We start from the raw sequence: 48,139 nt of genomic DNA, 5'->3' as shown, positions 1-48,139 counted from the left end.
AATAATTCATACAGCCAAAGAAAGACAATCCTGCCTTAACTTAAACAATCTTTTAAAATCCTGCATAAATTTTGTAAATTTATATATCAGTTTAATGCGATGGATCAATTGAGTTTTTACAATTTTTACATCAATCCTACTCAGGACATCCGAACCAATTTTTTAACGCCAATGAAAGACAGACATTACATATAGAAAGCCAATCTCTTCAAATCATCCAAAAATGATGTTGAAATTTGTCCTGTCCCCGTCACAAAAAGCCAAATGGCGCCAATTGAAAACAATTGGCGCCATTTTTTTATTTATGCCACTAAATACACTACCTTTGGGTCATTTTTGCCTTTATTTTCTTTCTTTAAAATAATAGCAAAATTGCTTCAGTATATATATTTATAACAAATAGTTAATTTATCATTCGATAAGTTAACAGGATTCGAACACCAAGAATAAAGCGAAAATATGACTTTGTAATATCTGATTTTTTTCTAGATGCTGTTCAATTTCAGAAAATAAAATCTCATTCTAAAATGGTCCGATATTTCAAAATTATTTGAATTTTCCACTCTCATTTTTTCAAATATAATTGTTACTCGACTGAAGCAAAAAGTTGGTTTATTCCACAATATTATAATAACTCAAAGCGGCATCCAGCAGGTTCTTTTTCAGGGAAACTTTAACTCCAGATTCCCACTGGTTTCCATAAACGGGCTGCAAATTATAAGTTTCTTTCAAATCTAAAAAAATAAATGCGGAAAAAATATGTAACTTTGCCTTATGAGAAGAAATGGTGAAATAATTATAATTGAGGATGATGAAGATGACAGAAATTTTCTTAAAGACATATTTGAGAGTCTGGGGTATACTAACAAAGTAGTTTTTATCGAAGATCCTACTCTGGCTATTCCCTATTTATCTTCTCCAGATGTAAATCCTTTTCTCATTCTCTCTGATATCAATATGCCGAAAATTGACGGCTTTCAATTACGAAGCCAGATTCTAGCTAATGATGATATAAGTGAAAAATGCGTGCCGTACATTTTTCTTTCCACTTCAAAAAATCCTGAAAATGTAACAAAAGCCTACGCTTATAATGTACAGGGCTATTTTAGCAAAGAAGAGAATTTTCCAGCTTACAGGTTAATGATACAAAATATAATGGAATACTGGAAGACAAGCCTGACCCCTGCAACGGTTTGTTGATAACTACTGCTGATTTATCTTAAATTGCCGGCTTGCTGATTTATAAAAACCTTTGCTGAAATAAAGTCATTTTTTTCTTAAAAACCCGGCAGCATTAAGCTATTATACTATTACTTCCTTAAGCATTCTGATCAGTTCATTATAACTGCTGGGTTTGCTCATATACCGGATAATCTCTCCCTTTTCCAGCAGATTGAAAACAAATTCTTCAGAAGGAGTTGAAATTAATATTACCGGAATGCTTCTCAATATCCCTTTACTTTTGATCTGCTCCAGGAATTCTTTGCCATTCATTAACGGCATATTGTAATCTAAAAATATCAGGTCGGGAAGATTTTCTAAAGTTTCCAATTCCTGAAATGCCTTTACAGGATTATCAATATGGCGCATTATTATTTTTTCATTCACAAAACCGACAGCCTCCATAAATATTTCAGCGTCATCGGGATCATCATCAACCAGAAGTATATTTTTATATAACATAAGTGTTTTTTCTTTAACCTTTCGGTTCGGCAGAGAGCAGCTCTTTATAATATACGCATTACTGCTGCAACAGGTTTGCATAATGCTTTAAGATGCAGGAAGAAAAATATGAAATGTGGTTCCCTTTCCATATTCTGATTCTGCATACATCACCCCATGATGATTGTTGACAATTCTCCTGCACAGCGCCAGTCCGATGCCGCTGCCGGGAAAAATATTCTGTTCGTGAAGCCGTTTGAAGATTTCAAAAATCTGCTTCTCATAGCCTTTTTCAAATCCAATTCCGTTATCACTGAACAAAATGTGATGATACTCTCCTTCAACAAGGGGAGAATCTGTAAACTGGGCCGCATAATCATGCGGTACTAGAACAGCGTTTATTGTAATTTTCGGCGCAATATCATTTCTGGTAAATTTCAGCGAATTACCGACCAGATTATAAAAAAGCTGATTCATCTGAAGACCGACAGCTTTTACAACCGGCAGCTTTCCAGTTTCAATTGAAGCATTTTTTTCCTCAACAGCCAGCTCAAAGTCAATCCAGATATTTTTGATAACCTCATTCAGATCAATCTGCTGCAGGCTCTTTTGAGGCTGTATCAGTCTTGAGAAAGCAAGAAGATCAGTAATGAGCTGGCTCATCCTGGCTGCAGAAAAAGTTATTTTTTCAATCATTATTTTAGGATCTTTACCAAGGTGATTCTCCTGAAGCAGGCCTGCAAAAATCTGAATTTTACGAAGCGGTTCCTGAAGATCATGGCTTGCCACATAAGCAAACTGTGCCAGCTCCTGATTGGAATGCTTAAGAGCATCATTGGACTGTCCTAAATCTGCATTGGAAGACTGCAGCTCTTTCAGCACTGCCGCTAGCTCTTTTGTCCTGAGCTCCACTTCACTTTCAAGGGCAAGCTGAAGTTCCCTGTGGATCGTAATATCCTGAGCAGTCCCCTGAATCACCGACGGCTTCCCATCCAGATCAAAATAAGTCTGTCCCACTGCATGAATAACCTTTTCCTGTCCCGTAATGCCGTGTATAATTCTGTATTCAGCCTCATATCTGCCTTCTGAACCTGGTTTCTGGGCTGCAAAAAATGCCTCAGTCACCCGGTTATAGTCTGAAGGTTTTATCAGTGCGCGTATTTCAGAGGACGGCATTTGGGATGCCTTTAATCCGAACATTGAAGCGTGACGCTCTGATACTGTTGTAATTCCCGAAGATATGTCCAGTGACCATGTTCCGAGCTGCGCCACTTCTACTGCAGAGCGAAGAGCAGACTCTGCCTGTTCCGCTTTTTTTATTGAAACAATTTCATCTGTGACATCCGAACCGACATAAAGCACAGCATAAACTTCCCCGCTCTCATCCATAAGAGGGGTCAAGCTGATATTATGATAGCGGATTTCTTTCTCTGCCGTATTAATTCCAGGCATGCCGCCAGCATAAAAACTTTTACCTGAGCGAAATACCTCCTGTGCCGATTTTAGGAAATTCTCCGAATTGCTTGATTTCAGCACTGCCTTAAGAGGCTGTCCGGTTATAGAACTTCCTTTATTAATGACAGCCATAAAACGATCATTAGGATTTTCAATGACTAAATCCCTGCCCGCGAGTACACTAATGGCAACAGGGGCAGCATCCAAAACATTGCGAAGCTTGGATTCGCTTTCCTTAAGGGCTATTTCTGTCAATTTACTCTGCGTAACATCCGTTGCATGAACAATAACCCCTATTACCTCCCCATCATTATTTTTGTGGGGTGTATATACAATGCTCAGCCATCTGGTGATTCCCATGCGTGAGGGCGCAAACATTTCATATTTCTCCTGCACTCCGCCGTAAGCAATTTCAAGATGGGGAAGTGTTTTTGCGTACGCAGCTTCTCCCAGAAATTCTTTTACACTTTTTCCTATTGCTTCACTCCCGTCTACAGAAAACCAATCCATAAAAACCCTGTTATAACTCTGGTAGCGCTGCTCCTTGTCCAGGTAGAAAATCATGGCCGGTACTGTATCGCGCAGTAACTGCAGGTGGGCTTCGCTTTCCTGCATTGCTTTTTGCGCGATTACCTGCGCCGTCACATCAATGGCAATATCTAAAATAGCATAAATTTCTCCTGATTTGTTTCGCAACGGTGTATAGGAAATATTATAATAATTATTATTCAGAACTCCATTCTGCATTATTTTGACCAGTGAAGCCGGAGAAATAAAAGGAATTCCAGTTGTAAAGACATCATCAAGAATTTTAAGGTAAGCCTGGCCTTCGGAAATAAGTTCCGGCATGGCTTCCCTCAATGGCAACCCTGAAATATCAGGACCTTTGCCAACTATATCTATAAACGTCTGGTTTGGGTATTCTATAATCAGGTCACGGCCGTTAAAAAGACCTATACCTGCCGGTGCCGCCGCAATAAGGTTTTTTAGTTTGGTTTCACTTTCTTCCACTTCTCTTCGGCTCAATACCTGTCTAGTGACATCGGTTGCAACTACCAGTATAACAGCTGGTTTACCTTCAGTATTACGATTAATCTGATAGGTCAGATCCACATAAATATGTTCCAGCTTTTCATTTCTAAGCAATTCGACCTCCACTTCCTTAGCAATATAAGCATTACCGGTACGGATCACTTCCCTCAGCAGATCATCAAAGCCCTGCCCTTTGAGCTCCGGAAGCGCCTCAAGAAGGGGTCTGCCGATAATATTTTCAGCTTTGCGGCCTACCAGTTCGCCGTAAAAAGTATTAGCGCTTATAAAAACCAGATCGTCTGCTATTCCTATCGTGGCAATACCGACAGGCGACTGCTCAAAGATAACAGCCAGCTCCTTGTGGCTCTCTGCTGCCTTTAGCTGTGCTTTTACCGAAGGTGTTACATCTGAATACATCGCCAGAACGGCATAAACGGCGCCGGTTTTATCAAAAAGAGGCGTCAGGGAATAATCGAAATACTGTTCTTTTTCTGATTTTACGTTTTTTACTCTGGCTGCTGTAGCTTTGTATTCTTTTCCAGTCAGATAAACTTCATTGAGCCTGTCATATAAATCATAATCTTTTATCTCAGAAAAAACCTCTTTTAATTTACTGCCGATAATATCATTTTCTTTTCCCCAGTACTGCAGGACTGCCTGATTGGCCAATTCAATGTAAAACTCTCTTCCCCTGAATAATGCAGTGCCCACAGGTGCTTTTTCAATAAGTGTCCGAAAACGAAATTCTCCTTCTTCCAGCTGTTCCTCTTTTTCTTTTTCAAGTGTTATATCCACTGCGATGGCAGTGATATATTTACTGCCTGCTGCATCGCTTACAACAGAGACACTATTGTTTACCCACAGTATTGAACCGTCACGTTTTACATAGCGTTTGGTAATCATAAAATCTTTTCCGTCCCTGATGCAGGCCTCAAGAAGCATCATATTGCGCTGCAGATCATCAGGATGTGTCAGATCTCCAAGATTCATCTGTACAATTTCCTCCCGGCTGTAGCCCAGCATCTCGCAGTACCGGTCATTAACTTCCGTCACTCGTCCTTCTATATTGGCCTGTGCAATTCCGGCCTGGGACTGTTTCAGCACATTGTTAAGCTGTTTTCTTACAGAACCTGATTCTATTACATTGGGAATAACAGCTGAATTTTCTATGCAGGTGCCAAAAACTCCTTCCGTATTCCCGCTCTGGCCGAAAACTGCGCTGCATGCGACAGTAAGATAAATTTCCTGCAGGCTGTTATTTCTGCTTACAGCAGTTATAATATTAGACTCTAATCTAATTGCTTTTTGATTTATAACCTGTTCAATGATATCTGATATTGTTTCCCATCCAAAAGGCATTGCATCTTTAAAGCGGGTTTCAAAAGTCGATGTTTTTATGCCGTTATCAGAAAAGAAAGCGCTGAAAGAATCATTGTAGAAAAAGAACCTTTCTTTTCCCCATATCAGAAACATCGGAACTCCTGAACCGAGCATAATTGCCAGTGATGTCTCCAGCTGCGGCGGCCATTTCTCCGGCGCACCTAAAGAAGTTTCAGACCAGTTAAACTCACTGATAAGAAAACCTAATTCTCCCATATTACTTAAAAACGGATGTTGAGATCCCCTGCTGTCCAACTGCACTCTTTGTAGTATTTGATTTCAAATGGAAAGGTAGCGTAATTTTAACAAATCACCAATTAATTTGATTGTCCATTATTTGAACCGGACTGCATCAATTTATTACAATACTAGTGACTAATTTAATCTGCTGGCCTCCTAAAAACATCTCGAAACGTATTTCCAGTTTCAGAGAAATTATGAATTGTAAATCTTGATATTGATTGTTTTCCTACTGAGGTAAAAAATTGGTTCATAGCTCTAAATCCAAAACAGAAATTCATACAGCCAAAGAAAGACAATCATGCCACAACTTAAAACAATCTTTACAAATCCTCCATAATATTTGTAGAATTGTATGTTAGTTTACTGGTATGAACCAGTTGAGTTTTTATAATTTTTTACATCAATCCCCAACAGGACATCTAAACCAAATTTACATAGCCAATGGAAGACAGACACTACATATAGAAAGCCAATTTCTTCAAATCATCCAAAAATGATGTCGTAATTTGTCCTGTCCCCGTCACAAAGCCAAATGGCGCCAATTGAAGACAATTGGCGCCATTTTTTTTCATATATCCTCTAAATATAAGTTTTACTCGTTTTTACTAATTTGTTTTTTTAAGCGGCTACGAAGATATAAAGGGAAAATTTCACCAATAAAGGCGAAAACAATGCTTAAAAAAGAAATGCTAAATGTTAGATTTGAGCAAGCAAACTAAACCAAATTTTCCAATCCAAAAGCAGCTATTTGATCTATAATTGGTAAAGTCTTCAAACCCAGTTCTGTTAATGTATATTCTACTCTTGGAGGGATTTCAGGATAGGCCTTTTTACTGACCAGTTTGTTTTCTACAAGTGCATTCAATTCCTGAATCAGCATTTTTTCACTAATACCTACTACAGCTCTTTTAAGTTCTCCATATCTAATGGTTCTGGAGTTAATCTGAAACAAAATCATCATTGTCCATTTTCCTCCCAATAAGCCTAATGATTTTTTTACAGGGCAATTTTCATCACAAGCATTAATAATTTTTGGATTTTTTATCATTGATTTTCAATATTTCTAACTATTTGGTAAGTACCCAACTAAAACGTAAGTACTTGTACAAAAGTAAGTTATTAATTAGTTTTACCAAAAAATTAAAACAATTAAATAAAAAAATAAAATGAAAGTATTAGTATTTGGAGCCACAGGTTCACAGCAATTTCATGTAATTGGAGAAGCAAAAAATAAAGGCGCAATTGTTTATGCTGCCACAAGTTCAGAAAAAAACTTTTCAAAACTAGAAGACGCTGGTGCAATCCCTGTATTAGGCGATATGTCTGATGCATTAAAAATGAAAGAAATCACTAAGGAAATTGATGCTGTTGCTTTGCTGATTCCTGTTTCCTTACCTAATCCGGCAGATGGATTTCAACTTGCAAAAAATGTAATTGATGCAGCTAAGGAAAATGGCGTAAAAATGATAGTTTGGAATACCAGCGGATTTCTGGCACCGCAAAAATTAGGAATTCCTATGGAAGATGTAAAGCTGGATACCAAGGAATATCTTCAAAATTGCGGAGTACCCTATGTTATTATTGAGCCATCTATTTATGCTGAAAATTTACTGGCTCCTTATACAACCGATTATGTAAAAAGTGAAAGAAAAGTAGCTTACCCAACTCCGGAAGATATGCCTATTGGTTATATTGCATCAAGAGATGTCAGCGCTTTTGTGGCAGAAGCTTTATACAAACCAGAACTATCTGGACAATCCTTTCTTGTGAGCGGTTTGGATAACCTGAAAGGAAATGGTCTTGCCGAAAAATTCTCTCTTGGTTTGGGCGAAAAAATTGATTTCTACGCAATGCCTCCGCAAGAATTCGGGGATAAATTAAGTATTCTTGTAGGAGAAGAAAGCGCCAGAGGTGTGCAAGGATATTATGAAATGTTGGCAAGTCTGCCAGTATATCCCACAAAATTTAATCCTAAATTGCAGGAGGTTTTAGAAAAACTGCCTGTAAGAATGACTCCAATAGAAGAATGGGTTAAAATTCATAAACATTTTTTTATTAACTAAATTGTAAAAAAAAAGCAGCAAGAATAGAATCTTTTTGCTGCTTTTTTATGCCTTAAATTCTAAAAGGACTTTGTACTTTAATGATAGAATTTATAAATTATTTTTCCAAAACTTTATTTATTACATATCGAAATCTTAAATACAGTAAGGCAGATGATGTTAACAACCCCAGAGTCAAACCGTACCAGATTCCCTTTACTCCTGCATTGAAATAAATGCCTAAAATGTAGGCCACAGGCAGGCCAATAAGCCAATAAGCAACAAAGGTTATCAAAGTAGGAACGTTTACATCTCCCATTCCTCTTAGTGTTCCCAGTCCAACAACCTGAGTACCATCAAAGAGTTGGAATACCGCCGCAATTATCAATAATTGTGCTGCCAACGCTACAACACTTGTATCATTTGTTATCAAATAAGGTAAATATTGATTAAAGAGTGTAAAAATTAGAGCAAAGAACATCATAAAAATGATAACTAGATGATAAGACGCATAAGCAAATTTCTGAAGTCTTTTGTAGTTCTGATTTCCAAAACTATTTCCAACTTTAATAGTTGCCGCCGATGCAATTCCCCCTGCCATCATGTAGGTCATTGCCGCAAGGGTTATTGCTGTCTGATGAGCAGCCTGTTCCGTAGCGCCTATATTACCAGCCATTAAAGCAGCAACTGCAAATACTCCAATTTCGAAAACATACTGCATCGCTACAGGCAATCCTATTTTTACCACTTTTATAATTTTTGAAAAATCAACAAACTTAACAGCGAAATGCTTTATATAAACCCTGAAATTCTCTGATCGAAGTACATACCACATCATAACCAGCATCATTAAAACCCGATCTATCAATGTTGCAATTCCTACCCCTCGAACGCCCATTGGCTCAATTCCAAAAATTCCCTTTACCAAAATCACTGCTATAATTACATTGAGCACATTTCCCCATATTGTGATCGACATTGCTTGTTTTGTAAAACCCAGCCCTTCTGCAAATTGTTTAAAGGTTTGAAATACCATTAAAGGCAAAATAGATAAACTCAAAATAAGCAAGTAAGGTTTTGCCGTTGCAACCACCTGAGGATCCTGATCTGCATGCTGCATGGCAAACATAGAACCATAATAAACTATTAAAAAAAGAAAAATTGCGGCTGCGACATTTAGCCATAAGCTGTTTGACAGAAGCTCAGCGCATTCCTTAAAATTTGATTTTCCATTTTCTTGCGCAATCAATGGTGTTAATCCGTAGGCCACACCTAATCCTATGACTAAAACGACCATAAAAACAGAATGAACAAGTGAGACTGCCGCCAAAGAAATAGTTCCTGCATAGTGTCCTATAATAATGGTATCAAAAGTCTGTACCAGTGTATGTCCTAACTGAGAAATTACCACAGGTCCAGCAAGTGTTATTGTGCTTTGGTAATATATCTTATTGGATTTATATTTTTTGAGCATATTAAAAAATTAACTGCCTCAAGGCAGATTGAATGTATTGAAATTAGTATACTGTAAATTTTTATTTTTAAAGTATAACAATTCTTTTGTTGCAAATTTATCTCATTCTATAAAAAATCAACTAAAATGCTATGAAAATATACCATTTTGATAATCTGACAGGAACTGCGTGCTGGTAATTCCTGTCTGGGTTTTAAAAAACCGCATCATATGTCCGGGTTCTGAAAAATGAAGATTATAGGCAATCTCAGCGACATTCTTTCCAGAATGTATCAGATCATTTTTTATTTCGAAGAGCAGTCTTTGTTTTAAGAGTTCTACAGCAGTAACATTAAACTGTTTTTTTACACACGTATTAATTGAAATCCTGCTCACATTTAATAAAGCTGCATAATCGTCAATTCTCTGCTTATCCCTGATATGCGTTTCGAGTAACTGTTTAAATTGGTATGCATAATTATTTTCAGCCCTTTCAATTGAGAGATTATTTTTCTGGGCATATATCCTGTTGAACTTCAAAAGCAGGTAATAAGTAAGAGAGCGGATGATATGAATACTGTCTGTCCTGCTCTCTACCAGCTCTGATTTGATTTCCATAAGCTGCTCAAGTGCTTTTTGCAGTTCTTCCTTTTCAATAGTTATATTTAAAGGAAAATTTAACTGATAGAAATAAAGAAGACGATACGTAAAGTATTTATCTGAGAAAAAATCGTTAAGAAAATTTTCCTGAAAAACCAGAACAGTAAAATCCAATCCTTCTTTCTCCAAAGTCCATTTTCTTTTTTGAAAAGGAGAAATAAAAACCATCGTATTATCAGTTATATTGATTTTCTGCTGATTTAAAATCAGAGTTCCCTTCGCCTTTTTAAAAAGCAAAATTTCAAAAAAATCAGTGTTAAAAGTATCTCGCTCCAAATATCTTTCGCTTAGTACATCTCCATGCAATACATTAAGAAGCATCTCAACACCACATTCTGCTTTATGAAATTTTATTGTTTTCATTCCTTTCTCATTCCTTTTTAATCTCTTAAAAATCGTTTTATTACGTTCAGCCTGCTTTAGTAAATTTACAATTTCATTTGCAAATAACTGCCAAATGCAAAAATGAGCCATAATAAATTACAGCCCATTTTATAAAATTGAGTTCTAAATTTATTTAAGAAAGCAGGTATTGATAAGTTGTCTGAATTTTAGCGTAAAAGAATTCTAATGCTGCTAAAAATGCATTGTGTACATCGACAGATTTTACTTTTTGTCCGCTAATCTGAAGGTCCATCGTAGCACAGGCATCGCCAATTACAGTACATTCAAATCCAAAATCAACAGCGGCTCTTGTTCCTGCATCTATACACATATGAGTCATCATTCCTGCAATAACCAAATGCGTTATTTCCTTTGACTGTAAATATTCTAACAGATCGGTGCCTCTAAAACTATTAGGAAATTGTTTTGTGATTACTTTCTCGCCTTGTAGTGGTTTTACATTTTCATGGATTTCCACTCCTTGAGTTCCAGAAACAAAAAACGGAATGCCTTCGCCAGATATATGCTGTACATGAACAACAGTATCATTTTCTTTTCGGAAATGTTCCAGTAATTTTTTTGCATTTTCACTTGCCGGAATTGGATTTACAAGTACCAATGCGCCATTTTCAAAATATTCTTGCTGTATATCTATTAGTAGTAATGCCTTTTTCATTTTAATTAATTTTTTAATTTTTATATGTGTCAAAATTAAAAACTCGTGCAGCGATATCTGCTGCCAAAACACTTTCAAAACATACCATTTTGATAAGCAAAATTTTCTATCTATGCTATTCTCAATTTCATAATCCTATTTTGCTCTTAAAACTTCAGTCCTATTTATAAACAAAAAAGAAGCCCTGTGTGTGTCAGCATCAACAGGGCTCCAAACTATCAAAATTTAAAAGAAACTTCTTTTGGTGGACAACCTTGGCTAATACAGTCCCTTAATAAATTGATAATTCTTTTCTAATGGATTTTCTTTGTTATTCACCTCTTTTGACTTAACAAGCTGCAGTGTAATTGATTTTATTCTTATCAGAAAAACAATGGCAAGAAGCACAAAAATTAAAATCATAATGGAAAAAACTTGTATCATACTATTTTATTTTTAAGTTAAAAATCGATTAAGGCTGCCAATTATACGACAGTATCATTTACTATTATTATTTTCTAAACATGGAGCGGAAACGCTATGCGATCTTTCTATTCTGCTCTTTGGTCTTTTTTTTATTATACTTTCATACTTATTTACCTTGTATAAAATGCCTGTAACACATATAAAAACAATTATTGGAAACAGATAACAGAAACGAATCATAGAGAATTGTTTTTTACTTTATTTTATAGTCAGGATATATTCTGCCAGCTGATCGAGTTTCTGCTGATCCAGCTGCGATTCAAAACCGGGCATCTGCGGATAATCAGGACGTTTTTTACCCGGATTTTTTATCCATTTCTGCAAATCGGTCACATTGTCTTTATAAATTTTTGCCATTTCCAAAACTGGCGGCCCTACTAATTTTTCATCTACTTTATGGCAGGATGCGCAATACTGGCTAAATACCTTCTGTCCTCTCTCTGCTTCTGACATATCTGCCGAAGCTGCTCCGGCTTCTACTTCTTTCATTTTGGCTATAGCCTTCTTTTTCAATATTTTAAATTCATCGGTTTTAATTTTTACCAGTTCTCTATGTTTTTCCAGCGAATTTGCCCTGTAGATCTGCCTTCCTGAGCCCATACACAAAACCGTAATTCCAAGCAGCATTGCTATTTTATAAAAGTCTTTTTCAATGTTTTCCTTTTCGCCTGTCAATCTCTTCCAAATAAGCCACATAGCGGGAACGGCGAATGCAACTCCGGAGAAAATCACCAAAATCAGGTTCCACCCCATACCTTTAGACGCTAATGTCAGCAATACAAGAGGACCAATCATACACTGGCATAAAGAGGCAGTTAATGCCAAAGAGTAGCCTTTCTTTTGAATATCGTATCGGGTAAATTCCTCATATATCTCTTCAAAGGGGTAACTCTTGCGGCTGTTGTACCAAAATATAAACAATCCCGTAACTGCCAGTGAAGACAGGATAAAATGCAGGTATCTGGGGAAAACATTCGGAAGAAACAATGCGTCTACAAAGCCTTTTACTAAAGCCCATTTTTCAGGGAAAAGCATTAGATTGATATTAGTTAGAAAGATAAATGGAATAAACAGAAAGATAACAGTTGCCAAGGCCAGAATCGAAATATGAACCGCCTTGTGATTTTCCAAGCTTTCCCATGTATATTTATGCAAGTAAGTGAGCAGAAACGCCACTGTAACGAGCGGTATTAACGCAATCCACATTAAACCGGTAAGCGCATTTGCCGAATAAAAATAAATCGTATATAATACATTAATGCTCAAAAGCGGCGCAATACCCAGTACAACGGCTATACTTTTATTTACTGTTATGGTTTTGGCTATTTCGTGTGCCAGTATATCGTATTCTTTATTTTTAAGTCCTTTTATTTGGGCAATCAAAGCCAAAATAGAACCTCCAAGCATCAGGTTTACAAAAAGGATATGCAATAGAAATGACAGTACTAGAACCACTACAAAAAACCATTCAGGCATTGGCAGCGGCAAGGGAATATCTTTTGGAACGGGAACGTTGTTTTGCAACGCAATATATAAATTGATCATTTTTAAACTTTTGTTATTTTTTATTTGCTAAAACTGCTTTTGTATCTTGGAGTCCACTTACCACTGTACCTTCTGACTGTGCCCCTTCGAGAACATCACCAGTATCCTGAATACTGCGTATATAGGCCGCCAAGGCTTCACTTTCTTCTTGGGTGCCAGGAAAAGGAGGCATATAGGTTCTTCCATTATGCATATTGGGTATATAAGAAGCCATCGAGTTAATATCCAACGGCTTTCCAACTCCATACATACGCTCAAAAACATCAACTACACTATTAACTCCCTGAGTGGTATGACAGCGGCTGCAGGCAATTGCAAAAACATTTCTGCCAGCTTCTACTTTATTCTCTGGCGTAATCTCGGTTACTGTGGTATAGGTCGCATTTTTAAGAAGCCCGTATTGCTGGTAAACAGGATAATCTTCTTCTAATAATAAGTTGGAATACATATAACCTCCAATTACATAAGGTTTTCGGACAAATTCACGCACCCTTTCAAAAAAACCAAGATATCCAAAAGCCATAACTACGGGAAACAATACCATATAACTTCTAATCCATCTGGTTTTAAATAAACCTAAAACTGCCATTATCAGAGAAGACGAAATTCCAAATAGTATAAAATATTTCATTAAATCGTAATACTTATTAAAATCCATCGTCCCTACTGCCGTACTCATATTAGCGATCATAGCCTCAGGAATGGCTCGGTAATAAATCACCGCTCCAAGAAGAGAAATTGGAGCCCATAGAATAATCCATTTTGAAACATATTTTACAGCTTTCAGCCTTAATTCCGTACCTTTTTTAAAGAAAAGAGTTACCAGCATCATTCCAAAACTTCCCGCCACAAGCATTGCCGTAGGAGTTCTAAACAATAACTGCGGAAGATAAATTGGATTAGTAAACCCATTGAGCAGACTCTTATGTGTATTCCAGTTTCCGGGATCCATCATAAAACTCAAAATAGAAACAATAATTGCCATAGTAATCCAGGAGAATAAACTTAAAAACCATCCAAACCGGATGTGCAATAATTTAGCCCTAAGCGAAGTATTACTGCTTTTCCAGGTCAAAAAATAAATCATGATCAAAATTACCTCAGTAACAAATACCAGCCATTCAACAAACCATGCCCAGTAAAAAACACGTATTAAACTTCCAATCGATGTGGGACTTACAAGTGCAACGGAGAACCATATCCCCACTCCTGTCATTGCACCAAGTGTTGTAGTTATGATAAAAGCAACTTTCATCATATTATAGATTCTGTTGTCCCAGTCTAAATCTGTAATTTGTTCCCTGCCGCTATTCTTAACACCTTTCTGTTCCAGCCAGGTTATAAGAGGCATAAAACCCACAGCTAAACCATGATTAATCATCACGTGAATAATGGCAATGATGGCGATAAGCATCCTATTGTTGAGCCAGTCTAAATGAAAAATTGGAAAGTCCATAAATTATTCTGTTTTTTTTTTACTGCAAATTTCGGTCAGTAATCCAGAAATTGCTAAAAACAAAAAAGCAGGAAATTTTAATAAACGTTACTTCCAGATTCGTTAAAATCACTATTTACATTACATTTTATTCTACTGAATTTAGCTTTTCACTCAATTGATTTTACTAGTTACACCTCATTATCAGATTGCTGGGCTGTATATTATTTTCCGTTTTATTATTAAAAATATAAAACACTAATAAAGAATAATTTAAAATTCAAAATTCCCTTTTTAGTCATAGTTCCTCCTCTTTAGCCACCTCTGCTATTTTAATTAACGTAACTTGTTTGAAATCAGGTAATTTTGTATCTCTAAACTATCCTAATACAAGGATTAAAGGGGGTGCCACTTTACACTTCAGGAAAAAAATTAAATTTACGGACAGCTTTCAGGTAGGGAAAAAACCTCTTTTACTGTTTTATATAACAGTATAAAAAATAATAAACGGACATGCTGAACACCGTTTTACAAAGTAGGCACACTTAATCTAAAACAAAGAAATGGACAATCAACTCAGATCATTAGTAATGCTTTGCACAGCAGTATTATTGGTTTCTTGCAACAATGGTACAAAAACAGAAAAATCAAATTCAACTTCTATTCCTGCAGAAGATTTAAAACCGGTAGTGTCTCATGTAATGACGAAGGAAGAGCAAACCAGACTTACACCTGATGCTATCTTAGAGGATTTTATAGCAGGAAACAAACGATTTCAAAGCGGTGTAACTACGGTTCGCGACCATAGTAAACAAGCTCGAAAATCGGCACCGGGCCAGTTCCCAAAAGCTGTTGTATTAAGTTGCGTGGACAGCCGAGTACCAGTAGAAGACGTATTTGATCAGGGCTTGGGTGATATTTTTGTGGGACGAGTAGCCGGAAATTTTGTAAATGAAGATTTACTGGGCAGTATAGAATTTGCTTGTAAGGTATCAGGCGCAAAACTGGTTTTAGTGATGGGACACCAGCATTGCGGCGCTATAAAAGGTGCTATCGATGATGTAAAATTGGGAAATATAACTGCCATGCTTTCAAAAATAAAACCAGCTGTAGCAATGAGTCAGGATTTTAATGGTGAAAAAACATCTAAAAATGATAAATTTGTAAAACACGTTTCAGAAAACAACGTGCTTTATGCTATGGATCAAATTCGTAAAAAAAGTCCAATTCTTAAAGAAATGGAAGATAAAGGACAGATAAAAATTGTAGGTGTGTTTTACAATTTGACAGACGGAACCCTTGAATTCTTAAAATAATGAACAAGAAAAATTATGTACTAATCCTCGTTTTTGTAATTGGAGGCATACAATCCGTAATCGGGCAGAATAATCGTATTACTACCAATAACAGCATTGGATGGTATAATTTTTTTGGCACATTCAAAATCTCAGAAAAATTTGGAATACATACTGAATACCAATGGCGCAGAAATGAAACCATTACCGAATGGCAGCAAAGTTTATTAAGAGTGGGCCTAAATTATAATTTAAATTCAAGAGTGCAGTTCCGGGTTGGTTATGGCTGGATCGAAACCTATCCTTATGGAGAAATACCCCTAAATGGCATGGGCAGAGATTTTACAGAACATAGGATTTTTGAAATGGTACAGCTAAGTCACAAAGAAGGAATTGTTGATTTATCCCATAGATTTATGTTAGAACAAAGATTTGTTGGCAGGTACAGTTCCATTAATGAGACAACAGAAGACGAATTTCCGCTCTTAAACCGAATTCGATATATGATAAGAGTTCAGGTGCCTTTAAAAGGAAATGAGATAAAAGACAAAACACCCTATTTAGCTTTCTATGACGAAATTTTTGTTGGATTTGGAAAAAATGTTAATATGAACGTTTTTGATCAAAACAGAATTGGAATTTTATTAGGCTATAGGTTTAATAAAAACATTAGAATTGAAGGTGGTTATCTAAATCAAACTGTACAGTTAGGAAGGCAGATAGAGGGTCAAAATGTTTTTCAGAACAACAACGGAGTAATTTTGAATACTAATTTAAACTTTGACCTGACTAAAACCAATAAATAAAACCAGAGCAAATAGTCAATAATAATTAAGAAGGCTGAAAAACTTTGATTTTTCAGCCTTTTTTTCCTAAAATTATCAAGAAAAATTACTTCTGATTTTTTGCCAGATATTCATCTGGTTTTTTCATAAAGTTATCTTTACATACCGTTGAACAAAAACCGTATAATTTCCCTTTATAAGTAACAGTATCACTAACGCCATACTTGCTGACATCCATATTACAGCTAAAGTCTATGTTGCTGGCATACGTTAATTTATTGAGCGGGTTTTTAGGATCTTTATACATTGTTTCAGATTCCATAGTATGAGGATGATCATGAGGATGTGCTTTTTCCTCTTTTTTATTACAGCTTAACACAGCAGTAATAGTGGCAATTAGAAGGATTTTTTTCATAATAGTATTAAAATTTTATTATTTTTTACTGGTTTGATAATCTGCGGAACTGCTCGGGTGTCTTGTTTGTCTGTCTTTTAAAAAAAGTAATAAAATAGGACGCATTTTCAAAACCGAGCTGATCAGCAATTTCATTTATAGAATAATTGGTAAAATGAATAAGCCGCTGTGCTTCTATTACAATACGCTTTCGTATCAGGTCACCTGCTGTGTAATTTGTTACTTCCTTACATATCTTGTTCAGATAATTTGGCGTTACATTGAGCAGATCCGCATAGGCGGCAGGCATTTTTTTCAGCTTAAAATCTTTGTCAATGAGTTTTTCAAATTCTTTTACCTTCTGTTGTTTAGGTGAATTATTTACGACAAATCCCGAGGGATTATAAAGCCGTTCCAAATCAAAAAGCAGGATATTGAGATAAGATCGGAGTACTTTTACCGATTCTTTTCTATGGAGACTGAACTCTTTGAAAAATATTTCAAGTAGATACTTCCACTTGTTTGCTTCCTCTTCACTAAGCCTGACAAATAACTTAGAAGTATCATGAAGAAATGAAAACTGGTCTAAAATGTTATTGTTGTAACGCAGGGAAAAGAAATCTTCAGTAAAACAGATAATTTTTCCTTTGGCTTTTCTGTTAATGTCTATAAAGCTTATACAACGAGGTTTTACAGCGATGACTTTAGCACTGTCAAGACGGACTTTTTGATTGTCAACACTAATTTCTCCTGCTGCATCATCTATAAAGAGAAGCATAAAGAAATTCTGCCTGTGAGGATATTCCAATAAAGGAAACCTTTGCAGCAGATTAGTAATATTATCCATCCAGAAATGACTCTCATCACCTGTGAATAATCTCAGGCTGCGCTCGGGGATTTCTGATATTTGCATTTTTTTGATTTTATGATTAATACTAAAACGAGAGTATTAACCGCATCTGGGAGGATGATAAATCGAAAAAACATAATTAGACTTTTGACCGCCCGACTGCAGCAACGGATATTTCTTTTTGATTACAAAATCTATCGGTGTTAATAAAAATTCCAGAGGACTTTCAAAAAAAAGCTGCATTTCTTTGTAAGTTATTGTTGGAAATTGCTGTTCCTGCTTATCATTTGCTTTTAATTTAGTATCCAGATAGCATTTTCCATTACAAATCGGAATGGAATCAAATCTGTTGATACATACATTTTTGGCTATATAATCCCTATTGATATAAAAATCACCAATAATCCAGATACTGCCTGCATTTTGAAACGCGAGCAGCATCAGAAGAAATAAAGTGATGCATTTTTTCATCAGTAGAACGTTATTTGGTTGAACTTTCTTCTAAAAGGACTTTTACATCGGCAATTAGTCTTGTTGTTTCTTTTGGATTTGTCCCATCATAAACGCCGCGAACATGCCTGTTTTTATCTATAAGCAGAAATCCGCCGCTATGCACAAAACCTCCTGGCTCATTTTTATCCGGATATGCCGTTGCAAAGTAGCTTTCGGTTGCAATTTTATAGATACTGTCTCTGTTTCCCGTAACAAAATGCCAGTTCTTTTTTATGTCGTGATCCACCGTATAAGCTTTAAGGCGCGGTATGGTATCATGATCAGGATCAATGGTATGAGAAAGAAACAATACCTCATCATTAGTTTTGTATACATCATATACTTTTTTGAGCTGTACATTCATTTTGGGACAAATCGAGGGACAGGAGAGAAAAATAAAATCGGCTATATAAATCCTGTCGTCAAAAGTCTTGTTCGTGATCTCCAGACTGTCCTGATTTTTAAACGAAAAGTCTTTGATACGGGGATACTGCGTTTCATTTCCTTTTACTATTGGATTTCCTAATATTGGAAGTTTCTCCTGTGCTTTCTCACATGATATTACAAGTAGAGAATGCAAAAGAATCAAAGCTATTTTTTTCATTTTTTTATTATTTAAATATTTAATCAAGCAGATTATGTTATAAACTGCTGACTTGTTTGCATGTATAATTTCAATGAAGATTCATCAATAAAGTCCATTGGGTTTTTCAAATAAGGATATTGCAAAGCCTATAACAAACAATGCTAAATAAAGTTGTTGTTGTAGATTGATGAGGATATGACTTCATAAAGCCAACTGACCAAAACTTTTAAATTTTCTATGTTAATCTTTTATCTTATTAAGAATAAATGAATACATAAAAATCAACTTAGTTCATAGCAATAGACGTATTGTCAAGTTGCAAAAGGCAATGACAAATTTTTCTTAATGAATTTGAAAAGAAATTTAGATGTATAAATTAGTGGCGGGCGGGCGAAAAGTAGCAGAGGAAATTCCAATTGGTTTGCTGCTTAAAAAAGCAAAAACATTTTTGTGATATCCTACAGGAGGTAAAAAAGTAAAATTTACTTCGGAGTTGCAGATATAGACAATCTCTACTTTTTCTTTAAGACTGTCCTGCATTTGTTTTTCGTTATCAGAATATTTTTTAAGGCTCTTCTGCAGTTCGCATCGACCATTACAAGAGTTAAAAATCTGTTTTCGTTGTACACAGATTGTTCTGGCAATTTCCTGTTGATTCAGTTTGAATGAAGCATATACAAACATACTTCCCAAAGAGGGAAGAAAAATTAGACCACAAAGTACTATGATAATATACTTTTTCAAGATTGTCAATTTGTTTATAAATGCAAAAATACACTAATTTTGTTTTTATTTGGGAGAATCTTCTTGTTTCCTTTCAACAAAAAATATTGATCAATACCAGAGAAATAAACCAATTTTTAACTTTGGTCGAACAACAAACAATAAGTATGGACTTCATACTTTTTCTCTCCCAAAAGCTTAGACGAAATGCGGAAAAATTTTTACTATTTAATTATTGAATTTTTACTACAAAATTTGAGGAAAACTTATTTAACCAAATAAATAATTATTTTGTTAAAAAAGATTTCGAAAATCAAATAAATTTATTTTAAAATCCCAGACAGTAATTCATAGAGCCAGAGAAAGACAATCCTACCTTAACTTAAAACATTCTTTTAAAAACCTCCATAAAATTTGTAAATTTATATAATAGTTAAATACGATAACTCAATCGAGTTTTTATATTTTTTTCAATACTATTTTAATCCACTTATTTTTCATCAGTTTGAGTAATTCTTTATTTCGTAAAACACTTTATTTTGTGGCGTCACCAATACTGTTTTTTTACCTTGTTTACATTCAAAATACCCCTTCTCTATATATCTGATATCTTCATAAATAAGTGGAATAATTATAAAATTTGATAAATCTACCACTCCTTGTTTTTGGTCTTTGGAAACGATAGCGAAATTTGTCCTTTCAAGGATTTTATAATCATCATAGTCTTTATTATTTTCCAATTTTGTTTTATCATTTTCCTGATTTGCAGGAGTAATTTCATACGGATTACGGTCATTATCAATTAGATTTCCATAATAATCAATTCGTCCCTTTTTTCCATCTTTTATAAAGGTATAGCACCAATAAGGAAGATTTTTTTCTCTATACAATGTATCGCATTCAATTGAAAATTGTTTTTCTCCATAGCTTCCATACATTGTGCGCGTTTTATTCTTTCGACCTTGGATTCCTTCTGTAAAATTTAAATCATCTTGTTCTATCGGAATTATTGCGCGACCGCTCAGAAAATCTAAGATTCCTTTTTTCTTATTTTTTGTAACTACCAATACCTTTTGCTGATTCGCATACCCTTTATTAAAATCAATATTTTTAATATTATCATAAATAAATTCATGAAGCATCTGATTTTTATTGGTAAGCACCCCAAATTTAGTATCTCTTTTAGCAATGAAATTGATATTGTCCGGCGTATATAAGCTATCATTTACAAAGGGTATTAATATACCTTCGTTTGCATCAATTACCCCATATTTATTATTCCTTTTGACTATAAAAAGTGTAGTGCGTAAAAAAGGATCGTAATTATGATCATAATGCGCCATTGTTTTTGAATCTTCAAAAATCAAGCGACCATATTTACTATATTTAGTCATTTTCACAGTATGATTTTTATCGTCATATTGCCAATCAGAATAACCTCCGTCAATGTCGTCACTAAATTTTGTTGCTATAGTTGCTAAATCTATTTTTTGCGTTTTTAAATTCAGCAGTTTAAAGGTGTTACCATCCCTAAGTATCAAATGATGATTAACGGTTATATCACTAAAATCAAATTTCCAATTGGCAGGTGCTATAAATGAAACTTTTTTTTTGTTTTCTGGGCCTATAATATCTACTTTGTCTTTAGTTTTGCAAATGAATATTTTGTTGACATATTCTAAAATAACCTCTCTTTTTGCTTTGTTGCACCAAACACTATTATGATTTTCAAATGGAAAAATGATTTCCTCATATTTGTTGTCTGCTGGCACTAAAACCTTTCCGTCAAAGTTGACTATACCGTATTTATCGCTTTTGGCATCGGTCTTAAACTTAAATAAACTAAAAATTATCTTTTGATTTTCAGAAACTTGATTTCTTTCTTTATCATTTTGATAATAATAATCTACTACTGGATACTTGAACTTGGCAATTTCCAATTTATCGTTAATAGCTCCGTAGAGATCTTTATCTTTATAGATGAAAAATTTATTTTTATATGAAACTAATGCATATGGAATTTGATGCATATTCAAATCCGTATCAAAAAATACTTGTTTTTCGTCGGCAGTGTTTGCGAAAATAAATTTTTGATCATTTTGTGAATAAGTATAACGTGCCAATATTGCTCCCGAATCCTTTCCATTTTGAAGATTATACAATCCGTATCGACCTAATTTATTCTGATAACCAAGAATAATATTGTGGATATCAGTTCGGATATTATTGCAATTATCCAATACTTTGGTAAGTGTGTCTCCCTGTATTTTCAACAAGGATATTTTGTAATCATAAATTTGTCTCCCATTATCAAAATAGGAAATGTTTTGAAAATTTACTTTTTCAGAAATAATATAATAGTATGTTTTTATGGAATCATTTCGTATAATCAATCTTTCTATTATATCCTGAATGACAAAAGGGTAAATGCTTTGTCCTTTGCTATTATACAAACCATAATTATTATCTTTATTTTTTACTTCAAAGACAAGGGATTCTTCTCTTTTTTCATTATTGTTTGGATCCGGATAAATAGTAATACTTTGATATTTTATAGGTAAAACTTCTTTTCCATTAATATCCAATAAACCTTCAAGCGATTTAGAATCTTTTATATTATTTCCAGCTAAAAAAATATTTTTATTAGCACGAACTATATACGAGTATTGAGCCTTTAGAATTTCTTTCCCATCAATATCCTCAATACCAAATTTATTATTTTGTTTAAATAATTGTCGATCTGTGTAACTATCATTCACTCCATCAAACGGACTTTGGTTTGATACATATTCTTTAGGACTATTGTCCTTTGAATTGTGATATAATTCACCATTCAATTTATAAAGGGTCTTTTTTTTGTTACGATAAGCTGCTATAAGTAAATCCTGCGCTTTAGAATAATCTCTACATACAAAATCGTACTGTGGTTTTTCTATTTTTTTATTATTCAAAATAGTAAACCCCCATTTGTTTTTTACCCTATAAAACAACACATCTTTGTAATAGTTATTACTGCTAAAACTTTTAATTTCATCATATTCATTATCTAACAGCTTTTTCCCATCCAACAATTTGGCACCAAACTTGTTTTTATTTTTAGTAATGAAAACATAGTATTTCGAAAATTCTTTTTGTTCTACAACAGGTTCTGGAAAGAAAAGATTCGAGTCCTTACCTTTTAAAAATGTATTTCCCATATTCGAAATCGAATCATAAACAGGTTCTGTATAATACTCAAATTTGCTAAAGTTATAAACCCCCGCTTTGTTGTCTTTCTTTACAATTAAATATTTGTTTTTATCTTTTAAAGGGATTTCGTTGGGCTGGCTAAAATTTTCTTTGTCATTAATAATTTTTGACAGAATATTGTCATCCTGGCTTTCTTCTGTATACGAATCAAAAACATCCTTGATGTATTGGTTAGATTGAGGACGGTAGATTGAAAGATGATTACCAATATGTAAAATAAAATATTTCGATTCCTTTTCTTCAGCATAATTGGGATACATTTCTTCATAAGAATCAATAGAATCAACTAAAACTTCATTGTTTTTCAAATTGATAAATTTCCATTTACCATCTTTTTTAGCCAATAACAGGTTATTTCTATACAGTATCGCAGAAGAGCACTCAAAAATCAGTTTACAGTTTAAATCATAAATACCAATGGTTTCCTGAGTTTTTGAATTTTTATCCAAATCGGTTACGATAAAATATTCTAGCGTTCTATGCAAACCGTTGTAATAAGTAAAATAATCTTCGCTGGTTGTAATTTTCTGATTTTTAAATGGAATTACAATTTTTCCAGTTTTATCAAGAAGTGCTTGCTTATTATTTTTAATGGCCACAAAAAAATTAGATTTATCATCGCACAAAGCTAAAATCCAATCATAAATAGGTGCAATTACATAACTATTAGTCTTTCTATTAAAAACACCTTCAGATACAATATTTAAAGTTTGTACTCTAACTTTAATGTTCAAGGTATCTTTATCGGATATTCCATATTTCTCCGAAAAATTATGATTGAGAATCGAAGCAATATGTTCTTTCCAAACACCAATATTGGTATTTTGTAAAACTTCCTTATCTTTTATTTTATTAAATGCTTTAAGAGATTCATTAAATTTTCCTTCATTATAAAATTGCATTGCTTGTTCTCTTAAAGCTTCACTGTTTTGAGAAAAGCAAATTAAAGGCAGCAAGACAAATAGCATTAGGATTGTTTTTTTCATGTATTTATACCAGTATAATCGATTTATGGAGTCTTCTTTTTAATTTAGACTAAAGCGTTTATTATTTAATTTCGTTCATGATTTCATCTATTTTCATTTTGATCCATTCTATGGAAACATAGTTACCATCGCCTTTTATGATTTTTACGGCCACTTTATTATTCTCCCAGTCCAAAATATAAAGTCCTGTTTTACTAGAGCTTCTAGTATCGCTTCCAATAAATTCATTTTGAAAATCTATATAAACTGGTAGTGAATTACGATAATAGACCGTCAATGTAAAAACGCCTATATGCTCTGTGTCTTTTGGGTAATTTTCATAAATCACTTTATAAATTTCATTCCCCTTTTTTGACACCATTATAGTTTCTTTATCAAATGGTGTTCTTCCGGACATTTTTTTCGGTTTAAAGCTTCTAACCTCCAAAGATTTGTCTGTTTCAACTTTATCAACAAATTCATTTATCTTCTGAACTTCAGCATCATTATATAAACAAACTATAGGATCACCCCAAGTATCACATATAACATAACAAAATTTACCATTTACTTTTACCAATCCTATTGCAACCGTAGAATATCTGTTTCCTTTGTCATAATACAGTAATTCGTAATTTTTGATCTTTTTCTGGGCCATACAAAATGCAACCACTGCTGTTTCATAAGTATTGTTTGTACGTTTCCAATCAAACATAAAACGGTTCAAACTGCCATGCCCTTTATAAAATTTTTCAATTTCGACTCTTTTTGCACTGATCAAATCTCGATAATATACACTCTTTTTATCTTGCTCCAGATTTCCATTACTTTTGAGCAGGTTGTATATTGTATCCTTTTTATAGTAATAATACAACCCCAAATCTATATCAGACTCAGTATTTCCTGAACAATCACCACTTTGGGTAATTTTTTCAAGATAAAAACAAATATAATTTCGGTCTATAATTTTGTATTTACCTTTTGAACTGGTGAAACAATCGTTTCCACATTCCGCAGTATAAAAACTTGAAAACGTTTGGTCTGGATTTAATCTAATATGATCTCCATAGTTATAGTCATCAGTGCTTTGAGGAAACAAAAAATATTCCTTGGTTTGGTTGCTTAATAATAACTCATTAGTATTCCAAGTGCCATATAAATTAGTTATTGAGGCATCATGCTTAACCGCATTAAAACCTTTATAATTTGATTTTGACTCAATAGGATTATAATCAACAAGATCATTCTGTTTTTTCGAACAGTTCATAATCATAGTTGATAGAAATAATAAGAATATGTTTTTCATAGAAATGATTTCGGTAATTATTCTAAAAATAGAATTTTATGTTTTTTATTCCTCGGCAAATGTTTTTATATCGCTTAAAATTTCTCCTGTTTTACCATCAATTTTTATTGTTCTGCTCCCTTCCATTAAATTTAGTTGTACCACATAGCAATAACTGGTAAACAAAAAAAGGCGTTTATATAAAAATCTATCTATTAATAATGACTGATAATTCGTGTCGTTGATCAAGTCAATCTGCAAATCTTTTTTCAGCATCGGGATCAATTCCTTAACCGAAAAATCAAAGTTTTCATCATAATTTTTCCAGCTTATCAAAACTCCTTTTTCGTCATAACTTTTCCAGATACCAACTGGCATTCCGTAAAAATGACTAAACTGATTTACCAATAAATTAGTAGTTTTATTGTAAACAAAAGTCTGCTTAAAACTATGATTATCAGAAATTAATTCTTTTTTGTATTGATCTTTTCCCTCATATAACTTGATAACTGTATCCTGCAAAGCATATTCATAAATACTGTCAATTTTATTGTCATTGAACTTTTTTAAATCGAATTTTTCAGAAGTGGTATTGCCTATATTTTCAGGCAAGATTGTTTTTTTATCACTACAGGATAAAACACACAATATCGTAATTACAATAAATACTTTTTGCATCATAAATAAAACTATTGTTTTTTATATTTCCTAAAAACTTTAACTATTGGACATAGTATGGAATACTGTACAAACACCTTACTGGATTTCCATCTTTAATTGCCGGAATCCAATTAGGAGATAATTTTAAGACTCTTTCTAATTCTTTTCCCGATCCATAACCAAGATCTCGAATCACTTCTATCTCAGACAAGCTTCCATCCTTTTCAATTATAAATTTTGCAAAAACTCCGCCTCTAGAAGATTCCTCATCCAGTATTTCTTTTGGAATAACATAATTCTTTTTTATAAAAGCATAAAACTTTTGAATCCCGCCTGGATAATCTGGCTTAATTTGGACAGCTAAAGCATTATAAACTTCATTATCTATTTTCTTACTTTTATTCTCGTTCTGTTCTTTTTTTACTATTTTTTGAGGTACAATTGTTCTATTGTTTCCATATTTTTTGGCAAGATCAATTGCTTCAAAAGAGGGTTCCCATTTACGGTCAAATACTTTACCTAAAAAGCGATACGAAATTTTATCTGAAATTTTGACAAGCCAAAAACCTTCTGAATTTTTAAACAAATAAAAATCTGATCTTGGTGTTGAATCAAGCCCACAAAAGCCGCCTCTATATCCAGAAAAAGAAGCCAATAATTCTATTCCTGCACTTTTAATAATTTTTACATTTTTGCAGTATAAGAAGTTTTTATCAATCAGGAAAATATTGAAAGTGCGTGCAGAATTCACATCGATATCACTCATTTTTTTTATGTGACGAATTCTTTCATTACAATAAAAAACCACATTCTTATCTTTATAATATTTATCTTCAGAATATTGATCATTATTATCCATTGGTACAAATGTTTCAGCATCAAATGAAGTTCGCTTACCCCTAAAGTAAATGCGATCATACATTTTGCAAAAATTATAATCGATAAAAACCTTATTGGAACCATCAAAATCGTCAACGTCATTTTTTTGTGCTTTTCCTACAGCAATCTCCCTTTGGGTTAAATCTTCATAGAAAGATTTTGTACGAGTGGCATACGCTTGGTTTTTATAAAAAACGATACCGCTAAACTTATTGTACGAAATCGCATTGTGGTCAGTTTTTCCGTCGTATTTAAAAGGTAATTTTTCGATAATTTCTTTTTTCGATTCTTGATTATACCCTCTTTCATAAATTCCATTTTTATCATAAAAACAATAGGCACCGCTAAGAAAACCGAAAGAAGGAAGATCTACTTTTTGGTCAATCTCTTTACCATCTTTAAAAATGCTTTTACCATCAGTAATGTAAAAATCGTAGTTGTCAGCAGTCCAAACTTTAACTATACTAGAATTTTTAAGTTTCATTGGAGTTTTATTACCTCTAAAATATACATCATTGTTATATCTAGTATAATGTCCTGACAGAGCTTTTAAATTGTCTGGATGCATATCATCAACTAATTCTCCATTGCGAAAGACGTATTTTTCTGTTTTAAAAAAATCACAGTTAACATATTGATATGGTTCTCCACCAAAAGAAGCAACTTCACCTTTGAAATAAATGTGATTTTTATCGTGACAAAAATCATACGGACTGATATTTGCCGTAGCGCCATCAGAACCTTCTATTTTTTTGTCGAAGTAATAAATGAAATTTTTGTCTTTATAATATTGATCTTTAACCTCTCCTTTGTAATTCTTGCAAGGATTAGGCTGAAAAGTTGTCACATCAATATTCTTTAATTCTGTAGTGTTTTTAAATATTTTATATTTTGTTTTCCAAAGGAGATCATTTTCTTCATTTCTCCCTAATATAAAAAAACCAGTGGTGTCTATTTTTAAAAATTCACCTTTAACATACATCCCGTTTTTATCAAATGCGAATCCAGATTCCTTATTTTTCCTTGGTTTAAAAGAAACAATATCCGGATAAAAAACAATATGCGTACAAAAATCTTGGTACACAACATAATCTTTGTTTACGATGTAAGCAGGATTTTCAACAAAATTGCATTGTCGTGCGCCATATTCTATTTTTAGAGCAGGATCTTCTAACGCTGGTATACTAGTATTTTGACAACTAAAGAATAATAGAAAACTAATGGATATCAAAAATATTCTTATCATAGATCTTGGATTAATGAATGGGGCATCACTATTTTATCTGCTTTTAGAAGTAAAAAAACAAAATTTATTTCATTACAGTAACAATAAAATAAAAATCTTCTAAATAAATCTACTCCATAATAACATAGATAATTTAAAAGGTAAAAAGGTTGGGAAGGAATGAAAAAACAATTTCAAAAAAGATATTGATACTTAACAATTTTTAACTTTTGACCATTATACAAACCTCTCTAGGATTAAAATTATAAATAATTATCCCATAAATTCATTTAAAAATAAGCCAATTTCTTTAAGTCATTCATAAATGGTTTGTAAATTGTTCAATAAAGCACTTAAAGAGAGAGGCTATCTCAAAAGTAAAATCAAGCCTCTGAAGATCGTTATATGACTTAAAATCTTCTGACAAAAGTTCGGCTTACTATTACGTTCAAATTTATATATTAGCATTTTTTACATTCCAAATAATTAATGTAATATATACAAAATATAGCTTCCAACCTTTATAGAATCAAACACATATAATAAAGAATTAGAAACCAAAATATCATCCATTAAATGAGAGCACTATTTCTTATCTTTTTAAGCATATTTTCAATTGCAAATAGCCAAAATAAAAGAAAGGATACAGCCATTATGGATCCTAATTTAAAAATTCCTGAAGGCTATTATAGATATAAACCAAAAGAAATTTCCGGAATCTGTGGTATGGGTTATTTTAGCGAACCTCATGCAGAATACTACGATTATGATTTTTATAAAAAGGATAATCATATATATTGCCAAAACAAATTAACAAATATTGATGCCAACGGTTTTCAGCGTTTGGGACTAAATTATTATAAAAACAATAATAATGTCTATTATTACAGCACAGATTTAGGGTTGCAGAAGATTCCGAATGTTGATCCAAATTCATTACGTATTTTAGGTTCTTTTTTAGCAGATAAAAACTTTTTATATTTAAAGACCTTAAAAATAATTAGAAGTCAGAATTTGGAATTAATATTGGACAATATACAATATGAAGAACCTCCAATCAAAAATACTACAGAACGTTTCTTTTCACCTTCAAATTATTACATATTAAAAAATAACAAAGGATATTGGGTAATAAAAAGTTCAACTACTATTATATCATATAATTTTCTAGGAAAAATGTATGATCCTAAATGGGAAAAAATTAGAGAAGAAAACAAATACATTACTGATAATGATATATATAATTCAGTAAATGTAGATACAAAACCGGACTACCCTGGTGGAATTGATGAATTTTATAAATTTGTACAAAAAGAATTTCGCATACCAACCGAAGAAGGACTTAAAGGTAAAGTATATATTACATTTGTAGTTGAAAAAAATGGCGTATTATCCGGAATAAGAATTCTTCGCGATATTGGATATGGAACTGGAGATGAACTTATAAGAGTTTTAAAACTGTCTAAAAAGTGGAATCCCGCAATAAAAAATGGGCAAAAAGTAAAGTGTTTATATTCTATTCCTTACACCGTACAACAATATTAATCACCTTTGAAAGCATAGAAACATTCTTGATAGCTATCGGGATTAAAGCTTGAAAGGGATTACATCCGTACCAAAAAAACTAAATCGCATAAAGTAATTCATAGAGCCAAAGAAAGACAATAATAACTTAAAGCATAACAATCTTTTCAAACCCTTCATAATATTTTGTAGAATTGTATCTTAATTTACTGGCATGAAACAATTGAGTTTTTATATTTTTTTTGCATAAATCCCCAACAGGACATCTAAACCAAACTTACACAGCCATTGGAAGACATATACTAAATATAGTAAACCAATTTCTTCAAATCATCTAAAAAAGATATTGAAATTTGTCCTGTTCCTATCACAAAAATTAAAATCCCATTTCTTGCGAAATGGGATTTTTTTATCCTTTTTTTTACCTATTTCAAATCAATATTAACTTTATCAATTATTCCTGTAAACTTGAATGGAAGTTTATATGTTTTAGCAACTGGAGAACCTGTATCTTCACCAATTCCGAAAGTATCGATTCCAAAACGAGCTGCGACAGTTTTATCGATTCTGCCTTCTCCAACTAACTTATCGTTGATGTAAAGTTTTCCGGTTCCGCCTTTACCGCTTCCGCCACCATCATAAGCAAAATCAAATCTTACGGTGCTTTTTCCGACTGGAATTGATTCTTTTGAAGTAATCACATAACGCGCATCATCAAAATAATTATAATGATAAACCAGTTTTCCATTTTGTACATACAATACAAATCCTGCCGAACTTCCGCCAGAAGCGACAATAACACCACTGTCTGATTTTGATTTCAGTTCAATTTCAGCCGTTATACTGTGCGATTTATTTTTAGTATTTGGAGAAGCTGTTTCAGCCAGTCTTATTGCCCCTGCATAAAAAGTAAAATGCTTACGTTTAGGATCTGATGGCGTAGGTTTCGGTGAAATTAATCGGCCTGTTCCTCTGTCATCTAACGGATAGACATTGTATTTCTTTGCTTCTTCATCAAAAATTGCCTTTAATTCTTTCAATTTTTCAGGATTTTTCTTCGCCAAATCAACAGCTTCACTATAGTCTTCATCAATATTATAAAGTTCCCATTTGTCTTTATCCCAATTTCCAGGTGCAAAGTCCTGTTTCCATGGGAAAGTATGCTGTGCAGTGGCAACCCAGCCATTATCGTAAATAGCCCTATTGCTGAAAATCTCAAAATATTGTCTGGTTCTAACAGGTTTAGCATTTTTATCAGTGAAAGTCGATAAGAAAGAAACACCGTCCATAGGTTTTTGTTCTACGCCGTCAACAGTTTTTGGCGCTGGCAAATGTGAAGCGTCTAAAATTGTAGGAAGCACATCAATTAAATGAACAAATTGACTGCGCATTCCGCCTTTATCTTTAATTACTTTTGGCCAGCTTACTACCATCGGGTTTCGGCTTCCGCCAAAGTGAGACGCAACTTGTTTTACCCATTGAAAAGGCGCATTTCCTGCCCATGCCCATCCTACAGGATAATGGGGCTCTGTATCAGGATCACCAATTTGATCCAAATGTTTTAAGTTATCTGCCAAAGGAGTTGCTATTCCACTTAATGCTTTTATCTCATTTACTGTTCCTTCCATTCCGCCCTCAGAACTTGCCCCATTATCTCCAACAATATAAAATATCAAAGTATTATCGGCATCTGGAAGTTTGCTTATTGCCTCTAAAAGTCTTCCTGTTTCGTGATCTGCAAACGAAAGATAGCCAGCATAATTTTCCATCAAACGCGCAAAAAGTTTTTTCTGATCTGCTGAAAGTTTATCCCAAGGCGTAACCCAATCAGGTCTTGGAGTAAGTTTAGTTCCTGGCGGAATAATTCCCATTTTCAACTGGCGTTCATAGGTTTCCTGTCTTACAACATCCCAGCCTTTGTCAAACTGTCCTCTAAATTTTTCACGCCATTCTTTTGGTGCGTGATGTGGTGCGTGTGCAGCACCCGGAGCAAAATACAGCATAACCGGTTTTTGAGGTGCCACTGATTTGCTATACTCCAGCCAGTTGATTGCTCGATCAGTCATATCGGTCATGAAATGATAACCTTGTTCTGGAGATTTGTCTGGTTCCACGGCTTTTGTATTTTCAAAAAGAACCGGGTAATACTGATGTGTTTCTCCGGCATTAAATCCATAAAAGTAATCGAACCCTAAACCCGTAGGCCAACGATCAAAAGGGCCAGTAACAGAAGTTTCCCAGTCTGGCGTATTATGATTTTTTCCAAACCAACTCGTGCTGTATCCGTTTCCTTTTAAGATTCTGCCAGAAGTTGCAGTGGTTTTTGGAATCATACAATTGTAACTCGGATAGCCTGTTGCCCATTCGGCTAAGAAACCAGAGCCGGCATTATGATGATTTCTTCCGGTTAGTAATGCAGCACGCGACGGTCCACAAATTGCAGTAGTATGAAAACGGTTGTATTTTAAACCATTTGCAGCTAATTTATCCAATTCAGGTGTTGGAACTGGTCCGCCAAATGTGCTTATCTGTCCAAAACCAACATCATCCAACATAATAATAATCACATTTGGTGCTCCTTGCGGAGGGGTAACCAATTTTGGCCATTCTTCCTTGGAATCTTTATACGTTTCTCCTATTTTACCACCAAAAGGTGGCTCTGGAATTGGCAGTGTGGTTCGGTCTAATCCCCCTGAATCAGTCTTCTCTGTCACGGAATCAGTTTGTTTTGATTGATTGCAGCTGAAAAGAAATACAGCTAAAATAAAAAGCATTTTTGGGCTAATAAAAGACTTCATATTCCTTCGATTTAGTGATACTCCACTAATTTACAAACATGCGTATTACAAAATCTTTTAATGATGTTGCAGATTATAATTTGCAACAAAGTTTTTTAAAACATTAGACCCTTCCTAAAATAAAATCACAACCCCGTATTATCTATTAGTGTACTCAAACTTAAAAGATTGTTTTTAGAATATTCCTAACCAAATTATGACATTAATAAATTTCTTTCCAACCTTTTAGTTCCAATTGACATCTATAATTAAAAGACGGATATTTAACACTCTCACATATGGCATTAAAAAAAAAGTTATTTTTTATTTTTATACTTTTAACTACCGTTTTTGACTATAAATTACATCAAAACTAAACCAAAATTTGTATCATGAGAAAAACAATCTTGTTCATTTTATTTTTCATCACCACAATCTCCTTCGCGCAAACAAAGGTAATAGCCCACAAAAGCCACAGTGGTTCTAAAAGTACATTTTCAAAAGCGTACAAGAAAAATTTGTTCGATATTAGAAATTCTAACTTTGGATTGCCTACACATCACATTGTAATTCTAGATACGGTTATTGCTATAGACAAGTCCCATTCCATATTAAAAATGAGGGTATCAATTGATGAGTATACAGAACACCAAAAAAGTAATTATAAAAACTTAGATAATTATAAAAATTTAGGTGACTCAAAATTTAGATATAAAACTAAAATAATAAGTGATAGTTTATTCAACAAAAATAACTCCGTCGACTATATAAAACTCGCACCTCCATATAGATATCCAATCTATTTTGTGAATCCTATTGGAAGTGTAGTTTTTATAGGTTTCAAAAAGCCTTTTTAATGAAAAGAATTGAAAGTTTCATTTATCAAACATTAATATTGTTCTCTTTTTTAGGAATTGTATTTATTCCCTTTTCTTTCCAGTATCTTAATATCCAATCTGTAATAGCTAAATTTTTATTTCAGGATTTGATAGTCTATACTGTTACAAAAATGGAAAATATTACTATTTCAAATCCTGAAATTACGTCAGATTCAACGACACTTTATGGTCTTTTTTTTGTTTTATTATTTCTGTCGTTAATTTTTACAATAGTATTTTCATTTTTAAATTTTTGGAAAAAACATAAAAATCAAATTAATAAGGTATTTCAAATTGTTTTAACCTATTACTTGGCCTGTGTAATGCTCAAATATGGCTTTGACAAAATCTTTAAAGTCCAGTTTTATCTTCCGGAACCTAATACGCTATACACTCCATTAGGAATGCTTGATAAAGATATTTTGTTTTGGAGCACTATGGGAACTTCCTACAGTTACAATATTTTCATGGGTTTAATGGAAGTTATCCCAGCCTTAATGTTGTTTTTTAACAAAACCAGAATTCTTGGTCTTTTTATTCTTTTGGGAGTTTTGATGAATGTCGTTTTTATTAATTTTGGTTTCGACATTTCAGTAAAATTATATTCATTATTCTTACTCCTCATTTGTTTTTTATTGCTTGTTCCAAATTTTAAAAAATTAATTCACTTTTTTATATCCAATGAACCAACTATATTGTCACGCTTTAAAGGTTCGGATATTATCTACTCAAAATCGACAAGAATCGCTATAAAAACATTAATTATCTTTTTTATTTTCACGGAGTCTCTTTTCCCATACATTCGAAATCAAAATTTTAACAACGACAATACTATTCAAAATCCACTTCGTGGCGCATATGAAGTTGTGAAAATAGAAAAGAATAAAATAAGTAAAAATTCTGCAAATCTAAAAATAAAACGCATTTTCATACATCGAGATAATTATTTTATCTTTCAATATACAGATGATACCATGGAAGATTTTTATTTAGAAATTAATGAAACTAGAAATCAATTTACCCTAACTAATTATAATGGTGAAAAAATAAGTTTGAATTATCAATTCGTTGAAAACTCAAAAACATTAGCCATATATTCTCCTGAATTAGGCATCAATATTTATTCTAAATCACTGCCGTGGAAAAAATTGCCATTAATACAGCCTCTTTTTCATTGGACAGTTGATGAAGTTCATTAAAGCTAAAAGATTTCAATTAATGTGGAATAAAAATCTTAATATGAAAAATTTAAAACTGTTTTTTATCCTAATTCTATTTTCGCAATTATGCTTTGCACAAAACAGAATAGTTCACGGAGTAGTTAGGGATAGTACCGGACTTCCTGTTCCGGGAGCAAATATTTTGGTTGAAGGGACAAAAACAAATACACAGAGCGATTGGGATGGTTATTTTTCTATTAAAGCAAATTCAGATCAATTATTAGTTTTTACTTATATAGGATATTTCACAAAAAAGGTTATTGCCTCTAAAAATGAGATCGAGGTGGTATTACAGATAGATCATTCACACGATTACGACTGTATAATTCCTCCCAACCCTATAAAAAAAACAAAACCTCGCTTTGCTATTACCACTATATATCCTAAAGATTTAAAAAATGCCAATAATCCCAAATACAATTTTAAGAAAGATTATAACAACAATCCATTGATTTTTGTTTCAGACTACACTTTAAAAAAAGCAGATTATGACTTTCAAATAAAATACAGAATAAGTTATTCTCCAATTCAGAATTATAGTATTGAATATGTAAAGACCTATAATAAACTTTCCTTTAAATATTTAAAAAAGAAATACAAAAAAAACTGGCAATATGAGATTAGAAAAGATGCTATTGGATTAGACGATTTTTTTTAAAAAAGTTAGTTTAACTACCACTAATATCTACAATACATATTAATCGCTTTAAACAAAATACAAAAGTAATTATTTTACTAAACAACTTAAAAGTAAGTTTAAAGTCTTTTTTTAGTATATTTTTTTTTCTTTTCGTTTATAGTGATTTTTGAAACTAATATAGTAATTGCAAAATAATTTTAGCTGCCATCTCCTCTATCTGAATATTATTCTTGGAAATAATAATAACTTCTTTTTCGATTGAAACATTCTAATCTTTAATACTATAAAGTATGTTTTCAAGATCTGACTTAACATTAATCTTGTCAGACTCTGTTGTCCAGGAAATAACTCTATAAAAAGCCTTATTTGTTTCTGCTATACCAATAAAATAGCGGAAAGTCTTCTTTTCTTTTTTATCAAAAATTGTCATTTCTGTTTTGATAAAATTTATTTCTCCTTTCTTTAAAAACTCAGATTTAAAAATTTTTCTATTTTCTTCATTTATCATAAAATCTTTCATTATTTCATCACGATAGTCAACTGCTGAGAAAGTATATGGTATGTTTTTTTCTTCTTTATTGTCAACAATTACATAACCTTCTGTGTCATTTTTCTCACTTTTATATTCAATTAATGAAGAGCCGTTTATTCCTGATGTTCTTTCGAAATCAGTAGGTAAACTTATATTAAATGTAAAACCAACATTGTAGGTTAGTAACCTTTTGTCTTGCTCTCTAAGTTCTTGTTCAGTAATTTCAACAAACATTTCGTTAGATTTTATTACCTCTTTTTTACTATACATAATCATTCTCGGAAGTTTTATTCTCCCCGCCCTTAAAGGTTTTAACACAAATGTAATTTTTGTGAAACTTGGATTTGTCATTGTACTTGGATTTTCTAGCACCTTAAAATTTTTATTCTCTAGTTTAAGGGAATCAACTTGTTTTTCTAGGCGATATGAAATTTTTATTGTTTCCTCCGAGCTAAATTTTAATTTAGAAATATCAATTGTTATTTCCTGAGCTGTTGCATTATATGCATAAAACATAAGGAAAAAAAGTACCGAAAATAATATTCTGAATTTCATTATTTAATCTTTTAAACTGTATAATACTTTTTTGAAGTCTGCCTTGAATTTATCTTTGTTTTGGTTTGATGTATTTATAATAATAGTATATAAGGCTGTTTTGGTCTCAACAGAACCTATAAAATAGTAGCTGTCTTCATTTATTTCTTCATCAAAATAAGTCAGATCTGTCTGTGCAAAATTTATATCATTTTCTTTGGTAGATTCTACTGGAGAGATCCTCTTTTTTTTCAAATCATTTCCCAATTCATTTACCGTATTTTCATGAAAAGACAAAATAGGATTAAGTTTTCGTCCTGATAATATAACATCTTCTTTTGTCTCAAGTATTGCATAACCTCTAATCGAACTGGTACTATTCCTAAAACAAAATGGCGCTTTAACGTTTAAATCATTTGCTTTTTGAAGATAGGCAGGGAGACTAATTTTAAAAACGCTTCCAACCATATATTTTTTATAAGGAGAATTTGAAGATTTTACCTTTTCGTCTATTTCCGCATCTGTCAGCACTGTTCCAGTAATGTTTACAAAAAGTTTTTCTGATTTTAAAATTTGTCTGTCTAAATACATTTCTAATTGCGGTAATTCAATTTTTCCTGTATTACGAGGCTCTAAAATATAACTATAAGTCTCTTCAAAAATAGTTTTCCCATTCAGATAACTCTGAGAAGATGTTTGAGAAGGGCCTTTAATAATTTTGAACTGGCTTTGATCCAATTCTCCAATATTATCTATATTCTTCCCTACCTTATACGTTACTTTTATTTTATCTACAATTGTATAATTTAACTTGTCAACAATAATTTTTATATCTTGCCCTACTACATTTAAGCTTTGCAATAGCAAGAAAATAATGGCTGTTTTAAAAAAATTCATATTAGAAATTTAATTTATTTGTATGTTTTATTGAAAGTATAAGATCGCTCCGAATTTTCGAATTCAATTTCTATATCTATCAAAAATTCATTTTGATCGTAAAGTATTACACAATCTTTGACTTTAAAATTCTTGTCTACTGAAGCAAATTCATTTAGAGTAATTTGTTTTCCTGAAGTATTAAAAACTTTAATGTCTTTATAATCTTTATCACTTCCATTAAAAGTAAGTTCCGCAATTTTTTTATCGTCGGGAGAAAAAAATTCTACGATTTTACGTTGTGTATTGTAACGCATTCTTTGCGCTTTCTTTTCAGAACTTGTTTTATAATAATAAATCAATTCGTCGTCATTGTCCCGAGTCCAATCATATATTGCGGCAAACTTTATTTTTCCGTCTTCAAAATATTCAGTTGCTTTTCCATCTTTTTTTCCGCCATAATAGTTTATTTCTGAAGCTAAAACTCCGTTTTCAAAATAAGTTTTATAAACTCCTGTTAACCTTCCGTCTTTTAATATTGACTCTTCAAGTTTTAATTTTCCATTTTCAAAATAAACAAAATGTTTACGAGGCAGGTCGTTTTTTTCAGTACTTACTTCCGGATAATTGGTTGTTTCTTTTAAATTTCCATTTTTATAATACGTTTTCCAACTCCCAATATTATAATTAGACAAAACACCTTTAACATGTTTAGATTCTACTATCTGGTAGTGTTCTATTTTCTCAATCTGTCCGTTAGGATAATAATAAGTATGTGTACTGTCTTTTAATTGGGGATTATTAGAAACAAATTTCCCTATAAATTTTAACTTCCCATCCTTATAAAAAGTTTTCCATATACCATCTTTGGAATCCTTTTTATAATTACCTTGTTCTGCGATCTTTCCATCATAATAATGCGATTCTATATAACCGGTTTTGTATCTGCTTGATCCTGTTTTCTTTTGCCAATGACATATTTCGCTTAAGGAATCCTTATAAACTTTAAAATAATCATTTTCAGTATAATGTAAATCCTCTTTCCTTAACTTCCCTGCCTTGTCATAGCTTTTCTGTAACCAGCTTTTGTTTTCGCCTTTTTCCCATTTATACTGATTTTCCTCTTTTATAATACCAGATTCGTAAAAATATTTTTGTAAAATACAACGAAAATCTTTATATACTCCCCTATTGACAACAGTTCCGTCGCTTTTGGTAATTTCTGAAACTCCGTTTCCTTTTGCGTCCAAATTTTTCACTTCATATAATCGGCCGTCATTGTCATATGATCGAAGAAAATAAACGAATTCAGATTTTACAATTTTTTTTATTTTAGAAATTGCACCATTTTCATAATATTCTTCTACAATTCCACTACCATTTTTCCATTTCTCGATAGATCTTTTTGCTCCATTTTGATAGTATGAAAGAGTCTCCCCGTGTAAATTTCCATTCTTATAGTTTAGTAGACTAGAAATTTGTCCGTTATTATGGTACAATGTTTCGACACCTTCTTTTTTACCGTTTACAAAATTACTTTGCCTAGAAATTCTTTCTTTATCAAAGTAAGTTATTTCAAGGCCGTGCAATTTTCCCATCTTATAATTTTGTTGTGCAAGAATGTTTCCACGTTTATCCCTTTTTTCCCATAACCCCGTTTGCCTTCCTTGAGAGTCTACAGCACCTTTTTCTGTTGCAACACCAAGTATGTCTTTTTCAATTATTTTATTTTGAGAAAATGTAACGTTGATCGCGATTAATAAAATTAAAATATATCTTGAATGCATTTTTATATGAAGATTTAAAAATTTAGAAATTAACAACTCTTAGCTTTTTTGAGCAATAAGAACTAGTCGACAAAATATTCTATTTTTCTTTTCATTATTGCTGAAACTTCACTTTCAGGGCTATTTACACGTATTTTACATTCAATCCAATTATCATTTTGATCATATGTATACTCGTAATATTTATCTAAATAGAGTTGTTTAACTCTAATGAGCTCCTCATCTTTGGATTCAATTTGTAATAAACTAGCAATCAAATCGCCTTGCTTATTATACTTTCTGGTATAGTTGTGCACATTTGATAAATAATACTCATCGGGATATTTTTTAAAAAGAGACTCTGTCTCCACAAATCCATTGCGCTCATTGTAACTATATTTGACAGATCCAATTTCTTCTCTCACATCATCTTTGATTGTAAAGACTGTATATTTTATTAATCTATCTTTTGCATCATAATCAAAGATGATTTCAGCCTTTAAAGTCTTTATTTGAAATCTGAAATACTTTATAATAAAATCTAAAGAAGAATCTCTCTGCATTTTTATTTTTTTCAAAAGACCTTTTTCATTGTATTCAAAATGCCATTTGTCTTTTAAATTCTTATCATCAAGATCTACATTTTCATTTCCTTCTAATTTTTTATTTGGAGTTAATGTTCTATAAAATACAGCATCTGTAATATTCTTTTGATCTTCATCGTAGTTGAGTCCATAAATTTCGTGTACTGCGTCCTTAAGCGCTGAATGGTTTTGACGATAACTACTTTTATTCGGATGTATAGTGTAAAATCTCTGATCTAACATAGATGGAAATTCCTGACCACCAGCAAGTGCTTTTTTATAGACTAAATCATACTCATTGTAATTGTATAAAACTAAATCTTTTTGCTCCATTGGTTCCAATACCAACAAACTATCATTATATGTACCTAATAACGATTGTGTCATTAATCCGTCTCTATTATACTTTACAAAAACATTTTCTGCATTTCCTTTTGGCGTAGCAATTCTATTAGCATTATTGTACTTATTGTTAAGATCGACATAACGAACTTCTAAATGATATGATTTTACGGGACCTTTTAGATTTTCAGATGTTAAATCTGAAGCGAGTATATTTTTGGTGATGTTATTTTTTCTGGTTTGAGCAAAACATTGGAAAGCAAAAATCAGTAGTAATAAAGTAATTTTTTTATTCATAATTGGTAAATATCTAACAATAAGATTTTTTGAAATCTTTTGACAGTGTATATCTCTTTATTAAATGTGATACAAATATTCATTCTTAAAAAAGTTTGCGTTTTTTTAGCTAATATAAATTTATTATTTAATTCTAAAGACTATTGCTAAACCTATATTTACGAATTCATATAATTGAAATCATATCTTTAACAAATGTAACTTTTTTAACATTTACCCCTTACAATACACACAAACCGATTCATCTAAAACACAAAATAATTATCTTATAAATTCACTTAAAATAAGTCAATTTCCTTAAAGCGTTCATGAAAAGATTAGGAATTTATATCATAGAATCACTTAAAGAGACAACCATATAATAGTTGCCTCTATATGCTCATAAAAAACTATTTATGAAGCATTTTTGAGGCGTAATTCTGAACTCTGTCTCTTCAATTTCACAGTTAAAACACTTGTTATAGTAATCATATGCCATCATCTATCCCTCATTAATCTTAAAACTCTATTTAAAAAAAGTGGCAGAATTTTAAAAAAAACTGCCACTGGAAAGATATAGTTATAATGTGAAATTAAAATATTATTTTTTTTGATGTTCTACCCCCGTCTTCAAAAAATACCTTGATCAGGAATACTTGATTGCCGGAGTTGATGCTATCAATCTCTAAATCAAATGCTTTTAGCTGCGCGATATTGTAAATGAGCCTCCCTGCCGTATCATAAATTGAAACTTGCTCCATAGCGTTCTTATAAGATTTTATTGTGATAACTTTATTTTTTGAAGCAACTATTAGATTTTCGGGAGAATTATCAAATTGATCATTCCCCAAATTTGCCTTGGCAGTATAGCGAATTATAAAACGATCTACAAAAGTTCCTTTTTCTGTTGAAAATGTATAAGCACCTTTTTTCAAATTATGCATAATACCGGTCTCCTTATCCTCTAGATAAATATCCTGATCAGCTAAATCGCCATCTGCATGATCAATTGAAATGCTTAAATCTCCTACAATTTCAGACCTGTAGCCAAGAGGAACTGTATCGCTGAGAAGAAACGGCAGACCACGTGCCTGAATCACTAGTTTCTTTCCTTCGTTAATGCTGTAAAAATCCGCATATTTATTTGCATCCACAGAAACAGCATCATAATTAAAATCAAAGCCATTAGTTGCTCCTTCTATATAACCCAATAAAAGCTGCTTAAAAAGCCCTTCATTATTAGTCAGATTAAGCCATACCCGGTGTCTTTCAATTGCAGGAACACCCTTGTAATGTACGACCGATTGATAACTGTTTTGAAATACAGGCTTGCAAAATACAGAATGGGCATTTAGAGAGCTTAATAACACAAAAGAAACTAAAAGTATAAAATTTGATGAGTATATTTTTTTCATATCGTATAATTTAAATAAGTAATAAGTGGGTAAATAAATTTGATTCTCTTTACTCTAAAAATAATCTTAAACAATTGATTACGTTTTCGCTAAAATTAGAAGAGTAAATTATAATTTGACAAAATAAGAAAGGAGGTGAATTTGAGTTTACAGCCATAAAAAAAAGATATTTTATTAGTAGGATTTAGCACTATGCTTAAAATAAATTTATAACTGAACACTAAAAATTCATTTATATTTATACCTCTAAAAGTTATAAACATCCCACTCACAAGGGAGGGTTAGCGGTAAAAACATCCTTTTATAGAAACCGAGACAGATCGGAAAATTTTCTATAGTTTCAATCACTGGCATGTAAGCCAGTAATTGAATTTCTATATCTATTAAGACTGTTAGTTTTACTATTAACAGCTTTTAGATTATTGATATTGATTCAATTCAATCTCAGAAGGATTAAGTAAAAATGAATCATAAACTTCCCCCAAAAAGTCTATCAACATCTTAAATAGAAGTGTCTTTTATAACAATTGCAAATTTGATTGATTTAATGGTATAATTACAAGATCACAAAGGAGTAAAATATTCTTAGTAGTTATAATATTTAACTTCGAAGGCCTTTCTTTACGATACAATCGAAAATATATAACAACAGTAAATTATCGTTTTCTGTGTTGTAAATAATCCAAATTCTTTAAATCCGATCTTATATTTTCGATAATTAGTTGTTGCTCAACCGAGGTAAAAAATGTTTTATTCCTTTTACAAGTGGAAAAAACCGTAGTAGCAATTCTCAAAAATAACTAGTTTTGTAAATTAAAAATTTGAGCCATACAGGATATAAAAATGAGCCTTACAGGATAAATGGATCGAAACCTCATGACTACTTTTGTATAAATAAAAACAAAAAAGATATGAATATAGTAATGACAGGAGCAACTTCGGGTATAGGAGCCGAAGCATTAAAACATTTTACAGACTCACCTAATACCAAAGTATACATAGGTGCTCGGGGAGAAGGCCGTCAGGCACCTGATAAAACGATGCTTATTCCTCTTGATCTCTCATCCTTAAAAAGTGTACGCGATTTTGCTGACAAAGTAAAACAGCAATTGGGTACTGCTAAAATTGATATATTAATTCTTAATGCAGGTATACGGGCAACGGACAACAGCCAAAAAAGCGAAGAAGGTTTTGAGCTTACATTTGCGACCAATCATCTTGCGCATTACCTACTGGCAAGACTGTTTATGCCAATTATGTCAGATGGGGCAAAACTCATCCTAACAACCAGTGATGCGCATGATCCGGCAATTATTCCTTTTGGCCCTAAAAAATTAAATATTGCAACACTGGCGGATACTGCCAAAGACAGTCCCAAAGGCATGGCATTATATGCTGCTACCAAACTCTGTAACCTGATTACGGCCTACTCTCTTGCTGAAAATGTGGCCAAAGAAAGAACCATCAAAATTATAGCATACAATCCCGGACTGACTGGAAATACATCCCTAATGGGAAAACAATCTGTTTTAATGAAATCAGTGGTGGAGATACTTCGTCCTTTGTTTTACGTTGCCTCAGTTTTTAAACCTGCATTTTTTATGGGAACGGCAAAGCGTTCTGGAGAAAACCTGGCCAAACTTGCTCTGGGGCAGATCATCATACCGACAGGAAAGATATATGCATCACTTGTTCGAGGCCGCATAACTTTTCCCGAACCCTCAAAATTAGCACGAGATAAAAATACCAGAAACCTTTTATGGAAAGAAAGTGCTAGAATGGCAGGGCTTTTTGAATAAAAGATAGTAGATATGAAAAAACATCCAGATAATATATTCTCAGAAAATATTGTGTATTCTTTAGATACTAAAAAGCAGACCGAGTACGATAATCTGCTTTGGGAAAGCGTGCTTTTACTTCAAGTATCAGGCCAGATGATTTTTGAAACGTCCAGCGAAAAAATTACAGCACACCCTGGCGAAATTTATCTGGTACGTAAGCATCAATTTATAAAAACAACCAAAACCCCCATCAATAATGAAGAATATAAAGCAGTACTCTTTATACTGAAAGAAGATGTATTAAGAAAATACGCCTTGGAAAGGAACTTGAATGTAAGGGAGAAATACAAGGACAAAGCTAATTTGCGTTTAGCCGAGAGCCCGTATATTAAAAGTTTTTTTAATTCGCTAAAACCTTATCTCCAAGATCCGAAGAACATACAGGATCCATTGAATATTTTAAAGGTAAAAGAAGCTGTAGAGCTATTAATGCGACTAAACTTTGACCTTACTGGTTTTCTCTTTGATTTTTCAGAACCACATAAAGCTGACCTTGACTCTTTTATGAGACAAAATTTCAAATTTAATGTTTCAATTGAAAAATTTGCCCTATTAACAGGGAGGAGTCTTGCCTCATTTAAGCGGGATTTTAAAAAAACATTTAATTTGCCGCCCAGACAGTGGCTGCAACACAGAAGATTAGCTGCGGCACATTTTGAGATTGAGAAAAACAGGAAAAAACCCTCTGCTATATATCTGGAACTTGGTTTTGAGAGTTTGTCTCATTTCCATTTTGCATTTAAAAAACAATTCGGCTATACTCCAAAGGATATTATTAATCAGCATAAAACTAAATAAAAGGCAGCATAAGTATATCTATTGTATGGAACTCCCATAGCTTCAATGCCTTTGATTATTTATTATTGTTTAACTGAGGCAAAAAGTTGGTTTATTCCAATATATAATAAACGGTGTCTGGCTTAGTCATAGAACTGTTTCAAAATAAATCACGATTTGCCACAAACCTGTAATTCTAATTATCCCTTTTTTATGTAGTATTATATAACTTTGTTGGATCTAAAAGCAGTAGCATGAAATTTGAAAAGCATTTTCCGACCGAACAATTAAAGCCCTACATTAAATATTTTGTAGTGTCGGAGAATGAATTGGAAAATGAATATAAAATTTTTCCTTCTCCAGAACTGGTCATCGGTTTTCAGTACAAAGGACATCTTAAAACAATAAAAGAAAGTACAGAAACTAATCTAACTTCAGCAGGAATTACGGGAATTACAGACGGTTACAAGATCTTCAAAAATTCAGCAGATATAGGTACAGTTTTAGTTTATTTTACTGAAATTGGTTTTACTCATTTCGCTTCCCATCCTGCATACGAACTCTTTAATTTAAGTCTTTCTCTGGATACTATTTTTAATAAAAATTCTATAGATGAAGTTGAAGAAAAGCTAGCAATGGCAAACACAGACAAACTTCGGATAAAAATCATTGAACAATTTTTGTTGTCTGAGCTAAAAGATATTCAAACAGACAAATTAATTGTTGAAGCAATTAAACTCATTTACCAAAGTAATGGAACTATCCGCATAAAAGATTTAAATGAAAAACTATTCATCAGTCAAAGTCCATTTGAAAAACGTTTTAGAAAAGTAGTTGGAACAACTCCTAAGAAATTTTCTTCCATTGTTCGATTTAATTCAGTTCTTGAAAATTTGAACAAAACTAAAACGCTGACTGAAATCTGCTACGAAAATAACTTCTTCGACCAAGCCCATTTCATCAAAGATTTCAAACAATTTACGGGTGATACACCCGAAAACTTCAAACGATTCTTGTAGAAAAACGATTTTTTACAATTACAGCATATTTCACCATCGCATCTTTGCATTGTAATCTTAATGCAAATAATAAAATGATAAAATTAGTTTTAAAATCGACAGCCATATTATCTAGTGTGGCCATTATGATTGCATGTAATTCAACAAAACGTTTAACAATTAAAAAACAAGAAAAAATGTTTACAGTAGAACAAGTAAAAACAGCTCACGGTAAAGTAAAATCAGGCGCAGATTTTCCTGCGTATATTCAAGACATCAAAAAATTAGGAGTTACCTATTATGAAACCTTTGTAACTGATGGTCATACTGATTATTATGGCATAAATAACTACAAAACTTCATCAATGGCTAGTTATAATCCTTTAATTATTGCCCAAATTTCAAATATGGAACAATTTAATACAGACATCAAAGCACATCAACAAGGCAAAACAGACTACCCTACTTTTTGCAGAGATTGTGCTAAATCTGGTATTGAAAAATGGGCGGTATGCATGGAAAAAATGACCTGCACTTATTTCGATAAAGCAGGAAATGAAATTTTAATTGAACAAATTCCTCAATAAATTAAAGCAATAAGTATGATGAATAAATCAATTACAAAAGAATGGAACGATGATGCTGTCATCGTTCCACCATATAAAAGGGAACAGTTTCAAAGCCATGGAAACAAACTTAAAATAATTGTCCCAACTACATTAACAAATAGTCAATTCGGATTATATGAAATAGAAATGTAAGCTAATGCACGAGGTCCGAAATTGCACTATCATAAAGAAATGGATGAAACATTTATAATCCGAGAAGGAATCTTAACAGTTCTGACATCCCAAGGAGAATCAACTGCAGAAGCTGGAACCGTTATTCACATACCAAGATTTTCAGTTCACGGTTATAATAATAATTCGAACTCTATTGTTAAAATGACAATGATTTTTAATCCCGGATTAGGCAGAGAAAACTTTTTTAGAAAGATGTATAAAATGCTTGATGAAAATCCTAATGATTTGTCAGCGTTTCAAAAATTATATCTCGAAAATGATAGCTACCCGATTGAGGAAAATAATATGATACCATTATGCGAAGAATAGGAATTTAACATCTAGAATTCATTTATTGCTAGATTATATTCTAAAAATCAAATTAAAGAATCGTCTATTCTACAAATAAACAAATTTTAAAATTAACCTTTACAATACATACAAACCATTTTTGAATAAAAACTTCAACCAATTATCCTACAAATTCATCTGAAAGTAAGCCAATTTCTTTAAATCATTCATAAAATGATTTGTAAATTGTGAACTAAACGTCACTGTAAACATTGATGTAAAAAAAGTTTCTAAATTTATATTAACAATAATTTAAGATTATAAAAATTGAAAAAGAAAAGTATAGAAAAAAATACAGCTGAAAAAGCTCAAAAAAATGCTTTAGTATATGAATAGAATTTTTAATTAAAAAATGATGATCTTTGCGAACTATTTTCAATTGATATGAAGTTCCCTAAGAATTAAAAAAACAAGCTACAAATGAAACTTTTTAAGGATTTTCAATCTTACAATAATTACATTGGATTAGATAATCCATTGGACAACGATATTGATGTCGGATATTATACACCATCAAAAATGCTTTTGAAATCGGAAGCTGTAATGGTTGATTTTTACAGAATTTCGATTAAAATTAACTTTAAGAGTAAAATCACACCTACGGAGAAACCAATTAATGCAGTATTTTTCAATAGTCCCGATTTAGTTTTGACAACTGGCTGGGATGTTGAACCTAATTATACTGGAATTTATTTACAGCTTTCCAGAAAAATAATTGAAGAAAACCGTTTTTTATTTAAGACCTATTTAGACTATGGTCAACATGAAGCATTACATTTAACGGAAGAAGAAATAGAAGAAATTAGTTTGGTTTTTAATTTAATGATAAAATATTACCAAAACGATATAAAACATTATACAGTTTTACTTTCTTATGTGAATGTTCTGGTTTCATTGGTTGAAGCATTTTACAAAAGACAGTTTTCAACAGATCCGAAACAATATAATCACATTATATCCAATTTTCAACAAAGTTTAATTGATTATTATAATCAGCCTGTTTCTCAAATTCCTAATGTTCAATATTTTGCAGATAAACTTGGACTAACCGCTAACTATTTAGGCGATATTGTTAAGCACTTCACTCAAAAATCAACTATTGAAACAATTCATGAATTTGTAATAAAGAAAGCGAAAAAACTTCTAGAACAAAATCCTCAAATGAAAACTGCAGAAGTAGCCTATGAATTAGGTTTTGAGTACCCCAATTATTTTTCGAAATTTTTCAAAAAACAAGTCAATCTCACACCCAAAGAATACCGATTACAATTCCTGGAAATCAATAATAAAACGCCATCATAAAGATGGCGTTTTTTGTTATCCGTAATTTGTTTCTTTTTTAGTAGTGATCTGTTTCCTTTGGTTATTTATGCAGAATCTAAATTTGTATCATAAAAATTCAAAATATGAAAGGCGAAGAAAATTCAAGAAGAAAATTTATTCAGCAAACGGCCCTTGCTGGCGCTGGTTTGCTAATTGCACCAAATTTATTGACATCAAAGAATACTTCATCATATTCTAATCAAATTAACGATAGAAAAATAAGTAATATGAAAACAAGAAAACTGGGAACACTAGAAGTTTCAGAAATCGGTCTTGGATGTATGAATATGACTGGTAACTATAATCCCCCAGCCAATTATCAACAATCTATTAAAACGATACGAACTGCATTTGAAAATGGAGTCAGTTTCTTTGATACAGCCGAAGTATATGGGCCTTATACAGATGAAAAGCTTGTTGGCGAAGCTCTTAAACCTTTTCGAAACCAAGTTAAGATTGCTACAAAATTTGGATTTGCAATTGATGGAACTATTGGATTAGACAGCCGACCAGAGCACATTAAGAAAGTTGTTCAAGAATCACTTACACGTCTGCAAACAGATCATATTGATTTATACTATCAGCACAGAGTTGATCCTAATGTACCAATCGAAGAAGTTGCCGGTACAATTAAAGACCTTATTCAACAAGGCAAAGTTTTGAATTTTGGACTTTCTGAAGCAAGTGCAAAAACAATTCAGCGCGCTCATGCTATCCAAAAAGTCTCTGCAGTACAATCAGAATATTCATTGTGGACACGTAATGTTGAGTTAAACGGAGTACTTAAAACCTGTGAAGATTTAGGTATCGGATTTGTACCTTGGGCTCCTGTAGGTGCAGGATTTTTAACTGGTAAATACGACACAACTACTAAATTCGATAA

The 48,139-nt window shown here is 32.5% G+C and carries 39 protein-coding genes (1 of these 39 only partly in view); 16 read left to right on the top strand and 23 right to left on the bottom strand.

Annotated features, from left to right (window positions below; all coding sequences use genetic code 11):
- Positions 1 to 774: 774 nt before the first annotated feature.
- Positions 775 to 1,200, top strand: coding sequence for a response regulator (locus ACFO3N_RS17575; protein ID WP_379799900.1), 426 nt, complete (start codon positions 775 to 777; stop codon positions 1,198 to 1,200).
- Between the two features lie 102 nt (positions 1,201 to 1,302).
- Here ACFO3N_RS17575 and ACFO3N_RS17570 read toward each other — a convergent pair whose 3' ends face one another.
- The 3 genes from ACFO3N_RS17570 to ACFO3N_RS17560 all read right to left on the bottom strand — a co-directional run bounded on the left by ACFO3N_RS17570 (position 1,303) and on the right by ACFO3N_RS17560 (position 6,820).
- Entirely contained in the window at positions 1,303 to 1,683 is a 381-nt protein-coding gene (locus ACFO3N_RS17570) for a response regulator (RefSeq protein ID WP_379799898.1), read from the bottom strand.
- An 87-nt stretch (positions 1,684 to 1,770) separates the two neighbouring features.
- Positions 1,771 to 5,745, bottom strand: coding sequence for a PAS domain-containing sensor histidine kinase (locus tag ACFO3N_RS17565; protein WP_379799896.1), 3,975 nt, complete (start codon positions 5,743 to 5,745; stop codon positions 1,771 to 1,773).
- 742 nt (positions 5,746 to 6,487) lie between these two features.
- The gene (locus tag ACFO3N_RS17560; protein WP_343698026.1) at positions 6,488 to 6,820 is read right to left on the bottom strand and encodes a winged helix-turn-helix transcriptional regulator; all 333 of its coding nucleotides are present in this window, start codon (positions 6,818 to 6,820) and stop codon (positions 6,488 to 6,490) included.
- Between the two features lie 118 nt (positions 6,821 to 6,938).
- Between ACFO3N_RS17560 and ACFO3N_RS17555 the strand changes: the two genes are divergently transcribed.
- Positions 6,939 to 7,835 (top strand): SDR family oxidoreductase, encoded by an 897-nt coding sequence (locus tag ACFO3N_RS17555; protein WP_343698025.1) that lies wholly within the window; start codon positions 6,939 to 6,941, stop codon positions 7,833 to 7,835.
- 97 nt (positions 7,836 to 7,932) lie between these two features.
- On the opposite strand, the gene ACFO3N_RS17550 is transcribed toward ACFO3N_RS17555, so the two are convergent.
- The 5 genes from ACFO3N_RS17550 to ACFO3N_RS17530 all read right to left on the bottom strand — a co-directional run bounded on the left by ACFO3N_RS17550 (position 7,933) and on the right by ACFO3N_RS17530 (position 14,453).
- Complete coding sequence (locus ACFO3N_RS17550; protein WP_379799894.1) at positions 7,933 to 9,288, bottom strand: MATE family efflux transporter; 1,356 nt, start codon at positions 9,286 to 9,288, stop codon at positions 7,933 to 7,935.
- A gap of 129 nt (positions 9,289 to 9,417) precedes the next feature.
- Positions 9,418 to 10,290 (bottom strand): AraC family transcriptional regulator, encoded by an 873-nt coding sequence (locus ACFO3N_RS17545; RefSeq protein ID WP_379799892.1) that lies wholly within the window; start codon positions 10,288 to 10,290, stop codon positions 9,418 to 9,420.
- A gap of 154 nt (positions 10,291 to 10,444) precedes the next feature.
- Positions 10,445 to 10,987 (bottom strand): cysteine hydrolase family protein, encoded by a 543-nt coding sequence (locus tag ACFO3N_RS17540; protein ID WP_379799890.1) that lies wholly within the window; start codon positions 10,985 to 10,987, stop codon positions 10,445 to 10,447.
- A 663-nt stretch (positions 10,988 to 11,650) separates the two neighbouring features.
- Positions 11,651 to 12,997: a c-type cytochrome gene (locus ACFO3N_RS17535; RefSeq protein ID WP_379799888.1), complete on the bottom strand. Its 1,347-nt coding sequence runs from the start codon at positions 12,995 to 12,997 to the stop codon at positions 11,651 to 11,653.
- Positions 12,998 to 13,010: 13 nt separating this feature from the next.
- Positions 13,011 to 14,453 (bottom strand): c-type cytochrome, encoded by a 1,443-nt coding sequence (locus ACFO3N_RS17530; RefSeq protein ID WP_379799886.1) that lies wholly within the window; start codon positions 14,451 to 14,453, stop codon positions 13,011 to 13,013.
- 542 nt (positions 14,454 to 14,995) lie between these two features.
- Here ACFO3N_RS17530 and ACFO3N_RS17525 point away from each other — a divergent pair.
- Positions 14,996 to 15,748, top strand: coding sequence for a carbonic anhydrase family protein (locus ACFO3N_RS17525; protein ID WP_379799884.1), 753 nt, complete (start codon positions 14,996 to 14,998; stop codon positions 15,746 to 15,748).
- Positions 15,748 to 16,533: a DUF2490 domain-containing protein gene (locus tag ACFO3N_RS17520; protein ID WP_379799882.1), complete on the top strand. Its 786-nt coding sequence runs from the start codon at positions 15,748 to 15,750 to the stop codon at positions 16,531 to 16,533. The genes ACFO3N_RS17525 and ACFO3N_RS17520 overlap by 1 nt, the downstream gene beginning before the upstream one ends.
- Positions 16,534 to 16,618: 85 nt before the next feature.
- On the opposite strand, the gene ACFO3N_RS17515 is transcribed toward ACFO3N_RS17520, so the two are convergent.
- The 9 genes from ACFO3N_RS17515 to ACFO3N_RS17475 all read right to left on the bottom strand — a co-directional run bounded on the left by ACFO3N_RS17515 (position 16,619) and on the right by ACFO3N_RS17475 (position 27,841).
- Complete coding sequence (locus ACFO3N_RS17515) at positions 16,619 to 16,927, bottom strand: YHS domain-containing protein (RefSeq protein WP_379799880.1); 309 nt, start codon at positions 16,925 to 16,927, stop codon at positions 16,619 to 16,621.
- A 25-nt stretch (positions 16,928 to 16,952) separates the two neighbouring features.
- On the bottom strand, positions 16,953 to 17,819 hold the full coding sequence (locus ACFO3N_RS17510) for a helix-turn-helix domain-containing protein (RefSeq protein ID WP_379799877.1): 867 nt from the start codon (positions 17,817 to 17,819) through the stop codon (positions 16,953 to 16,955).
- A gap of 36 nt (positions 17,820 to 17,855) precedes the next feature.
- The gene (locus ACFO3N_RS17505; RefSeq protein WP_379799875.1) at positions 17,856 to 18,227 is read right to left on the bottom strand and encodes a hypothetical protein; all 372 of its coding nucleotides are present in this window, start codon (positions 18,225 to 18,227) and stop codon (positions 17,856 to 17,858) included.
- Between the two features lie 10 nt (positions 18,228 to 18,237).
- Positions 18,238 to 18,852: an SCO family protein gene (locus ACFO3N_RS17500; RefSeq protein WP_379799873.1), complete on the bottom strand. Its 615-nt coding sequence runs from the start codon at positions 18,850 to 18,852 to the stop codon at positions 18,238 to 18,240.
- Positions 18,853 to 19,197: 345 nt separating this feature from the next.
- Positions 19,198 to 19,578: a hypothetical protein gene (locus tag ACFO3N_RS17495; RefSeq protein WP_379799871.1), complete on the bottom strand. Its 381-nt coding sequence runs from the start codon at positions 19,576 to 19,578 to the stop codon at positions 19,198 to 19,200.
- Between the two features lie 479 nt (positions 19,579 to 20,057).
- Positions 20,058 to 23,792 carry a WG repeat-containing protein gene (locus tag ACFO3N_RS17490; protein ID WP_379799869.1) on the bottom strand — a complete coding sequence of 1,245 codons (3,735 nt, stop codon included), beginning with the start codon at positions 23,790 to 23,792 and terminating at the stop codon, positions 20,058 to 20,060.
- A gap of 61 nt (positions 23,793 to 23,853) precedes the next feature.
- Complete coding sequence (locus ACFO3N_RS17485) at positions 23,854 to 25,077, bottom strand: hypothetical protein (protein ID WP_379799867.1); 1,224 nt, start codon at positions 25,075 to 25,077, stop codon at positions 23,854 to 23,856.
- Positions 25,078 to 25,122: 45 nt separating this feature from the next.
- A complete protein-coding gene (locus ACFO3N_RS17480) occupies positions 25,123 to 25,737 on the bottom strand; it encodes a hypothetical protein (protein ID WP_379799865.1) in 615 nt (204 codons plus the stop codon).
- Positions 25,738 to 25,777: 40 nt separating this feature from the next.
- Positions 25,778 to 27,841, bottom strand: coding sequence for a DKNYY domain-containing protein (locus tag ACFO3N_RS17475; RefSeq protein WP_379799863.1), 2,064 nt, complete (start codon positions 27,839 to 27,841; stop codon positions 25,778 to 25,780).
- 555 nt (positions 27,842 to 28,396) lie between these two features.
- Here ACFO3N_RS17475 and ACFO3N_RS17470 point away from each other — a divergent pair.
- Positions 28,397 to 29,365, top strand: a complete 969-nt coding sequence (locus ACFO3N_RS17470) for an energy transducer TonB (RefSeq protein WP_379799861.1) — start codon at positions 28,397 to 28,399, stop codon at positions 29,363 to 29,365.
- 404 nt (positions 29,366 to 29,769) lie between these two features.
- Here ACFO3N_RS17470 and ACFO3N_RS17465 read toward each other — a convergent pair whose 3' ends face one another.
- Complete coding sequence (locus ACFO3N_RS17465) at positions 29,770 to 32,058, bottom strand: sulfatase-like hydrolase/transferase (protein WP_379799859.1); 2,289 nt, start codon at positions 32,056 to 32,058, stop codon at positions 29,770 to 29,772.
- Positions 32,059 to 32,513: 455 nt separating this feature from the next.
- Here ACFO3N_RS17465 and ACFO3N_RS17460 point away from each other — a divergent pair, with 455 nt between their 5' ends.
- The 3 genes from ACFO3N_RS17460 to ACFO3N_RS17450 are packed head-to-tail and all read left to right on the top strand — an operon-like array spanning position 32,514 to position 34,877.
- Complete coding sequence (locus ACFO3N_RS17460) at positions 32,514 to 32,978, top strand: hypothetical protein (RefSeq protein ID WP_379799857.1); 465 nt, start codon at positions 32,514 to 32,516, stop codon at positions 32,976 to 32,978.
- Positions 32,978 to 34,198, top strand: coding sequence for a hypothetical protein (locus ACFO3N_RS17455; protein ID WP_379799855.1), 1,221 nt, complete (start codon positions 32,978 to 32,980; stop codon positions 34,196 to 34,198). The genes ACFO3N_RS17460 and ACFO3N_RS17455 overlap by 1 nt, the downstream gene beginning before the upstream one ends.
- A gap of 40 nt (positions 34,199 to 34,238) precedes the next feature.
- Positions 34,239 to 34,877, top strand: a complete 639-nt coding sequence (locus tag ACFO3N_RS17450) for a carboxypeptidase-like regulatory domain-containing protein (RefSeq protein ID WP_379799853.1) — start codon at positions 34,239 to 34,241, stop codon at positions 34,875 to 34,877.
- A gap of 250 nt (positions 34,878 to 35,127) precedes the next feature.
- On the opposite strand, the gene ACFO3N_RS17445 is transcribed toward ACFO3N_RS17450, so the two are convergent.
- The 5 genes from ACFO3N_RS17445 to ACFO3N_RS17425 form a co-directional block, all read right to left on the bottom strand.
- Complete coding sequence (locus tag ACFO3N_RS17445) at positions 35,128 to 35,946, bottom strand: hypothetical protein (RefSeq protein WP_379799851.1); 819 nt, start codon at positions 35,944 to 35,946, stop codon at positions 35,128 to 35,130.
- Positions 35,947 to 35,949: 3 nt separating this feature from the next.
- Positions 35,950 to 36,822 (bottom strand): BatD family protein, encoded by an 873-nt coding sequence (locus ACFO3N_RS17440; RefSeq protein ID WP_379799849.1) that lies wholly within the window; start codon positions 36,820 to 36,822, stop codon positions 35,950 to 35,952.
- Between the two features lie 14 nt (positions 36,823 to 36,836).
- Complete coding sequence (locus tag ACFO3N_RS17435) at positions 36,837 to 38,588, bottom strand: toxin-antitoxin system YwqK family antitoxin (protein WP_379799847.1); 1,752 nt, start codon at positions 38,586 to 38,588, stop codon at positions 36,837 to 36,839.
- Between the two features lie 62 nt (positions 38,589 to 38,650).
- Positions 38,651 to 39,790, bottom strand: coding sequence for a hypothetical protein (locus ACFO3N_RS17430; RefSeq protein ID WP_379799845.1), 1,140 nt, complete (start codon positions 39,788 to 39,790; stop codon positions 38,651 to 38,653).
- A 572-nt stretch (positions 39,791 to 40,362) separates the two neighbouring features.
- A complete protein-coding gene (locus ACFO3N_RS17425; protein WP_379799843.1) occupies positions 40,363 to 41,184 on the bottom strand; it encodes a T9SS sorting signal type C domain-containing protein in 822 nt (273 codons plus the stop codon).
- A gap of 821 nt (positions 41,185 to 42,005) precedes the next feature.
- On the opposite strand from ACFO3N_RS17425, the gene ACFO3N_RS17420 reads away from it, so the two are divergent.
- The 8 genes from ACFO3N_RS17420 to ACFO3N_RS17385 all read left to right on the top strand — a co-directional run.
- Positions 42,006 to 42,983, top strand: coding sequence for an SDR family NAD(P)-dependent oxidoreductase (locus tag ACFO3N_RS17420; RefSeq protein WP_379799840.1), 978 nt, complete (start codon positions 42,006 to 42,008; stop codon positions 42,981 to 42,983).
- Positions 42,984 to 42,995: 12 nt separating this feature from the next.
- The gene (locus ACFO3N_RS17415) at positions 42,996 to 43,823 is read left to right on the top strand and encodes a helix-turn-helix domain-containing protein (protein ID WP_379799838.1); all 828 of its coding nucleotides are present in this window, start codon (positions 42,996 to 42,998) and stop codon (positions 43,821 to 43,823) included.
- A gap of 233 nt (positions 43,824 to 44,056) precedes the next feature.
- Entirely contained in the window at positions 44,057 to 44,821 is a 765-nt protein-coding gene (locus ACFO3N_RS17410; RefSeq protein ID WP_379799836.1) for a helix-turn-helix domain-containing protein, read from the top strand.
- 74 nt (positions 44,822 to 44,895) lie between these two features.
- Complete coding sequence (locus ACFO3N_RS17405) at positions 44,896 to 45,387, top strand: DUF1398 domain-containing protein (protein ID WP_379799834.1); 492 nt, start codon at positions 44,896 to 44,898, stop codon at positions 45,385 to 45,387.
- Positions 45,388 to 45,402: 15 nt separating this feature from the next.
- Positions 45,403 to 45,561, top strand: coding sequence for a hypothetical protein (locus ACFO3N_RS17400; RefSeq protein WP_379799832.1), 159 nt, complete (start codon positions 45,403 to 45,405; stop codon positions 45,559 to 45,561).
- Positions 45,562 to 45,582: 21 nt separating this feature from the next.
- Positions 45,583 to 45,912, top strand: a complete 330-nt coding sequence (locus ACFO3N_RS17395) for a cupin domain-containing protein (RefSeq protein WP_379799830.1) — start codon at positions 45,583 to 45,585, stop codon at positions 45,910 to 45,912.
- A 441-nt stretch (positions 45,913 to 46,353) separates the two neighbouring features.
- Positions 46,354 to 47,235 (top strand): helix-turn-helix domain-containing protein, encoded by an 882-nt coding sequence (locus ACFO3N_RS17390; RefSeq protein ID WP_379799828.1) that lies wholly within the window; start codon positions 46,354 to 46,356, stop codon positions 47,233 to 47,235.
- Positions 47,236 to 47,339: 104 nt separating this feature from the next.
- On the top strand, positions 47,340 to 48,139 hold the 5' portion of the coding sequence (locus ACFO3N_RS17385) for an aldo/keto reductase (protein WP_379799826.1). It continues 331 nt past the right edge of the window; only the first 800 of its 1,131 coding nucleotides appear in the window; the start codon lies at positions 47,340 to 47,342; the stop codon falls past the right edge of the window.

The sequence above is a fragment of the Flavobacterium chungangensis genome (assembly GCF_042654045.1).
GTDB classification, from domain to species: domain Bacteria; phylum Bacteroidota; class Bacteroidia; order Flavobacteriales; family Flavobacteriaceae; genus Flavobacterium; species Flavobacterium chungangensis.
Note: the sequence above shows the minus strand (reverse complement) of the source record. Positions and strands in the feature narration are given on the sequence as shown.

Coding starts and splice junctions, on each gene's coding strand:
- ACFO3N_RS17415 (WP_379799838.1), top strand. CDS start 42,996: ATGAAAAAACATCCAGATAATATATTCTCAGAAAATATTGTGTATTCT.
- ACFO3N_RS17540 (WP_379799890.1), bottom strand. CDS start 10,987: ATGAAAAAGGCATTACTACTAATAGATATACAGCAAGAATATTTTGAA.
- ACFO3N_RS17505 (WP_379799875.1), bottom strand. CDS start 18,227: ATGAAAAAATGCATCACTTTATTTCTTCTGATGCTGCTCGCGTTTCAA.
- ACFO3N_RS17480 (WP_379799865.1), bottom strand. CDS start 25,737: ATGATGCAAAAAGTATTTATTGTAATTACGATATTGTGTGTTTTATCC.
- ACFO3N_RS17455 (WP_379799855.1), top strand. CDS start 32,978: ATGAAAAGAATTGAAAGTTTCATTTATCAAACATTAATATTGTTCTCT.
- ACFO3N_RS17440 (WP_379799849.1), bottom strand. CDS start 36,822: ATGAATTTTTTTAAAACAGCCATTATTTTCTTGCTATTGCAAAGCTTA.
- ACFO3N_RS17460 (WP_379799857.1), top strand. CDS start 32,514: ATGAGAAAAACAATCTTGTTCATTTTATTTTTCATCACCACAATCTCC.
- ACFO3N_RS17470 (WP_379799861.1), top strand. CDS start 28,397: ATGAGAGCACTATTTCTTATCTTTTTAAGCATATTTTCAATTGCAAAT.
- ACFO3N_RS17565 (WP_379799896.1), bottom strand. CDS start 5,745: ATGGGAGAATTAGGTTTTCTTATCAGTGAGTTTAACTGGTCTGAAACT.
- ACFO3N_RS17500 (WP_379799873.1), bottom strand. CDS start 18,852: ATGAAAAAAATAGCTTTGATTCTTTTGCATTCTCTACTTGTAATATCA.
- ACFO3N_RS17390 (WP_379799828.1), top strand. CDS start 46,354: ATGAAACTTTTTAAGGATTTTCAATCTTACAATAATTACATTGGATTA.
- ACFO3N_RS17525 (WP_379799884.1), top strand. CDS start 14,996: ATGGACAATCAACTCAGATCATTAGTAATGCTTTGCACAGCAGTATTA.
- ACFO3N_RS17560 (WP_343698026.1), bottom strand. CDS start 6,820: ATGATAAAAAATCCAAAAATTATTAATGCTTGTGATGAAAATTGCCCT.
- ACFO3N_RS17515 (WP_379799880.1), bottom strand. CDS start 16,927: ATGAAAAAAATCCTTCTAATTGCCACTATTACTGCTGTGTTAAGCTGT.
- ACFO3N_RS17520 (WP_379799882.1), top strand. CDS start 15,748: ATGAACAAGAAAAATTATGTACTAATCCTCGTTTTTGTAATTGGAGGC.
- ACFO3N_RS17530 (WP_379799886.1), bottom strand. CDS start 14,453: ATGGACTTTCCAATTTTTCATTTAGACTGGCTCAACAATAGGATGCTT.
- ACFO3N_RS17425 (WP_379799843.1), bottom strand. CDS start 41,184: ATGAAAAAAATATACTCATCAAATTTTATACTTTTAGTTTCTTTTGTG.
- ACFO3N_RS17445 (WP_379799851.1), bottom strand. CDS start 35,946: ATGAAATTCAGAATATTATTTTCGGTACTTTTTTTCCTTATGTTTTAT.
- ACFO3N_RS17575 (WP_379799900.1), top strand. CDS start 775: ATGAGAAGAAATGGTGAAATAATTATAATTGAGGATGATGAAGATGAC.
- ACFO3N_RS17555 (WP_343698025.1), top strand. CDS start 6,939: ATGAAAGTATTAGTATTTGGAGCCACAGGTTCACAGCAATTTCATGTA.
- ACFO3N_RS17410 (WP_379799836.1), top strand. CDS start 44,057: ATGAAATTTGAAAAGCATTTTCCGACCGAACAATTAAAGCCCTACATT.
- ACFO3N_RS17570 (WP_379799898.1), bottom strand. CDS start 1,683: ATGTTATATAAAAATATACTTCTGGTTGATGATGATCCCGATGACGCT.
- ACFO3N_RS17430 (WP_379799845.1), bottom strand. CDS start 39,790: ATGAATAAAAAAATTACTTTATTACTACTGATTTTTGCTTTCCAATGT.
- ACFO3N_RS17535 (WP_379799888.1), bottom strand. CDS start 12,997: ATGATCAATTTATATATTGCGTTGCAAAACAACGTTCCCGTTCCAAAA.
- ACFO3N_RS17475 (WP_379799863.1), bottom strand. CDS start 27,841: ATGATAAGAATATTTTTGATATCCATTAGTTTTCTATTATTCTTTAGT.
- ACFO3N_RS17400 (WP_379799832.1), top strand. CDS start 45,403: ATGATGAATAAATCAATTACAAAAGAATGGAACGATGATGCTGTCATC.
- ACFO3N_RS17550 (WP_379799894.1), bottom strand. CDS start 9,288: ATGCTCAAAAAATATAAATCCAATAAGATATATTACCAAAGCACAATA.
- ACFO3N_RS17545 (WP_379799892.1), bottom strand. CDS start 10,290: ATGAAAACAATAAAATTTCATAAAGCAGAATGTGGTGTTGAGATGCTT.
- ACFO3N_RS17450 (WP_379799853.1), top strand. CDS start 34,239: ATGAAAAATTTAAAACTGTTTTTTATCCTAATTCTATTTTCGCAATTA.
- ACFO3N_RS17510 (WP_379799877.1), bottom strand. CDS start 17,819: ATGCAAATATCAGAAATCCCCGAGCGCAGCCTGAGATTATTCACAGGT.
- ACFO3N_RS17485 (WP_379799867.1), bottom strand. CDS start 25,077: ATGAAAAACATATTCTTATTATTTCTATCAACTATGATTATGAACTGT.
- ACFO3N_RS17405 (WP_379799834.1), top strand. CDS start 44,896: ATGATAAAATTAGTTTTAAAATCGACAGCCATATTATCTAGTGTGGCC.
- ACFO3N_RS17490 (WP_379799869.1), bottom strand. CDS start 23,792: ATGAAAAAAACAATCCTAATGCTATTTGTCTTGCTGCCTTTAATTTGC.
- ACFO3N_RS17435 (WP_379799847.1), bottom strand. CDS start 38,588: ATGCATTCAAGATATATTTTAATTTTATTAATCGCGATCAACGTTACA.